The following is a 43,174-nucleotide window of genomic DNA, read 5'->3' as shown; positions in this document are numbered from 1 at the left end:
CCCCGGGGGGGGCGGCCGCAGACCGGCGGGCTCCCCCCGTCCCCCCCCCGCCCCCCCCCCCGCCACCTGCCCCCCCGGCCCCGCGCCCCGCCCTCCCCCCCCGGGCGCGTCGCGGAGCACCGGGTCACCCGGTGGTCGGCAGGTACCGCGGCGCGCGGCGGGCGTGGGTGGCCTGCTCGTAGGCGTAGGCGAACCCGACGAGCTTCGCGTCGGTGGCCCGGGTGCCCAGGAACGACAGGCCCAGCGGCAGCCCGTTCCGGGTGAACCCGGCGGGCACCGTGACGTGCGGGTAGCCGCCCAGCGAGTTGTTCCGGGTGGTGGACGCGAACGGGGTGCTCTCGCCCTCCCGGCCGAGGACGGGCGCGGGCCCCGACGTGAGCGTGACGATGGCGTCCAGGCGCTGCCTTCCCAGCACGTCGTCGATCCCGCGCCGGGCCTCGTCGGTGGCGGCTGCGCGGTGCGCCCGGTACACCGGGTCGGTCACGTCGCCGTCGGTCCGCTCGGCCCACTCGAACAGCTCCTGGCCGAACAGGCCCAGTTCGACGTCGGCGTGCTGCCGGTTGAACTCGATCAACCCCTTGAGGTCCTTGGGGTGCGCGCCGGGCGTGGCGGCCAGGTAGGCGTTGAGGTCGTGCTTGAACTCGGTCAGCAGCGCGGGGAGCAGATCCGTGTTGTCCTCGGACGGCACCACGTCCGCGCCCTCGACCACGGTCGCGCCCAACTCGCGCAACCGCTTGACGGCGTTGTCGAACACCTGGTCCACGTCGGCGCCCTGACCCTCGTGCCCCTTGCGCCACACGCCGATCCTCTTGCCCCGTACCGCGTCCCGGTCCAGCACCCGGCTCGGGTCGCGCGGCAGCGTGCCGGCGGCCGCCGCGGTGTCCGGGTCGGCCGGGTCGACGCCCTGGATCGCCCACAGCGCGAGGGCGGCGTCGGTGACGGTGCGGGCGATGGTGCCCGGGGTGTCCTGCCGACCGGTGATCGGCACGATCCCGCTGCGGCTCACCACGCCCAGCGTGGGCTTCACCCCGACGGTCGAGTTCAGGCTCGCCGGGCAGATCACCGAGCCGCCCGTGTCGGTGCCGATGGTCACCGCCGCCAACCCCGCCGCCGCGGCCGCCGCCGCGCCGCTGGACGAGCCGCACGGGCTGCGGTCCAGCACGTACGGGTTGCGGGTCTGGCCGCCGATCGCGCTCCACCCGTCGACCGACGGCGCGCCCCGGAAGTTGGACCACTCGGACAGGTTCGTCTTGCCGAGCACCACCGCGCCGGCGTCGCGCAGCCGTGACACCAAGAACGCGTCCTTGGCGGGCTTCGAGTCGACCAGCGCGGTGGACCCGGACGTGGTCGGCTGCCGGTCGGCGGTATCGGTGTTCTCCTTGAGCAGCACCGGAATCCCGTCCAGCGGCCCGCGCGTGGTGTGCGCGCGCCGGCGGGCGTCGCTCTGCCGCGCCGCCTCCACCGCGTCCGGGTTGACCCGGAGCACCGCGTGCAGCGCCGGGTTGATCCGGTCGATCCGCCGCAGGTAGCCCCGCGTCACCTGCTCGGAGGTGAACAGCCGCGCGTTCATCCCCTGTTGCAGGTCGACGATCGTCACCCGGTCCAAGACGGAGTCCACAGTGGACCCCACCACCCCGCGCTCCTCGGCGTGCGCCGCGAGCGGGGTGACCAGGCCGACCACGACCAGCCCGATCACCGCCCCGCGAACCGTGCTGCGGACGTTGCGCCGTGTCATCGGAAAACCCCTCGTGTCACCGGGCCAGGAACCCTGGCCGCCTACGAGAGCCGAACGTACGCAGGAAACGCCGTCCCGAAGTCCCCCACCGGATTGATCTCCGCCTACCCTCCTGGGGGTAGCCGGGGTCCACTACCGGACGACCGCCGGCCGCTCGCCGTCCAACGCGAGGATCGTCAACGCCGCGCACACGAGCACCACGTTCTTCAGCACGAACTCCCCCGTCGTCGTGAGCAGCAGGACGTTGCCACCGGTCACCGCGAGCGAGGGCGCCTCGAAGAACACCAGGAACGTACCGACCAGGTGCACCGCCACCGCGGCCGGCGCCAACCGCCGCGGCCGTCCCACGACCAGGGCCAACCCGAGCACGATCTCCACCCAGCCCAACGCGGGCAACAACCACGCGTCGTGCACCCAGGGAACCGTGGCCTGGACGAGCTCGGCCACCGGTGACCGCCCGCCGACCTTCAGCGCGCCGAACCACAGGTACACCGCGCCCAACGACAACCGCAGGCAGGGCAGCGCCAACCGGCGCAGCAGCGCCTCGACGCGGTCTCCCACGCGGTCGGGCGCTCCCGCGCCGACGGGAGTGGTTTTCATCGACATCTCCTGGACTACTCGTGCAGGCGGACAGCCCTCGGCGACGTCGATCACCCTAGCCCGCACCGACCCTTGTGGTCTAGACCACTTTCCGGGCAGTGCGGAATTCGGCCCAGGAGGTCTGCCCCGAACGCGCGCGACCCGAGGCTTGAGTCCTTTGTGGACAAAGGGGGTGACGGCCCCGGTGGAGTAGTCCTCGGACACCGGGGCCGCCGGAAATCGGGTGGAATCGGGTGCGGGCGGCGTCAGGTGGAGGTGATCTCCACGGTCACCGGGCCGGAGGCGGTGAGGAGGCCCGTCGCGGACAGGCAGCCGAGGGGGTTGGCGATGAGGCCGGTCACCGTGACCACGACGCTGTCGCCCTGGAACTTGCCCGCGATCACCACGCCGTTCAGGACGTCGGCGGTGAGGCCGGCGAGGATGGTGCGGGTGCGGTTGAAGAAGAACGTGGTGGTGTCGCCGGTGTTCCAGGTGATCGTCTGGGTGCCGTTGCCCGCCGCGCCGAGGGCCAGGCAGGACAGCGAGCCCAGGCCGCTGCTGAAGCTGGTCGCCGACTTGATCGCGGGGTCCGCCTGCGACTTGCACACGGTCAGCACGTGCGACTGGCTGACCAGCGTCGGGCGTTCGGTGAGCAGGAGGAGCCCGGGCGCGTACCCGGTGGCGGTGGTGCCGGTGCAGGTGGCGTCGAGGGCGGCCGCCGAGGCGGAGGGCGCGGCGGCGGCCAGGAGTCCGGAGAGCACGGCCGTCACGGCGGCCAGAAGGCGTAGTTTCATACCCCCACCTAGCCCCACCCGCCGGTGACCGGCAATCGGTGTCGTCCCTCCGCCGGGGTGGGTCACGCGGCGGTGTGCGGATCCGGCCGGCCGCGCACTCCCGGCGACCCGCCCCGCCGCGTGCCGGTCGCCACCATCGGGTGACGCCCGGCCTGTGGGCCGCGCGCGACTACCCACTGCACCGGTGGTGCCAGGTGTACCACCGCACCCCCAGCGGACCCGCCGCGCGACCGGCAGCCCGGGCCATCGCGGAAGACGCGCCCGCTTCCTACCGTCGGGAGCACCCTTCGGAAAGGAGTTCCAGTGCGGAGAACCCACGCCCTCGCCGCGGTGCTGCTGGCGGTCGGGGCGCTCGTGCCCGCGACACCCGCGTCGGCGGCACCGGCGTCGATCACCTGGCACGGCTGCGCGACGGGCCCCGACGACCGGCTGGGCCAGGACCTGGACGCCGCGGGCGCCCAGTGCGGCGACCTCGCGGTGCCGGTCGACTACCGGCGGCCGCGCGGTCGGACGATCACCCTGGCGCTGTCCAGGATCAAGGCCTCGGACCCCGCGCGGCGGCGCGGCGTGCTCATGATCAACCCCGGCGGACCCGGAGGATCCGCCATCCGGCAGGTGCTGCTCGCGGGCCACCTGCCCGACGTCGCGGCGCGCTACGACCTGGTCGGCATGGACCCGAGGTTCACCGGCCGCAGCTCGCCGCTGCGCTGCGACTGGAAGACCGACACCTTCATCCGCTCGGCCGGACCGGACCGGCGCTCGTTCGACGAGAGCACGGCGTTCGCCCACGACCTCGCGCGCGGCTGCGCGGGCCTGGACCACGAGCTGCTCCGGGCCGCGTCGACCCGCAACACCGCGCGCGACATGGACGCCGTGCGGGCCGCCCTGGGCGAGCCCAAGGTGTCGTACTACGGCGTGTCCTACGGGACCTACCTCGGCTCGGTGTACCTCCAGATGTTCGCCTCGCGCGCGGACCGGTTCGTGCTCGACTCGTCGGTCGACCCGGACCGGTTCGGACCGGGTCTGCTCCGCGCGGTCGCGCCGGCCGTCGCGGACGCGCTCCGGGACTGGGCGACAACCGCGACCGGACAGGGGCTCGGCGCGACTGCGGCCGAGGTCCTGTCCACTGTGGACGGAGTGGCGAAAGCCGCCGAGCGCCGGCCGCTGAAGGTCGGCGGGTACGCGGTGGACGGTCACCTGCTGCCGTTCCTGCTGTTCGCGGGCGTCTACCAGGACGACGCCGAGTCGCGCGCCGGGCTCACCGACGTGGTGCGCACGCTGCGCGACGCCGCGCTGGGCAAACCCGTCACCCCGTCGCCGGCGCTGGACGAGCTCCTGCACGGCCTGACGACGGGCGAGGGCCCGGCGACCGACCGGTCCGGGACCCCGATCGTCTGCGGCGACCGGGCGGCGTGGCGCGACCCGGACGCCTACTACCGGGACATCCGGGCCAACCGGGCCGCCGAGCCGCTGTTCGGCCCGCTGGCCCGCAACGTCAACCCGTGCGCGTTCTGGCCCGTCTCCCCCGCCGAGCCCGCCACCGCGATCGGCAACGCCACGCCGGTGCTGATGCTCGGCGCGACCGGCGACCCCGCCACGCCGTACCCGGGCCAGCTCGCCCTGCACCGGGCCCTGACCGGCTCGCGCCTGGTGACCGTGCCCGACCGGTTCCGGCACGGCGTGTTCCTGGTCGCGGGCAACGCGTGCGCGGACGCGGCGACCAAGGACTACCTGCTCGGCGGCGCGCTGCCGGCGGCGGACCGGACGTGCCGCTGATCACCCCCGCAGGTGGGTGAGGACGGCGAGCACCCTCCGGTGGCCGTCCTCGGCGGGCAGGTCCAACTTGGCGAAGATGTTGCCGATGTGCTTGGCCACGGCGTTGTCGCTGATGTCGAGCGCCCGGGCGATCGCCAGGTTGGCCCTGCCCTCCGCCATCAGCCCCAGCACGTCCCGCTCGCGCGGGGTGAGCCGGTCCAGCGGCCCGGTGGTGCGCCGCCTGGCCAGGAGTTGCCGCACCACGTCCGGGTCGATCACCGTCTCGCCGGCCGCGACCCGGACCACCGCGTCGGCGAAGTCCGCGATCTGCCCGATCCGGTCCTTGAGCAGGTAGCCGACGCCGCCGCGGCCGACCGGGCCGAGCAGTTCGGCGGCGTACGCGGTGGCGGCGTACTGGGACAGCACGAGCACCGCCACGCCGGGGTCGACCCGCAGCGCGACCGCCGCCCGCAGGCCCTCGTCGGTGTGGCCGGGCGGCATCCGCACGTCGGTCACGACCAGGTCCGGCCGGTGTTCGCGGGCCGCGACGAGCAGCGCGTCGGCGTCGCCGACCGCGGCCACGACGGTGTGCCCGAAGCGCTCCAGCAGGCCGATCAGACCCTCGCGCATCAGGACGGCGTCCTCGGCGAGCACTACGCGCAGTGGCACGGCACCTCCAGCCGGAGCGTCGTGGGTCCGCCCACGGGACTGTCGACGGTCAGCGTGCCACCCACGACCGCGACCCGGTCGGCCAACCCTCGCAGGCCCGTGCCCGCGTCCGGATCGGCGCCGCCGCGCCCGTCGTCGGTGACCGTCACGACCAGCAGGCCGCCCTCGACGCCGCCGTCCACGTCGACGCGCCCGGCGTCGGCGTGCCGGACGACGTTGGTCAGCGCCTCGGACACCACGAAGTACGCCGCGGACTCGATCGCGTCGGTCAGCCGCTCCCGCCCGGCGAACCCGACCCGCACCGGCACCGGGCACCGCTCCGCGAGTTCGCCCAGCGCGGCCGCCAGACCCAGGTCGGTCAGCACCCTCGGGTGGATGCCCCGGATCTGCTCGCGGATCGCGGTCGACGCCCGCCGCGCCTGGCGCTGCGCCTCGGCGACCAGCGCGCCCGCCCGCGGGTGGGCGTCGCCCAACTCGACCTCGGCGAGCCCGAGGTTCATCGCGAGCAGCACCAGGTGCTGCTGCGCGCCGTCGTGCAGGTCCCGCTCGATCCGCCGCCGCTCCGCCTCGAACGCGGCCACGAGCCGGTTCCGCGACGCGGTCAGCTCGTCCACCCGCAGGTCCCGCTCGCGCCGGGTCGGCGTGATCAACCACCGCGCGAACGCCGCCTGCCCCGCCGCGAGCGCGCACACCAGGTACACCGCGACGACCGTGCCCGGCAGCCCGAGCACGGCGCTGAGCAGCAGCGCGCCACCGATCGAGTCGGCCGTCACGGGCCCGAGCCGGACCACCACCACGCCGTCCCCGAGCAGCGGCACCACCGGTGCCAGCAGCACCACCACCGCGAGCAGCAGAAGGCCCAGCGCGAGCACGTCGACCACCAGCAGCACGGTCACCAGGCACAGCGCGTAGCCCAGCTCCCGCCAGGTGGCCCGCTCACCCGACCGCCGCCGCAGCCAGGCCCGGACACCGGCCTCCACAGCGGCGTGCGGACTCACCGCGGGCGCCCGGTCCAGCACCCGCAACCGCCGGCGCTCCACCGCGCCCACCGGTATCCCGGCGAACGGCAGCAGCGCCACGACCGGAACCCAGGCGAGCACCGCGACCGGAACCGCGCCCAGCAGGTACCCGACGCACCGCCACGGCCACGCGGAGCCCAGGAACCGCAGCGGGTTCCCCGCCATCGTCGACCACACGGACCTGTCCACACCCCGGATGCTAGGCGGCCGACCCCCTCGGCTCACGGGTGCCGGCCGCCGCCCCGGGGTACCCCTGGCCGTACCGCGACCGTGCGTCCACAGTGGACCGGAACGCCGGACCGGGTTGTACGATCCCTTCGGTGAGCTCGCTACGCGTCGCGTTGTGCCAGGTGAACCCGCACGTCGGCGACCTGGACGGCAACGTCGCCCGGATCCTCGACCAGCTCGACCGCGCCGAGGCCGCCGGCGCGGACGTCGCCCTGTTCCCGGAACTCGCGATCACCGGCTACCCGCCGGAGGACCTGCTCCTCAAACCCGGGTTCGTGCGGGACGGACTGGAGCGGCTCGACCGGGTCGCGGCGGCCACCCGGGGCAGGCGGTGCGTCGCGGTGGTCGGGTACGCCGCGGTGGAGCGGGACCTGTTCAACGCGGCGGCGGTGTGCGCGGACGGCGCGGTCGTCGGCACCTACCACAAGCGCCACCTGCCGAACTACGCCGTGTTCGACGAGCGGCGGTACTTCGTGCCGGGTCGGGCGCCGTCCACCCTGTTCCGGATCGGCGGGACGACCGTCGGCGTGGCGATCTGCGAAGACGTCTGGAACCCGGCCGGTCCCATCGCCGAGCAGGCCGCGGGCGGCGCCGAGCTGGTGCTGGTGCTCAACGCCTCGCCGTACTTCGTCGGCCGGATCGAGGAGCGCGACCGGATGCTGCGCACCCGGGCCGTCGACTCGGCCGTGGCCATCGCCTACGTCAACCAGGTCGGCGGTCAGGACGAACTGGTCTTCGACGGCGGTTCGACGGTGATCGACGCGACCGGCGAGGTCGTGGCGCGGGCACCGCAGTTCGAGGAGGTCCAGCAGGTCGTGGACGTGCCGGTGGGTCCGGTGTGGCGCAACCGGCTGCTCAGCTCGCGCGAAGACCTGCCCACCGCGTCGCTGCCGGTGGTCTCCTTGCCGCACAAGGCAACCACGACCGCGCCGGTGCCGACGACACCCGCGCCGCGGCTGGGCCGGCTCGCCGAGATCTACGCCGCGCTCGTCCTGGGCACCCGGGACTACGCGCGCAAGAACGGCTTCACGGACGTCGTCCTCGGACTGTCGGGCGGGCTCGACTCGGCGTTGGTCGCCGCGATCGCGGCCGACGCGGTCGGACCGGAACGCGTCCACGCGGTGGCCCTGCCCACCCGCTACTCGTCGGACGAGTCCTCGACGGACGCCAAGGTGGTCGCGGGCAACCTCGGCATCGACTTCCGGACCATCCCGGTCGAACCGGCGTTCGGCGCCACCCTCGACATGCTCGCGCCGTCCTTCGCCGGTCTGGAGCCCGACGTCACCGAGGAGAACCTCCAGGGCCGCATCCGGGCGAACGTGATGATGGCCCTGGCCAACAAGTTCCCCGGCTGGCTGGTCCTCATCTGCGGCAACAAGAGCGAACTCGCGGTCGGCTACACGACGGTCTACGGCATCGACATGGCGGGCGGGTTCGCCGTCCTCAAGGACCTGACCAAGACCACCGTCGGCGCGTTGGCCCGGCACCGCAACGAGGTGGCGGGCCACGACCTCATCCCCGAGGCGATCCTGACCAAGCCGCCGTCGGCGGAGCTGCGGCCGGGCCAGGTCGACACCGACTCGCTGCCGCCCTACCCGGAGCTGGACCCGATCGTGGTGGCCTACGTCGAGCAGGACGCGACCGCCGAGGACCTGATCGCGGCCGGCCACCCGGAGGACCTGGTCCGGCGGATCACCCGACTGATCGACGTCGCCGAGTGGAAGCGCCGCCAGGCGCCCGTCGGGGTCCGGGTGACCGCCAAGGCCTTCGGCAAGGACCGCCGGATGCCGATCACCAACGGTTACCGGTGGTGATCGCGCCGGGCGCAGCGGGTCGCCGAACGGACGCACCAGCGGCCTGCCTTCGGAGGCCCGATGCCCCGTGCGACCGCACGCCCCGCAGCCCCGCCGGACCGCCGGACGAGGCACCCGACCGCCCCGAGACCCGGTTCCACACCCCGGAAAAGGCCCTGAACAGGGTGGAGGTCACGGCACGCCCGCGACCCGGCCGTACCCTCCCCCGCGCCACGCCACCGGGAAAACCTGTGGTCATGGGACGAGAGCGGGCCCGATCCTCCCGGCGGACGGGCCGAACGGCCGCACAGCTTCCCGGTGGTTCGGCGCAACCGTCAACTGTGTCCTTCGTCAACCGGGCCAGAGTTGATTGATTCCAGAAACTGAACCACACTACGGCGCGTGCCCACGGCCTCCGACTTCGAGCAGCTGTTGCGCGGCGCGTCACTGCGCGTGACGAGCCCTCGGATCGCCGTGCTCGCCGCCGTCCACGACCGGCCGCACGCCGACACCGACTCGATCATCGGCGTCGTGCGGGACAAGCTCGGCGCCGTGTCGCACCAGGCCGTGTACGACGTGCTGCGCGCGTTGACCACCGCGGGCCTGCTGCGCCGGATCGAACCGCCCGGCTCCGTGGCGCGCTACGAGGCGCGGGTAGGGGACAACCACCACCACGTCGTGTGCCGGTCCTGCGGCGCCATTGCCGACGTCGACTGCGCCGTCGGCGCCGCACCGTGCCTGACCGCCTCCGACTCCCGCGGCTTCATGATCGACGAAGCCGAGGTCGTGTACCGGGGTTTGTGCCCCGCCTGCTTGGATTCACCGTTGTCGAACTGACCACCCCGGAAGGATTCCCGTGTCCGACAGTCCGAACGCCGTCGTTGGAGAGATGAACGAGGAAGGCGCGGGTGGGTGCCCGGTCCCACACGGGCGCATCAGCCACCCGACCGAGGGCGGTAGCAACCGTGACTGGTGGCCGAACCAGCTCAACCTGAGGATCCTCCGCAAGCACCCCGCGGTCGCCGACCCGTTCGGCGGGACGTTCGACTACGCGGCCGAGTTCGCCACCCTCGACCTCGACGCCCTCGCGGCCGACGTGGACGCCGTGCTGACCACCTCGCAGGACTGGTGGCCCGCCGACTTCGGCCACTACGGCCCGTTCATGATCCGGATGGCCTGGCACAGCGCCGGCACCTACCGGGTCCAGGACGGCCGCGGCGGCGCGGGCGCGGGCATGCAGCGCTTCGCGCCCCTCAACAGCTGGCCGGACAACGGCAACCTGGACAAGGCCCGCCGCCTGCTGTGGCCGGTCAAGCAGAAGTACGGCCGCAGGATCTCCTGGGCCGACCTGATGATCTTCACCGGCAACCGCGCCCTGGAGACCATGGGCTTCCCGACGTTCGGCTTCGCCGGCGGTCGCGCCGACGTGTGGGAGCCCGACGAGGACGTGTACTGGGGCCCGGAGCGCACCTGGCTCGGCGACGAGCGCTACTCGGGTGACCGCGACCTCGCGAACCCGCTCGCCGCGGTCCAGATGGGCCTCATCTACGTCAACCCCGAGGGCCCCAACGGCAACCCGGACCCGCTGGCCGCCGCCCGCGACATCCGCGACACGTTCGGCCGCATGGCGATGAACGACGAAGAGACCGTCGCCCTCATCGCGGGCGGCCACACCTTCGGCAAGGCGCACGGCGCCGCCAACCCGGACCTGCACGTCGGCGCCGAGCCCGAGGGCGCGCCGCTGGAGGAGCAGGGCCTGGGCTGGAGCAACAGCTTCGGCAGCGGCAAGGGTAGGGACGCGATCACCAGCGGCCTCGAGGTCACCTGGACCGCCACGCCCACCCGGTGGAGCAACAGCTTCTTCGAGAACCTCTTCGGCTACGAGTGGGAGCTGACCAAGAGCCCCGCCGGCGCCCACCAGTGGCAGCCCAAGGACGGCGCCGGCGCGAACACCGTGCCGGACCCCGAGGACGGCTCGCTCGTGCGCCCGCCGACGATGCTGACCACCGACCTGTCGCTGCGGTTCGACCCGATCTACGAGCCCATCTCGCGGCGCTTCCTGGAGAACCCGGACCAGTTCGCGGACGCGTTCGCCCGCGCCTGGTTCAAGCTCACCCACCGCGACCTCGGCCCGATCCAGCGCTACCTCGGCCCGCTGGTGCCGCAGGAGGAGCTGCTCTGGCAGGACCGCCTGCCGGTCGTCGACCACGAGCTGGTGGACGCCGACGACGTCGCGGCCCTCAAGCGCGACATCCTCGCCACCGGCCTCTCGGTGTCGCAGCTGGTGTCCGCGGCGTGGGCGTCGGCCTCGACGTTCCGCGGCAGCGACAAGCGCGGCGGCGCCAACGGCGCCCGGGTCCGCCTCGAGCCGCAGCGCGGCTGGGAGGTCAACGAGCCCGACGCGCTGGCCACCGTGCTGCACGCGCTGGAGGGTGTGCGCGAGCGGTTCGACGGCGCGCAGACCGGCGGCAAGAAGGTCTCGCTGGCCGACCTGATCGTGCTGGGCGGCGTCGCGGCGGTCGAGCAGGCCGCCAAGAACGCGGGCCACGACGTGACGGTGCCGTTCACGCCGGGCCGCACCGACGCCTCGCAGGAGCAGACCGACGCCGACTCGTTCGCGCCGCTGGAGCCCACCGCGGACGGCTTCCGCAACTACCTCGGCAAGGGCCACCGCCTCCCGGCGGAGTTCCTGCTCGTGGACCGGGCGAACCTGCTCACCCTCAGCGCTCCCGAGCTGACCGTCCTCATCGGCGGCCTGCGGGTGCTGGGCGCGAACCACCAGCGGTCCTCGCTGGGTGTCCTCACCACCACGCCGGAGTCGCTCACCAACGACTTCTTCGTGAACCTGCTCGACATGGGCACCGAGTGGAAGGCGACGTCCCAGGACGCCGAGACCTTCGAGGGCCGCGACCGCGCCACCGGCGAGGTCAAGTGGACCGGCAGCCGCGTCGACCTGGTGTTCGGCTCGAACTCCGAGCTGCGCGCCGTGGCCGAGGTCTACGCCAGTGACGACGCCCGGGAGAAGTTCGTCGCCGACTTCGTCTCCGCGTGGGTCAAGGTCATGGACCTCGACCGGTACGACGTCGCGTGATCCGCTCCGCCCGGGTCGGCCACCCCTCGGCCGACCCGGGCGGAACCCGCGTCACCCCACCCCTTCGCCCGACCGACCGTCGAGCCGCACCGCCCGCACGTCCGGCAGCAGCAGCACCGCGCTCGTGAGCACCTGGCACGCCGCCGCGAACCACAGCACCGGCCCGATTCCCACCACCGCCGCCACCGGTCCCGCCGCGGCCAGGCCCACCGGCCCGAGCGCGAACGCGCCGAGCAGCTCGTAGGACGTGACCCGGGACAGCACGTCGCCCGGTACGTGGGTCTGCTCCGCGGTGCGCCACAACGTCGCGAAGACGCTCGAACTCACCCCCACCGCGAACGCGGCCACCGCCACCACCGGCACCGGCGCCCGCAGCGCGAGGAAACCCAGCGGCAGCACCCAGAGCAGCTGCACCAGCACGATCGTCACCAGCGGTCGGCGCACCCGGACCCGCAGCAGCACGAGCCCGCCCAGGACCGCGCCCGCGCCCTGCGCCGCCGAGATCGCGCCCCACGCCCAGGCACCGCCCAGCGACTCCCGCGCGACGACCGGCCCCAGCACCAGGAACGGCGCCACCACGGTCAGGTTCCACAGCGCCGGCCGCACGATGCCGGTCCACAGCCGGCGCCGCGAGCGGAACGCGTCCCAGCCCTCCCGCAGGTCGACCAGGATCGACGGTCGGCGCGCGGTCGCGGCCCGCGCCGGCACCCGCACGCCCGCGAGGAACACCGCGCCGAGCAGGTAGGTCGCGCCGTCGATCACCAGCACCGCGGCCGAACCGCCCACCGCCACCAGCACGCCGGCGAGCGCGGGACCGGCCACCTCGGGAACGGACTTCGCCGGCGCCAGGAACGAGTTCGCCCGTTGCAGCCGGTCCACCGGCACCAGGTCGGGTACCGAGGCGCTCAGCGCCGGCTGGTAGAACGCCGCCGCGCCACCGCGCACCGCGGCCGGCACCATCAGCTCCCACAGCCGCGCCGTGCCGGTGACCACGAGCACCGCGAACAGGAACTGCGCCGCCGCGCACACCAGGTCCGCGCCCACCATCACCGCCCGTCGCGACACCCGGTCCGCGAGCACGCCGCCGACCGGCAGCAGCACGATCGTCGGCACCACGCCGGAGGCGAAGACCAGCCCCAGCGCGGTCGGCGACGCGTCCACGTCCAGCACCGCGAACGTCATGGCCACCGGTGCCGGCGACGAGCCGGTCAACGAGGTGGCGTAGCCGAGGAAGAACCGGCGGAAGCGCCTGTCCCCCAACACTTCCGCCGCGTCCCGCCACCGGCCGCGCCGCGCCGGCGTCGCTTGTGTCCCCTCCGTCGGTCCCCCCGGATCCGCGTCGTGATCATCACCCGTGTCCAGGATGTCCGGGTTCGGCGGCCGCGGGCCGGCCGGGCGCCGGAGCATTATCTTCGGTCTGCACTGAAGGAATAGGGATGCTGGAATAATCCACCCGTGCGGGGTGAGCGGAAGGGTGGCAAAGGTCGGCCGGCGGTCAGCCGATCGGGCGAGTACTCGTCGGTAACGGACGGCGCGGGTGATCGCGATCCCGTAGCGCCGCGCACCCCGGTCGGCGCGGGCGGGTGGCACGGCGTCGCGTGGACCTGCGGATAACACGAATTCGTAGTGGACATACAAATCCGAGGGCCCCGTCTTGGATGTTGCGACGGTGAGGAAGTCACCGGTGTGGTCGCTAGACTCCGGCACCAGACCAGTGGAGGGACTCATTCCGGTGTTCCGTCGTATCGCCATCGTCAACCGTGGTGAAGCCGCGATGCGGCTCATCCAGGCCGTCCGCGAGTTGGCCGCGGAGACCTCGACACCGATCGAGACCGTCGCGCTGCACACCGACGTCGACCGCACGGCCACGTTCGTGCGCGAGGCGGACATCGCCTACGACCTCGGTCCCGCGTCGGCGCGCCCGTACCTCGACCTGAAGGTGCTGGAGCGCGCGCTCGTGGAGACCGGCGCGGACGCCGCGTGGGTCGGGTGGGGCTTCGTCGCCGAGGACCCGGCGTTCGCGGAGCTGTGCGAGAAGGTCGGGGTCGCGTTCGTCGGCCCCGGCGCGGACGCCATGCGGCGGCTCGGCGACAAGATCGGCGCGAAGCTGATCGCCGAGGAGGTCGGCGTGCCCGTCGCGCCGTGGAGCCGCGGCGCGGTCGAGAGCCTCGACGCCGCCCTGGAGGCCGCGGCCTCCATCGGGTACCCGCTGATGCTCAAGGCGACCGCGGGCGGCGGTGGGCGCGGTATCCGGGTGATCACCAGCGACGCCGAGCTGTCCGACGCCTACGAGCGCACCAGCCAGGAGGCGGCGCGGGCGTTCGGCAGCGGCGTGGTGTTCCTGGAGCGGCTCGTCACCGGCGCCCGGCACGTCGAGGTGCAGGTCATCGCGGACGGTCACGGCACCGCGTGGGCGCTGGGCGTGCGGGACTGCTCGGTGCAGCGGCGCAACCAGAAGGTGATCGAGGAGTCGGCCTCGCCGGTGCTCGCGCCCGAGCAGGTCGCGGAGCTGAAGGCCTCGGCCGAGCGGCTGGCCGTCGCGGTCGGTTACTGCGGCGCGGCGACCGTCGAGTTCCTCTACCACCCCGGCGACCGGCTGTTCGCGTTCCTGGAGGTCAACACCCGACTCCAGGTCGAGCACCCGATCACCGAGATCACCACCGGGTTCGACCTGGTCAAGGCCCAGCTGCACGTCGCGTCCGGCGGTCGGCTGGAGGGCAGCCCGCCGGTCGAGCGCGGGCACGCGATCGAGGCCAGGCTCAACGCCGAGGACCCCGACCGCGACTTCGCCCCGTCACCGGGTCGCATCGCGCGGCTCGGGCTCCCGGCGGGACCCGGCATCCGGGTCGACACCGGTGTCAGCGAGGGCGACGTCATCCCGGGCGACTTCGACTCGATGGTCGCCAAGATCATCGCCTACGGCAAGGACCGCGACGAGGCGCTGGGCAGGCTGCGCCGGGCCATGGCGCAGACCACGCTGATCATCGAGGGCGGCGCGAGCAACAAGAGCTTCGTGCTCGACCTGCTCGACCAGCCGGAGGTGATCGACGGCAGCGCGGACACCGGCTGGATCGACCGCGTCCGCGGCGAGGGCAGGCTCGTCGCCCACCGGCACTCCGGCGTCGCGCTGGTCGCCGCCGCGATCGAGGTGTACGAGGAGGAGGAGCGCGCCGAGCGGCAGCGACTGCTGTCCACCGCGTTCGGCGGCCGCCCCCAGGTGCAGCACAAGAGCGGCCGGCCGCTGACGCTCAAGCTCGGCGGCGCCGGCTACCGGGTGCGCGTGGCCCGGGTCGGCGCGCACCGGTTCCGGGTCGGCGTGGAGGCGGGCGAGGACGTCCGCACCGCCGACGTGCGACTGGACCGCTACGACCGGTACCGCGGCCAGATCACCGTGAACGGCGCGCGGCACCGGCTGCTCATCGGCACGCACGGCCCGACCCACCTGGTCGAGGTCGACGGCGTGGCGCACCGGGTCAGCCGGGACGAGGGCGGCGTGGTCCGCTCCCCCGCGCCCGCGCTGGTCGTCGCGCGGCCGGTGGAGGTCGGCGCCGAGGTCGAGGCCGGCGCGCCGGTGCTGGTGCTCGAGAGCATGAAGATGGAGACGGTGCTCTGGGCGCCGTTCAAGGGCAGGCTCAAGGAAATCCTGGTCACCGTCGGCAGCCAGGTCGAGGCCGGCACGCCGCTGCTGCGCCTGGAACCGATCGCGGAGGCCGACGGCGAGGTCGCGCGGCCGCGGCCGTCGGTCGAGCTGGACCTGCCCGCCGCGCCGGCGCAGGTGTCCTCGTGGGACCGCGCCACCCGCGGCCTGGAGGACCTGCGCAGCCTGCTGCTGGGCTTCGACGTCGACCCGCACGACGAGGGCCGGGTGCTCGAGGACTACCTGGCCGTGCGCCGGGCGGAGGCCGAGGCGGGCCACCGGCCGCTGGAGGCCGAGATCGGCCTGGTCGAGGTGTTCGCCGACCTCGCCGAGCTGAGCCGCAACCGGCCCGCGGGCGGTGACCTCGTCGCCGGCGACGTGCACAGCGCGCGCGAGTACTTCCACACCTACCTGCAAAGCCTCGACGTCGAGCGCGCCGGGTTGTCCGAGGGCTTCCAGGCCAAACTCGCCAAGGCGCTGCGCAACTACGGCGTCGCCGACCTGGAGCGCTCGCCGGAGCTCGAGGCCGCGGTGTTCCGGATCTTCCTGGCCCAGCAGCGCGCCGCCGCGGACGCCGCGGTCGTCACCGCGCTGCTCAGCTCGTGGCTGCGGGAACTGCCGCCGGACGAGACGCTGCGCGAGCCCGCCGGTCTCGCGCTGGAGCGGCTGGTGGCCGCGACGCAGGTCCGCTTCCCCGCGGTCGCCGACCTGGCGCGCGGCGTGGTGTTCGCCTGGTTCGCGCAACCGCTGCTGCGCCGCAACCGGGCCCGGGTCTACGCCGACGTCCGCAAGCACCTGCGCCACCTCGACCTGCACCCGGACGCGGCCGACCGCGCCGAGCGGGTCGCCGAGATGGTGGGCAGCACCGAGCCGCTGGTCCGGCTGCTCGGCCAGCGCCTGCTGCGCGACAACGTGGACAACGCGGTCGTGCTGGAGGTGCTGACCCGGCGGTACTACGGCAACAAGGGCCTGGCCGGTGTCCGCACCAGCCCGGTGGCCGGCTGCACGTTCGTGGTCGCCGACCGGGCCGACTCGCGGCTGGTGTCCACCGCGGTGCGCTTCGACGCGCTCGGTGACGCGCTGCGCGGGTTGGCCGAGCTGGCCGCCGGCGGCACGGCCGTGGACGCGGACGTCTACCTCGCCTGGGAGGAGCAGCCGGCGGAGTCCGCCGCCGCGGCCGCCGCCCTGCACGAGGTCGTCGCCGCGCACCCGCTGCCGAGCCAGGTCCGCAGGCTCACCACGACGGTCGCGGGCAGCCGCGGCGCGGTGATGCACCACCACTTCACGTTCCGCCCGTCGACCAGCGGCATGGTCGAGGAGCGGCTGATCCGCGGCCTGCACCCCTACATCGCGCAGCGGATGCAGATGGAGCGGCTGCGCAACTTCGACCTGACCCGGGTGCCGTCGTCGGACGAGGACGTGTACCTCTTCCACTGCGTGGCGCGCGGGAACCCGTCGGATGAGCGGCTGGTGGCGTTCGCGCAGGTCCGCGACCTGACCGAACTGCGGGAGCAGGACGGCCGGTTGGTCGCGCTGCCCACCGCGGAGGACACCGTCGCGGCGTGCCTGGACTCGATCCGCCGCGCGCAGGCCGCCCGGCCGTCGCGCAAGCGGGTCGCCACCAACCGGATCGTGGTCTACATCTGGCCGCCGGCCGAGATCACCCGCGCGGAGCTGGACGGGCTCGCCAAGCGGATCCTGCCGACGACCGCGGGCGCCGGGCTGGAGGAGATCCTGTTCATCGCGCGTCGGCGTGACGCGAACACCGGCGAGCTGGCCAAGACCGCCGTGCGGATCCGCTTCAACCCCGCGGGCGACACCGAGTTGTCCGTGGGCGAGCCGAGCGACGAGCCGGTCGAGCCGCTGGACGACTACCGCCAGAAGGTGCTGCGGGCGGCGGGCCGGAACACGGTCTACCCGTACGAGCTGACCGGCGTGCTGGGCGAGTTCGTCGAGCACGACCTGGACGAGGCGCACGCGCTGGTGCCCGTGGACCGGCCGAAGGGGCGCAACTCGGCGGCGATCGTCGCCGGTGTGGTCACCACGCCGACCAGGCGGCACCCGCAGGGCGTCACCCGCGTGGTGATCCTGGGCGACCCGACGAAGTCGCTGGGCGCGCTGTCGGAGCCGGAGTGCCGGCGGGTGATCGCGGCGCTGGACCTGGCCGAGCGGATGCGGGTACCGCTGGAGTGGTTCGCGCTGTCCTCGGGCGCGCGGATCTCGATGGCCTCGGGCACCGAGAACATGGACTGGGTCGCGGCCGCGCTCAAGCGGATCGTGGAGTTCACCCAGGACGGCGGCGAGATCAACATCGTGGTCGCGGGCATCACCGTCGGCGCGCAGCCGTACTGGAACGCCGAGGCCACGATGCTCATGCACACCAAGGGAATCCTGGTGATGACGCCGGACTCGACCATGGTGCTGACGGGCAAGCAGGCGCTCGACTTCTCCGGCGGCGTGTCGGCCGAGGACAACTTCGGCATCGGCGGCTACGACCGGGTCATGGGCCCGAACGGCCAGGCGCAGTACTGGGCGCCGGACCTGCTCGGCGCGCGTGACGTGCTGATGGCGCACTACGACCACACCTACGTCGCGCCGGGCGAGGCCGCGCCGCGCCGGGCGAGGACGAACGACCCGGTCGACCGGGACGTCTCGTCGTTCCCGCACGCGGTGGCGGGCAGCGACTTCACCACGGTCGGCGAGATCTTCTCGGTCGAGCACAACCCGGACCGCAAGAAGGCGTTCGACATCCGCACGGTGATGCGCGCGCTGGCCGACCAGGACCACCCGGTGCTGGAGCGCTGGGCGGGCATGGCCGACGCGGACACCGCCGTGGTGCAGGACGTCCACCTCGGCGGGTGGCCGGTGTGCCTGGTGGGCATCGAGTCCCGGCCGGTGCCGCGGCGCGGGTTCCCGCCCACCGACGGCCCGGACACCTACACCGGCGGCACGCTGTTCCCCCGTTCGTCCAAGAAGGTCGCGCGGGCGATCAACTCGGCGAGCGGCAACCGGCCGCTGGTGGTGCTGGCCAACCTGTCCGGCTTCGACGGCTCGCCGGAGTCGATGCGGAAGCTACAGCTGGAGTACGGCGCCGAGATCGGTCGCGCGGTGGTGAACTTCCGGGGCCCGATCGTGTTCTGCGTGATCTCCCGGTACCACGGCGGCGCGTTCGTCGTGTTCTCCAAGGCGCTCAACCCGTCGATGACGGTGCTGGCGCTGGAGGGCTCGTTCGCCTCGGTGCTCGGCGGCGCGCCCGCCGCGGCCGTGGTGTTCTCGGCCGACGTCGACAGCCGCACCGCGGCCGACCCGCGGGTGAAGGAGCAGGAGTCCCGCGTGGCGGCGGCCACCGGCACCGACCGCGCCGCGCTGACCGCGGAGCTGGACGAGCTGCGCGCCGCGGTCCGCGCGGACAAACTGGGCGAGGTGGCGGCGGAGTTCGACCGGGTCCACGACATCCGCCGCGCGGTGGAGGTCGGCTCGGTGGACGCGGTGATCAGCACCGCCGACCTCCGACCGCGCATCGTGGAGGTCATCGAGTCGCACGGGCGCTGACGCGCGAGTAACGCACAACGCCCCCTCCCGGGTTCGGGAGGGGGCGTTGTGCGTGGCGGGGACGGCGGTGCGCAAACTCCTTGCGGGGCAAGGGTTGTCGGGCCGGAGCAGGGGCGCGGACGCGGTGGCGCGAGGGCACACCGCAGCGCACTCACCCGAACGCACGGCGACGTGCCCGACTCACGCCCCCGCGAAGGCACCCGCCCAGCCCCGCCCGAAGACACCACGCCGGCATCCCGGTGCGGGACCGCGGACGCGGGGGCAGCACCCTCGCCCGAACGCACGGCGATGGGCACAGCTCCCGCGCTCGAAGGCACACGCTCAGGCGCCCTCACCCGGAGGCACCGCGTCAGGCAGGCCGGCGCAGGGGCGCGAAAACACACCGCAGCGCACTCGCCCGAACCCACGCGACGTGCCCGACTCACGCCCGCGAAGGCACACGCTCAGGCCCGCCCCCGCCCGGAGGCACCGTGTCGGGGCGGGAGCGCGGTCCGCGCGCGCGTCGCCTCGCGGCCGAACCCGAGATCCGCGCGCCGGCGGACAAGTCCTCGCTCTCCCGCGGTCAGCGGGTGAAAACCGTGATCGCGCTCGGCGTCACGAACCACAGGGCGTCCTTCGCCAGCACCGCGCTGCCGAAGAGGCACGCGTTGTAGGCCGGCTTCGGCTTGTCGCACTCCTCGGGCACGATCGAGGACGTGCCGGTCGCGGTGTCCACGACCTCGGCCAGGCCGTCCACGACCACGGCGGCCTCGGTGCCGTAGGTCGACAGGCTGTCGATGGAGGCGGTCGGCTTCGCGCGGCCGTCGGCGAAGAGCCTGGTGAACTCCAGGGGTGTCGCGGCGCCCTTCGACGGGTCGACCAGCCACAGCTTGCCCTGGTGCGCGAACACCGCCTTGTCGCCCACCGTCGCCGGTCCGGCGATCACGCCGTCCGCCTTGACGTCGATCGGGCGCACCGAGTCCTTCGCCGGGTCGAACGCCAGCAGGTGGTCGTACTCGGGCGGCGCGGTGAGCGGTGTGGTCTTGGCGACGACGCCGTACCAGATCAGACCCGCCGCCGCGCCCAGGACGCGGTGGTCGAGCGTCGCGCCCGCCGGCACCTCCGGGCCGCTCGGGTCGGTCAGCGGCCAGTTGCGCAGCGGCACCGCGTCGGCCGTGTCGAGCTCGAAGAGGGTGTCGCCGACGAGCGCGTAGGCGAACTCGCCGTCCGGCTCGGACACCGGCTTGCCCGGCTTGACCTCCGCGTCGGTCGAGGGCAGCTGCCGGTACGCGGACACCGCGCCGGTCGCCCGGTCGACGCCCTGGAGGTTGCCCGCGCCGGTGTCGAGGAACACCGCGTGCGCCGACGAGGCGATGGCGTTGACGTTGTCCGCCGCGGCGAGCGCCCTGGCCGCGACGGTGATCGTCTTCTTCAGCGCGTGCGAGCCCAGGTCGAACACGTGCACCACGGACGCGCCCTTGGTGGTCGCCGACACCCACAGCTCGTCGCCGATCCGCTGGGCGCGCCCGAAGCTGGTGTCCTCGAGCTTGATCTCCGGCGACCGGGTCCACTTCGCCGACGCGGCACGCCCCGAGGACGTCGCGGCGGACGCCGGGGTCGGCTGCGCGCCGGTCGTTCCCCCGGCCTCGGTCGGCGCGCCGCCGCACGCGGCGGTCAGTGCGCCGACGAGGGCGATGGCGAGCACGGACCGGCCCCGGATGTGTGTGGCGGCCATTCGGCGTTACCTCCCGCGAGGGCGCGCGGTGGCCGGCGCGCCCCATGATCGACGTCTCGCAAGAGGACGTCGCGGTCGGGCGGTCCGCCGCTACGCGGTTCGGGCGCCGTTATTCCATCGTGTCCGAAATGACCGGCACCTCCCGAGGTCAGGTCAGGTAGTACCCGCCGGTCGTGCGCGGCGTGGTGCTGTCCGCCGTGCCGTCGTGCACCGCGCGCCAGTAGCCCGACGCGGGCTCGGTCACGGTGACGAAGTAGTGGAAGAGCCCGGAGAGCAGCGGGTAGACGGTCGGCGACGAGCGGTGCTGCCAGGTCACGCCGTCCGGGGAGAACTCGATCCGGACGGTCAGCGGCTCCGGCGGGAGGATCTTGCTCCCGATGAACAGGGTGCCGGTCGACCGCACGACGCCGGCCGCGTCCCGGCTCGGCGCCGACAGCGACAGGCTCAGGTCCTGGCGCACGCCCAGCCTGGTCGTGACCACCTGCGCGCCGCCGCCGGAGATCCGCCAGTAGCCGGTGCGGTACGGGGTGACGGTCAGGGTGTAGTGGCCGCCGGCGTCCGCGCTCGTGTTCGCGCCGCCGCCCCAGATGTCGGTGCACGCGGGGTTCAGGCACAGGTCGCCGTGCACGCCCGCGCCGCCGACGCCGGTCCACACCCCCGGCGAGGTCTCCTCGGTGACCTCGCCGGAGATGGTGGTGCTCTGCTGGGGGTCCACGGCCGCGACGGCGGGAGTGGCGGTGATCTGCCGGGTCAGCGGGAGGGCTTGGACGGGTGTCGCGGTGGCCGCCACGAGGGCGAGCGCGGCGACGAGGGAGCGGATCATGCGGGTACCTGCCTCCGGTCGGGGAACGCTGTGTCCCGCACGCTCTGTCGGGGCGCGCGCGCAGTGCGTTACCCACCGCTCACCCGGCTGAACCCGTTGCGGCACAAGCACTACAGCGTTTCCAGGAGGTGGAGCACGAGCGCGTCGGCGGCCCGGCGCACGAAGCCCGGCCACGCCGGCACGACCCCGGTCCTGGGAAACTCGAGGCATGGAATTCAGGCTGTTGGGGGACATCTCGGCCTGGCACGACGGTGATCAGGTCGAGCTGGGTCACGCGCGACAACGGGGTGTGCTGGCCGCGCTGCTGGTCGACGTCGAGCCGGTGCCGTTGGACCGGTTGGTGGCCCGGGTGTGGGGCGACGACGCGCCGCTGGGCGTGCGCACGACCCTGTACGGCTACGTGCACCAGTTGCGCCGGGCGCTCGCGCCGACGACCGCGACGATCGTCCGCCGGTCCGGTGGCTACGCGGTCACCGTCGACCCGTCCGACGTCGACCTGCACCGCTTCACCGACCTGCTGGCCCGGGCCCGCGACCTGCGGGGCGACGAGCGCTCGCTGGCCCTGGTCGACGAGGCGCTGGGGCTGTGGCGCGGCGAGCCGTGCGCGGGCGTGGAGTCGGCGTGGTTCAGCGGGGTGCGCGCCGGGCTGGAACGGCAGCACCTGGCCGCGGTGCTGGACCGCAACGACATCGCGCTGCGCCGCGGCGAGCACCACGAACTGCTCACCGACCTGGCGGCGCTCGTCCACCGGTACCCGTTGGACGAGCGCGTGGCCGCCCAGTTCATGCTCGCCGCCTACCGGGGCGGACGCCAGGCGGACGCGTTGACCTGCTACGACCGGCTGCTCAAGCGGCTGGCGGACGAACTGGGCGCCGATCCCGGGCCCGAGGCGCGCCTGCTGCACGAGCGGATCCTGCGCGCGGACCCCGTGCTGACCCCGACCGATCGCGCGCCGCGCCAACTGCCCGCGCCGCCGACGGCGTTCCTCGGTCGCGAGCGCGAACTCGCCAGGCTGGACGAGGCGCTGACCCGGCGCGGCACCGTGGTGATCTCGGCGATCGACGGCACCGGCGGCATCGGCAAGACCTGGCTCGCGCTGCGCTGGGCGCACGACCACGCCGAGGAGTTCACCGACGGCCACCTGTACGCGGACCTGCGCGGGTTCGACCCGACCGACGAGCCGACGCCGCCCTCTGTGGTGCTCAAGGGTTTCCTCGACACGCTGGGCGTGCCGGCCGCGTCGGTGCCCGCCGGTCTGGACGCGCAGTCCGGGCTGTTCCGCACGCTGCTCGCGGAGCGGCGGATGCTGGTGCTGCTGGACAACGCGGCCGACTCCGCCCAGGTCGTGCCGCTGCTGCCGGCGGGCGAGTCGGTGGTGCTGGTGACCAGCCGCAGGCGGCTGTCCGGGCTCGTCACCGGCCACGGCGCGACCGCGCTGGAACTCGACGTGCTGGACGAGGACACCGCGCGGGCCCTGCTCGCGAGGCACCTCGGCGCGGAGCGACTGGCCGCCGAGCCCGAGGCCGCCGACCGCGTGCTGCGGCACTGCGCCGGTCTCCCGCTGGCCATCGGCATCGCCGCCGCGCGGGCGGGCGCCGAGCCGACGCACCCGCTGGCCGCGCTCGCCGACGAACTGGACGACGACGCGTCGCGCCTGGACGCGTTCGACGCGGGCGAGCTGACCACGAACCTGCGCGCGGTGCTGTCCCTGTCGCTGCGCGCGCTCTCGCCCCGGGCGGTGACCCTGCTGGGGTTGCTGGGAATCGCGCCGGGCCCGGACATCGGCCTCGCGGCGGCCACCGCGCTCGCCGGACGGGGAGCCCGCGCGACGCTCACCGAGTTGGAGAACGCGCGGCTGGTCCGGCAGCACACCCCCGGCCGGTACCGGATGCACGACCTGGTCCGGTTGTACGCGGCGGAACTCGGCGCGCTCGACCCGGGCCGGTCCGTCGCCGGACGCCGGCTCGTGGACCACCACCTGCGCACCGCCTTCGACGCGGACCGGCTCGTGCACCCGCACCGCCCGCCGATCGTGCTGTGGCCCGAGGTCGAGGGCAGCCGTCCCGCGTCGATCGCCGACGAGGAGGCCGCCTGGGAGTGGTTCACCGTCGAGCACCAGAACAACCTGGGCGTCGTGCAGCGGCTCGCGGCCGGCACCGACGCGGCGTGGCAGCTCGCGTGGTGCCTGGACAACTTCCACACCCTGCGCGGGCACGCGAACGACGCGATCCGGGTGTGGGAGGTGGGGTTGGCCGCCGCGCTGCTGCGGGACGACGTGGAGGTGCGGCTGCTCGCGCACCGCGGGCTCGGGCGCGCCCAGGCGGTGGCCGGTCCGCTGGACGACGCGCTGCGCAACCTGGAGGAGGCGCTGGCACTGGCGCGGCGGTCCGGTGACGACGTCGCGGTCGGGCGGGTGCACCTGATCTTCGCCGTGGCGTGGGAACTGCGCCAGGACGCGGCGCGCGCCCTCCCGCACGCGGTGCGGGCGCTGGAGGTGTACCGGGGTGTCGGCGAGCCGCCGTGGGTGGTGGAGGCGCTGACCGCGGTGGCGATGCACGAGACGAGTCTCGGCGAGCACGAGCGGGCGCGGGCGCACGCGGCCGAGGCGCTGGCACTGGCCCGCGAGCACCGCATCCGGCGGGGCGAGGCGGGCGCGGTGCGCGCGCTGGCCCGGGTGGCGCACCGGACGGGCGAGCACGCCGAGGCGCTGGGGCACTACGAGGAGGCGATCGCGCTGCACCGGGTCGAGGGCAACGCGTTCGCCGTGGTGGACCTGCTGGAGGGCGTCGGCGACCTGCACGTCGACGGAGGTCGGCCGGAGCTCGCCCGGCAGGCGTGGCAGCAGGCCCTCGACCTGTGCCACGACCAGTGCCGCGCCACGGACGTCGACCGGATCCAGGCTCGGCTGGCGGATCCAAGAAGTACCCAAGAAACCCCGCCGGCGGACCCGGCACAGTGATCTTGCACGGCGGTGGGCGGGTGGACGGGGCTTGATCGAGGGGGGTCCCCGTCCAACCGCCCCCACTCCGGCGGAGTCGGCGCACACCCCAGGAACGCGCGCCTCTCCCAGTTCCGCCGGAGGCGCCGGTGGCGGGTGGTCGGCAGGTCGCGTCGGACGACCTGCCGACCTGCCGACCTGCCGGCCGCCGGGTCGCCGGTCATCCGGGCAGCATGGCGCGGCGACCGGGCGCGGCCGAGGACTGCGCCGTCATGCCGCCGTCCACCACGAGCAACTGGCCGGTGAGGTACCGGGACTCGTCGGAGGCCAGGAACACCATCGTGTGGCCGATGTCCTCGGGCGAGCCGAGGTAGGGCAGGGCGTTGCCCGCCTTGAGCGACTCGACGACCGACTCCGGCAGGTTGTCCTCCAGCGCGGGCGTCAGCACGGCGCCGGGCGCGATCGCGTTGCAGCGCACGCGCTGCGGGCCGTACTGGACGGCGATCGACTTGGTCAGGCTCACCACCGCCGCCTTCACCGCGCCGTAGGACGTCTGGGTCACGTCGCCCACCAGCGCGGCGACCGAGGCGGTGTTGACGATCGATCCGCCGCCGGCCCGGATCAGGTGCGGCATCGCGTGCCGGGCGCCGTAGAGGGTGCTGCGCAGGTTGAGCGACACGGCCCGGTCGAACTCGGCCAGGTCCATCCGCAGCAGGTCGAGGTCCGTGCGCGGGTTCGTGCCGCCGACGTGGTTGCACAGCACGTGCAGCCCGCCGAACTCGGCCACCGCCGCGGCGATCAGGTCGGCCACGGAGGCCTCGTCGGTGACGTCGACCGTGACCGGCAGCGCGGTGCCGCCCGCCTCCGCCACCAGTCGCGCGGTCTCCTTCGCGCCCTCGGCGTCGAAGTCGGCCACGACGACCCGTGCGCCCTCCCCGCTCATCAACCGGGCGGCGGCCCGGCCGATCCCGCTGCCCGCGCCGGTGATCACGGCCACTTTGCCCGCGAGGCGTCCCATCGTCGGTGTCCCTTCGTCGTGGCCGCGCGGCGCGGCCGACCGATGTGCATCATGCACACGATGTGTATAGTACACTTCCCTGGACGCCGACCGGACGGAAGGGAACCGCCGCATGAGCGACCGCGAGGACCGGGTGGGCGACCTGGAGCGGGAGTTGACCTGGCTGTCCCGGCACTTCGTCGCCTCGCGCGGCCCGCGCGCCGGCCAAACCCTGGACCGCTCCGCCTACGTCCTGCTCACCCGGCTGGAGATCGGCGAGCCGTTGACGCTCAAGGAACTCGCGCACACGTTCCAGGTCGACATCTCCACCATCAACCGCCAGGTCGGCGCGATGCTCCGCAACGGGCTGGTGGAGCGCATCCCCGACCCGGACGGCGGCATGGCCCGCAAGTTCCGCCCCACCGCGCTGGGCTTGGACCGGCTGGACGCGGACCGCGCCATCAGCCGCGCCGGCGCCGACCGGCTGATCGAGATCGCCGGGTGGGACGACGAGCGCACCGGCGAGTTCCTGACCCTGCTGACCGAGTTCAACCAGAGCATCGAGCAGCTGGAGGGCTTGACCTGGTCCCGCGCCCGGCACCCACCGGACTGACGCCCTCAGCGGACGAACCGGACCTGCGGGTAGCGCGGCGAGGGGCGCCCGAGCAGGTGGCCGTCGACCTGGCGCAGGTGCAGGTCGAAGAACGCCCGGACGTAGTCGCGTTGCGCGGTGATCGCGCGGTCCGGCGCGAGGGTGCCGATCGCACCGGTCACCTGCTCGGGCGTCAGGCCCAGCACGGGCGCGGCCTGGGGCAGCAGCGTCTCCAGGTCGGTGAACGAGATGTGGGTGGAGCCGGTGAGGGCGAGTTCGCGCTTCCAGCCGCGCTGACTCGTCCAGAACGCGTCCCAGCTCGGGTCCTCCCCGGCCGACCCGGGGTCGCTGCCGAACAGCAGGAACGGGCGGTCGGTGCCCGCCGTGACGGGCGCCAGGAGGCTGCCGTCCAGGTTGACGCCCGCCCGCAGCCGGCGGTCGACGCGCAACGCGGCCGCGGCCGTGGCGCCGCCCAGGGAGTGGCCGAGCACGCCGACCCGGGTCAGGTCGAACGCGCGGGTGAGCGTGGCGGGCAGGGGTTGCCGGTCGGCGTCGGGGTTGTGCCCCGCGTCGAGCGCGGCGAGCCGGTCCAGCACGAACCGGGTGTCCGCGGTGCGCACCGCGAGGGCCTTGGCGATCAGGGCGTCGTCGATCTCGCCGGTGAGCGCGAAGGTTTCCACCCGGCCGCCGGGGAACTCGACCTGGTCCGCGTCGTAGGTGTGGTCGACGGCCGCGACCAGGTAGCCGTGGCTCGCCAACTCCTCGACCAGGGCCGTGCCGACGCTGCGGTCGCTGCGCAACCCCGGCGAGTACAGCAGGACCGACCGGCCGCACCGGCCCCGGTCCACCGGCGCGGCCTGGCGGGCGTGCGTGACGGGCAGCAGCAGGACGCCGGGCGGGATGCCCTGGCCCTGCTCGAACAGCGCGGCGGCGCCGGGTGACATCCACGGCGCGAGCGGGTGGGCGTCGCCGGGGCGCGCCGGGTACCAGAGCTGGACCACGAGTTCCCTGGTCGGGCGGGACGGCCGCCAGGGGTCGGTGCGGGAGGAGTCGACCAGGTGCAGCGACACCGTGCCCACGGGGTGCGGACCGGTCGGCGCGGGCAGGGTCAGTCGCGGCGGGCCGGCCGGCGAGGCCGCGGCGGGGCGCGCGACGGCCGGCGCGGTGGAAGTGACGGCGGTGGTGACGGCGGTGGCCGCGGCGGCGGCGAGCAGCGTTCGGCGACGGAGCAGGTTCTCGTTCGGCATGGGCGAAAATGTAAGGTTCACCTTCCATCCAGTCAAGGTCGCTTGACACTGTGGAAGGGACGGCTTACCTTTTGCCACATGGCACACGAGGCACGGCAAGATCAAGTCACCCGGGCGGCCCGCCGCGCCGTGCTCATCGACGGCATCCCGGTGTCGACGCTGGGCGTGGTCGCGCTGGCCCTGGGCAGCAACCCCGACCAGAGCACCGCGCAGAAGGCCTGGTGGATCGCGATCACCACCGCGTTCGCCCTGGCGGTGGTGTGGGTGCTGGTGCGGGCGTTCCGGCGCGCGGACGAGTACCTGCGCAAGGTCCAGCTGGAGAGCATGGCGATCGCGTTCGCCGCGGTCCTCGTCGGACTCCAGGTGGCCACCCTGCTGGACGCCGCCGGCATTGTCGCGCTGCACCAGTTGGCGCAGCTGATCCTGCTCGGCGGTGTCGCGATCTGGTTGTCGATCGCGGACCTGCGCACCCGCTTCCACCGCTGAGGGGGGATCACGTGCACAACCGGCTACGCGAGCTGCGCGCGGCCCGTCGGTGGAGCCAGGCCGACCTGGCCGACCGGTGTCAGGTCTCGCGGCAGGCCATCAACGCCGTCGAGACCGGGCGGTACGACCCCAGCCTGCCCCTGGCGTTCGCCCTCGCCGACGCGTTCGGCCTGACCATCGAGGAGATCTTCCGCCCCGACCGGGCGGAGGCCGCGGAACCGCCGGGGTGACGGTTCCGCGGTGCCGACCGTCCCTTGTGGACGGTCAGGTGGTCACCGCTGGTAGAACTTGTAGTAGTAGCCGCCCGAAGTCCCGTAGCGGTAGCACGAATGCCCCGTCGGCAGCACCGGGACGCCCCGGTTGTCGATCTTCGCGGCCACGCAGTCCGCCTCGGAGTCGTACGTGCCGGCCACCAGCCACTGGCCCAGCGCTCCCGCCTCGGCCGTGCCGCCGAACAGCAGCGCACCGACCGCGGCCAGCGCGACCACACCCGCCCGTCGTCCCATCGGACCCCCGTCTCGTCTGCCGATGATCCGACCGTAGAACCCTTGGCACGCCGACGAAAGCGACCGTTCGGCGGCGGGCCGGGCCTCGTCTTGCCGACCGGGCGCGCGGCCAGCAGCATGGAGGACGCCCGCGAGGCGCCGTCGGTCGAGGAGAGTGGCCATGCCGTTCGGACGAGTCCTGCTGATCGGGCTGAACCCCGCGCTGATCCCGGGGTGGGACCCCGAGCCGGTCCTGGCCGCGCTGGCCCGTGGTCGGGACCGGTTCCGCGAGCGCGGGATCGAGTTCGACGAGTGCCTGGTGCCGTTGGACGAGCACACCGAGGGCACCATCGCCGACGCGCTGGTCGCCGCCGACTACGCCTGCGTGGTGATCGGCGGCGGCATCCGCAAGACCGAGGAATTGCTGGAGTTGTTCGAGAAGGTGGTCAACCTGGTCCGGCTGCACGCGCCGGGCGCGGCCATCGCGTTCAACACCACGCCCGACGACACCGCCGACGCCGCGTTGCGCTGGTTGCGCCGAGGCGCTCAGAGGTAGCTGGGGCGCGGCGGGTAGCCGTCGAACGGGCCGGCGGTGCTCTCGTACACCGGCACGGGGCCCGGCGTGGTCAGGTCGTACCCCGCCGCCTGCAACGCCCGCAGCGCGGCGGTGCCGTCGGTTTCGCCGGACCACCAGGGCACCGGCGTCCACGGGTGGTACTCCCAGGTGGTTCGCCGGTCCCGGCTGCTGCTGCCGCCGTACCGGCGCAGGAGCACCCCGTCGCTGCGCACCAGCACCTGGCCGGTGACCCAGCTGTGCTCGGTGTCGGCCACGAACTCCCAGTGCGCGACGACCTCGGTCCCGTTCGGCAGCACGTCCACCGGTGGAGCCTACCCGCGCCGGAACCTGTGACCGGTAGGGCGAGCGCCGCCCGCACGATGGCACCACGACAGCACGACCGAGAGGTGGGGCCACGATGTTCAAGAAGTTCCGCGACCAGGTCGACGCCGCGACGAAGCAGGCGACCGCCCGGGGTGAGCAGGAGTTCCACCAGCACGCCGCCCGGTTCCGGCAGGAGGCGGCGCGCCAGGGCTACGACATCCGGCCGCAGCTGCCGACCGAGGCGATGGCGGCGCAGGCGTTCGGCGCCGACCCCGATCTGGCGGCGTTCCTCGCGCTGCCCGCCGAGGAGCAGTTGCGGCTCCAGGCCGTGGCGAACGCCTACGGCCAGGAGTTGCGCCGGCTGCACGAGACCGGCCACCCGGCCACCGCCGTGATCCGCACCCTCGACCCGACCGGCGTCGCGGTGGCGGGACTGCGGCAGTACACCTCGCTGCTGGACGTCACGCGGGCCGACGGCGCGACCTACCAGACCACGGTGGCGCACATGGTGCCGACGATGACGTACTCCCAGTACGCGCCGGGAACGCGGCACGAGGTCCGGATCGACCCCGCGAACCCGGCCGTGGTGGGGGTGTTCGGCCTCGTCGGCTGACGCCGGCAGGATCTGCGGGGTGGACGGCGAATCGACGGCCCGCTTCGCCGTCGGCGACGGGTACGCGGTGTACCGGGGTCCGGTCGAGGACAGCGCGTTCCACCGGCACGCCGCCTTCCAGGTGGCGATCGCGGTGCGGGGCGAGGTCACGCTGGTGGACGCGGCGGGCACGCACCGCGCGCCGGTGCTCGTCGTGCCGCCGATGGCCCGGCACCGGATGCTCGGCACGCCGGAGTTGGTGACGTACTTCGTGGAGCCGCACTGCGCGTTCGCGGACCGGTTGCGCGGGCACGGCGGCGGGATCACCGCCGTGCCGGGGTTGCGCGGCCTGCGCGAGGAGGACCTGCGGGCGGGCACGTCCACCACCCTGGACCCGCGCCTCGTGGCGGCGCTGGACGCGCTGAGGGACGCCTCGCCGATGCCCACCGTGGCCGCCCTGGTGGGCCTCTCGCCGCAACGCCTGCGCGCCCTGGCCCGCGACCAACTGGGCATGCCCCTGCCCCGCTGGCGCCTGTGGTCCCGCCTGCGCCACGCGGCACAGGCCCTGGGCGCGGGCGAGTCCCCCGCCGAGGCCGCGATCACCGCCGGTTTCGCCGACCAGGCCCACCTGACCCGGCGGATGCGGGAGATGATCGGCCTGACGCCGGCCGCGGTGCTGCCCGTGCTGCGCGCCGGCCGGACCGCGCCGACCCGGCCCTGACGCGCGCACTTGGGGCCGCGACGGCCACGGCGGACCTTCGGGTGGCAGGCGACGAGCCGACCTCGACGCGAGCGGCCGGTGCCGCGACGGCACGGCGGACGCCCGGTGAGCCCGATCCGACGCGAACCGCCGGGTAGGGCGCTCCCCCAGCCGATCGAGGAAGCGGCTCGGAGTGTGGCTGCCCGCCGAAGGGCGAGGCTGACCCCCGGAGACCCGCCCGGCGCGCGGCCGCCCCGATTCCGTCCGCCACCCCGGGCCTCCGGACGAGGGCCGGGTCCACCGGATCCCCGCCCGGTCTCGGCACCGCGCCCACCCCTCGGGGCGCGGGACCGGGCCGGTGTCGTCGTGCGGCTCGCGTCCCGGGTCAGTCGCGGCGGCCCGTGTAGATCGAGATCGAGCCGGTGGGGGTCGCGACCACCTCGGCCTCGCGGACGCCGGTGAAGCCGGCCTCGGCGATCAGACCGGGCAGGGCGCCGTCGGCGTTGGGCCGGGTGTCCTCCTTGCCGTCCGCCCACTGCACCACCCGGAACGCCAGGCGCATCGAGCGGGTGCGCTGGCGGCCGAAGTCGGCGATCACCAACCGGCCGCCGGGGCGCAGCACGGCGTGCGTCGCCGCGAGCACCGACCGCTTCACCGAGATCGGGCACTGGTGCAGCACCAGGCTGGACACGACCGTGTCGGCCGGGTGCCCGACCTTCGCCGCCAGGTCGTCGCCGAGGCCGACCTCCCAGCGGATCGCCGCGCCCGCCGCGCCGGCCTTGCGCTCGGCCACCGCCAGCACCTCGGGGTCCGGGTCGACGCCGACGATCCGCGCGGTCGGCTCCAGCCTGGCCAGCAGCACGGCGAGCGAACCCGTGCCGCACCCCACGTCCACGATCAGGTCGTCGGGGCGCGGCGCCACGTACGCCGCCGTCAGCGTGCGCCACAGCCGTTCGCGGGTCAGCGAGATCACGGTGTCGTAGAACCGGGTGGGCGCGAAGCGGCCCAGGGCGGGGGTGAAGGTGTCCATGCCGCGAGTCTCGACCCCCGCGCCGCGCCCGGTCTTGAACGAATCGCTCACCGTCCACAGTGGACTCGTCAGAGGTACCCGAACACCGGCGGGAACACCAGCGCCACCACCCACGCCCAGCCCGCGAACACCGGGAGGTACCCGATCTGCCAGCGCTCCACCACCGCGAACGGCGCGCGCCGGGTCACCAGCCGGAACACCAGCCAGGCCGACCAGGCGAGGTTGGCCAGCAGGAGCACGTTCTCCCCCAGCGCCGCGGCCTTGTTCGGCGTGGCGCCGAACTCGCTGATGCGACCGACGATCTGCCACAGCACCAGCACGTCGATGGCCAGCGCGCTGACCACCAGGGCGAGCTGCATCCGGTCGAACAGCACGGGCGGCCCGAGCGGGTCGCGCGCGGAGAGCGAGTAGAGCAGCAGCGCCAGCACCACGACCAGCAGCAGGTCGAACAGGATCAGCGCCTCGCGCTCCACGTCGATGCCCGAGCCCGCCACCCCGAAGGTGATCAGGAACGCCAGCAGCACCGCGGTGAACAGCGGGGTGAACAACCGGGTCAGCACCGGCGCGATGTTCTCCACCACGCTCTGCTTGGCCTCGACCAGCCACCCGGCCACCACCGAGGCCGCCGCCGCGCCGCACGGGACCAGCCACTGCGACACGAACGTCTCCGGCGGGAGCCCGATGGCCTCGAACGCGCCGAAGGTGAGGCCGGTCAGCACGCCGCCGCCCAGGCAGATCAGCACGAAGTAGACGAACCACTCGCCGGTGAACCGGACGAAGTCCATGCGCCGCCTGGCGGAACGCACGTCGTCGGACACGTAGGCCAGGCCGACCGCGAACCACAGCGCGATGGGCAGGTGGATCGTGGTCAGCACCAGCGACTGCGAGGTGGAGGCGAGCGGGTAGGCGTTGGCCGCCACCGCGCCGACCGCGAACAGCGCCACCAGCACGCCGATCACCGACCTCGACGCGCCGCGCCGCCACACCAGGAAGCCCGTCAGCCAGGGCAGCGCGAGCAGACCGACGTTCGGCGCGTAGAAGGCGCCGTCGTCGTGGAAGTTCAACCCGAACAGCGCGGGCAGCTTCATCGACACCGCCGCGCCGAGCGCGCACGCCACCATGGTGATCAGGTCGCGGCGCGACCGGGTGCCCGGCTCGGGACCGTCGGCGGTCAGCACCAGCTGCTTCCACAGCCGTTCGGAGTGCTCGCGGGCGAACTCGCGGGACAGGTCGTCCAGGCTGCCCATCCGCTTGACCGCCACCAGGAACGCCTCGTCGGCGTGCAGGCCCGCGGCCATCAGCTCCTCGACGGAACCCCGAAGGTGGTCCTCGAGCTCGTCCGCGTCGGCCTGGGCCAACTCGGGACGCCGCCGCACGTAGTCCCGCCACTGGGCGAACTGCCCCTCCAACCCGTCGTCGGTCATGCCGGGCCTCCCATCGGGATCGCGGTGAACGGCCGGGAGTCGCCCGGCCAGATCTCCCGCAGCGCCTGCACGACGGTGTCCCACTGGCGGCGCTGCTCGGCCAGTTCGGCCAGGCCGCCGGCGGTCACGCGGTAGTACTTGCGCCGCCGCTCCCCCGCCACCGCGCGCCAGTCGGACTCCACGTGGCCGAGCCGTTCCAGCCGGTGCAGCAACGGGTAGAGCAGCCCCTCGGTCCAGTCCAGCTCGCCGTCGGACAGCTCGTTGATGCGCCGCAGGATGGCGTAGCCGTAGCTGTCCCCGTCGGCCAGGATGCCCAGCACCATCGGCGTGGCCGACGCCGCCACGAGGTCTTTGGTGACCTTCACGAAACCCCCTATACCTAGTACTTCGAGGCATAGTAGTGCTAGGTGTCGCCGAACGGCAAGGAACCTCGGGCACCGCCACGATTTCCGTCAACTGACAACGGTTTCCCTTGCCGCTGCGGCCGTTAGCGTGGGTGCACCGACACTTCGGAGGCGGCATGTACCTCACCCGGGTTCGTCGCAGACGCCCGCTGGTCCTGATCACCGCGCTGTTCTCGGTCGCCGCGCTGGCCGCGGGCAACACGGGCGCGCTCGCCGCCCAGTCCGAGGAACACCCCTGGCAGTACGACCACTGGCCCCAGCAGCAGCCGTGGCAGCAGACCCGGGACACCGCGCGGGTCGCGGCGCAGGCGGGGTTCCCCGCACCGGTCGACCCGCAGAACTGGGTGAACCCGGACCACATGACCTGGGAGCAGGACTACCGGAAGGTGCCCGGCACCCACTGGTCCGACCCGGCGGTCAAGGGCTCGGTGCGCAACTTCAAGGGCGCGCTGGTCCTGCTGGACTATCCGAACCAGCCGTTCGTGGTGACCCAGCCGGCGCACTCCACCGTGTTCGGCAACCCCGGCACGCTCGTGCACGACGTGCCGCGCGCGAAGGTGGCGCAGTACTACCAGGAGTTCCTCAACAAGCCGAGCGCGCTCAACCACGGCCACACCGTGAACGAGTACTGGATGGAGGACTCCGGCGGGCGCTACGGCGTCGACCTGACCGGGTTCGGTCCGTACACCATGCCGGGCAAGGACCACGAGTACGGGATGGAGTTCCAGGACGGCACCGCGTGCCCGGCGGGCGACCACTGCGACCGCGACCTGCGCGTCGACGGCCGGTCCGCGTGGGTCGCCGCCGTGGGCGCGGAGGTGCCGAAGGGGTACGACTTCGTCTACTACCTGTCGGCGGGCCAGGACGAGTCCGGCACCTGGCAGGAGTTCGGCATGATGAAGTTCGCGGCCAAGGAGGACGTGACCGACCCGTTCGGCCCGCCCGACGAGACGCTGCCGAACTGGTCGAAGACCCGGTACGTCGACTGGACGTCGTGGGCGGCGGGCTCCTCGATGTGGCCCAACGCCGAGGACGGCTCGTCCACCCAGGCGGAGAGCTCCGGCCAGGGCGTGTACGCGCACGAGCTGAGCCACCTGCTCGGCATCGGCGACAACTACAACAACCCGTACGGCAAACCACCGCGCCGCGACTACAACGGGCCGTGGGACATGCTGTCCCGGGGTTCGTTCAACGGGCCGGGCGGTCCGCACTCCCGGTGGGTCATCCCGTCCACCGCGGGCGCGTCGATGGGCGCGCAGCACATGCTGCGCAACAAGATCAAGCTCGGCATCGTGGACGAGCGCAACGTGCTGCGGCTGTCCCGCGAGGCGCTGGCCGACTCCGGCGTGGTGGTCGCCAAGGTCACCGCGCGCGAGGTGCAGCCCGGCGCGAACGGGCTCACCGGCGTGAACATCGCGCTGGGCAAGGGGGATCTCTCCCCCGCGTGCGACCCGAAGACCGACCCGATGTGCGACGGCGGCGGCTACCAGAACTACACCGTCGAGGTCGTCGACCGGATGGGCTCGGACTCGTTCACCCCGGACGCCGGCGTGCTGCTGGCCAAGACCAAGGACGAGGACGACGCGCCGTTCGCCTGGGTGGTCGACGCCAACCCGCAGGACATCGGCATGACCGACTACGTGCTGCCGGACGGACGGAAGGTGCCCATCACCATCGGCGACTACCGGCAGCTCGCGGACGCGCTGTTCCACGCCGGCACGAACTCGGGCAGCGAGTACGAGTACGTGGACCGGGCCAACCGGCTGCACTTCTACGTGCTCGACGTGCGGCGCGACGCCAAGGGCGTGCTGTCGTACACGGTCGCCGTGCGCTCGCTCGACGGTTCGGGACCGCAGCAGCGCGGGGTGCGGCTCCTGCCCACCGCCGGCCGGGTCGGCTCGGACGGCGTGGCGACGTGCCGGTTCCCGTTGCTCAACACCGGTCGCGGCGGCGCGCCCGCCGGGCAGCACCCGGAGGACGTGTCGGCCTACCTGGGCAGCGACGTGTACCGGGTGTCGGCCACCGCGGAGGGTCGGGGCTGGACGGCGCAGGTGCCGAATACGTTGGCCACGGCCGAGTTCGGCCACCAGGTGCAGGTGCCGGTCCAGGTTCGGCGTGCCGGCGGCGCGCCGGTCGGGAAGATCACCCTGAAGGCCACCTCGGAGAGCAACCCCGCCAAGACCGCGACCGCCACGTGCACCGTGAGCGGCCGCTGACCCGGGCGGAAACTTCCACCCGACCGGTCCACCCGATCGCGGGACAGCGGCAGGCGCGACCCACCACCATGGGCGAACCCGCCGTGAGGCCCCTTCCGCGAGAGGACCGCCGTGGACCCGTCACCGCCCTCGGAACCGCAGCCGCACGACCCGGACGCGTCGTCACCGACCCCGTCGCCGGAACCACCGGTGACGACGCCACCGGAGCCGGTCTCCGTGCCGCCGCACCAGGACCCGGCCGACGAGACGGCGAGCCCGCCACCGGATCCGTTACCCGACCCCGAATCCGACACCTCGGACGTCCACGGCCCGGACGACGTCCACGGCTCCGAGGACGCGGGCGACCCCGACGAGGCGGTCGGCTCGGTCGGCTCGGTCGACTCGGACGACGAGGAGTGGGTGGACGAGGAGCCCGCCGAGTTGCGGGAGGTCGACCCGCCGGCCGCGGCGATCGGCAACGCGTCGCTGCTCGGTGTCGGCTACCTGATGCTGGGCGACCGGCGGGCCGCGATCGTGGTCGGCTGGATCACGGCGGTGCTGCTGCTCGTGCTCACGGTGATCTTCCGCTCGGTGTGGGTGGAGATCGTCGTCGTGCTGTGGTGGGCGGCGGTCGCCGTGCACGGGTGGCGGCTCGCCGGCGGTCGGGCCGCCACCCCGGGTCCGCGGGCCCGGAGGCAGCGGCTGATCGCGCTCGCGGCGGCGGTGCCCGTGGTGCTGTTCGTCGGTCTGCTGCGGTTCGACGCGGCGGGCGTCGAGCGGGACGTGGACGACGCCCGGGCCGCGGGCGACTGCACGGCGGCGGTGTCGGCGGTCGACCGGCTGTGGTTCGGCCACCGGCTGGCGAACGCGCCGCTCACCGCGCGCGGTCAGGCCACGGTCGAGGCGTGCGACGCCATCGCCGGCGCGGAGCGGGAGTTGCAGTCGTCGGTCGCGGGCGGCGTTCCGCTGCTCCAGTCCGGGTTCAAGAGCTTGACCGGGGCCCTGGCCGACCACCCCGGCTACGAGCGGGTGGTCGACCACGTGGTGGACCGGTTCGTGGCCAAGCTTCCCCTCACGAACCCGTGCGACACCCGGGCGCTCACCACGTGGTTGCGCACCCGCGAGGCACAGGGCAACCCGCTGGACCGGGCGGCCGAGGTCGTGCCGGGCGTGGAGCCGACCGCGATGCTCCAGTGCGGTGACGCCCTGATGGCCCGCGAGTCGTTCACCGAGGCACGTCAGCGCTACCAGGAACTGCTCGACGTCTACCCGAAGCACGAGCTCGCGCCCAAGGCCGCGGAGGGCGTGCAGAAGGCCGTCTGGGCGATCGAACTGGCCAACGTCCGCTCCCTGCTCGGCTCACCGAGCGGCACCTCCCGCTACTGCGCCACCCCGGCGCCGTACAGCGCGGCCGCCCCGTACGGCGCCCAGAACCCCAACCGCGCCTGGATCTCCGGCACGAACAAGCACACCGACCGCCTGCCGGGCGACTGGAAGGTGGACGACGTGGCGAAGGCGACCGTCGTCCTGTGCGCCGAGGCCCCGCGCGACGGCTCGGTGAAGGAAACCTGCAACTACCTCTTCAACGGCGTCTTCAGCGGCAGCAAGGACGTCTCGTTCCACCGGGTGGCCATCCCGGTCCGCCTCTACGAGCTCAAGACGGGCCGCCTGATCACCACCACCACCGTGGAGATCGACGGCGAGAGCTGCCCCGCCGTCGTGAAGTACACGACCCGCTCCGTCCTCGACACGGGCCCCGCCTCCGACATGACCGTGACCCCGTCCGACGCCGACATCACCACCGCTTTCAACTCGTTGATCAACACCTGACCCCGGGCCGAGGCCGACGGTCAGCAGAGTTGTCGGGGCTCGGTGTCCGGCACGTACTCGTGCCACTCCTCGACCGACAACGCGGTGCCCGCGGTGTCGCACAGCCACGTCGCCACCTGTTCCGGACGGGGGTCGAGGAGCGTGGTGTCCCCGAACACCGCGGCCAGCGCACCCCCGTCCGGGGCGAAGGCGATCGCCCAGGTGTGCGTCGTCGGCATCTGGAGGAGGAACTCCTGCCGGGGTCGGGCGCGGTCCGAGACGTCCCACTGCCACAGCTGACCCGTCGTCAGCCCCGCGGCCAGGTGCCCGCCGTCGGGGCTGAACCGCAGGGCGTGCACGTAGCCGTCCGGGCCCGGCAGCGGATCACCCAGCGGCGTGAGGCCGGCCGAGGTCAGGTCCCACAACCGCACGCCGCCGTCCGCGGTGCCGACCGCGGCCGTCCGCCCGTCGGGGCTCACCGCGACCGCGTACAGGTAGTCCGACGACACCCGGACGCGGTCGACCTGCCGGGGCGCCGCGGGGTCGGTGATGTCGTACCTCAGCAGGTCGCCGGACTGCGTCGCCACCAGCACCGCGCGACCGTCGGGTGTGAAGTCGACCATGAAGACGTTGCCCGCACCCGGTTCCAGCACCGACAGCGGGCGCGGTGCGCCGGGGTCGGCCACGTCCCACAACCTGACGGTGTCGTCGTCCGACGCGGTCACGAGGAGGGGCGCCTCCGGCGCGAACCGCACCTCCTCCACGAGTTCACCGTGCCCGTGCAGGGGGACCGGGAACAACCGGGGCGCGGCGGGGTCGGTGATGTCCCACAACCACACGTCGTGCGTGTCCCGCGCGCTCGCCGCGAGCACGGCGTCCCGCGAGTCGATCGACACCAGCCCGCTCATGAGCTTCGACCCCGGCGGGGACCCGAGCGTCGGACCGACCTGGCGCACCCGGCGCCCGTCGCGCACCTCCCACAGCCGCACGTCGACACCCGCGTCGGCCAGCAGGCCGCCGGACGAGGTGAAGGCCAGCGACGAGATCTCCCGATCGGCCCCCTTCATGCCGGGACCGGGGAAGGTCCAGGTCCTGGCGACGCCGTCGGTGCTGTTGGTGATCAACCACCGGTCCTCGCCGCGGAAGGCCACCGCCGTGGTGGGTTCGGGGTGCGGGAGCACCCCCACCTCCTCGCGCCGGACCACGTCCCACACCCGGACGTTGTCGTCCGGTCCGGCGACGGCGGCGACCCGGCCGTCCCGGGTGAACGCCACCGCGTTCACCCAGTTCTCGGAAACCTCGAGCGGCTCGGCCGCGACGACGGGCGCGGCCGGGTCGGCCACCGACCAGAACCGCAGGAACCCGTCGTTGCTCCCGACCGCGACGGTGGCCGTGCCCGGCACGAAGGCGACCGCGTTGGCCCGGCTGGGCACCACCACGCGCGCCAGGTGCTCGGCGACTCCGCCCGCGGCCACCCGCCAGACGTGCGCGGCGTCGTCCGCCTCCGCCCCGACCAGGACACCACCCGGCCCGAACGCGACGGACTGCACCGCGCCGGTCGGACCGCGCAGCGGCGCGGGTGCCGGCACCGGCAGCTTCGGCGCGCTCACGTCCCACAGGTACACCGACCCGTCACGGCTGCCGGCGGCGAGCATCCCGCCGTCGGCCGAGAAGTCGACCGCCAGCACCCGGTCGGTCGGACCCACCAGCGGCCCGCCCAGCGCGACCGGGTGGTCGAGGTCCCCGACGTCCCACAACCGCACCGTGCCGTCGCCGGAGCCGGTCGCGAGCGTTCTGCCGTCCGGCGAGAACACCACGCCGTAGACGGAATCGGTGTGCCCGTGGAGGGCCGTGTCGACGCGCCTGGGCCTGCCGGGCTCGCGCAGGTCCCACAACTGGACCTCGTGGTCGTCCTTGGTCGCGCCGGCGGCGGCGAGCACCGATCCGTCCGGGCTCACCGCGACGGCCTGCCTGGCCCGGCTCGGTCGCACCATCCGCGTCGCGTGCGCGACGGTCGTGGAGTTCACCACCGCGGCCTGCGCCTCCGCGGTCCGGTGCGTCCGGTACGCCGCGACGGACAGCTGGGCGGCGAGCGCGGGATCGAGCTCGCGGACCCGGTCCGCGGTGCCCGCGATCTGCCTCGACACCGCGATCTCCCGCTCGAGGTTCGCGGCGTCCCGCTCGCGGACGAAGAAGTACGCCATCCCCGCGGCCACGAGCGACACCACCGTCAGCACCGCCACCAGGGAGAGCAGCACCTTCGCCCGCCGGCGTTCGCGGAGGAGCTCCGCGTCGGCGACGGCGACGCTGCGGTGCAGGAAGCGCCGTTCCGACGGGGTCAGCAGGGTGTCGACGTCGTTGGCGTCCGCCCACCGCACGGCGGCGGCGAGCCGCTGGCCGCGGATCAGCGCCCCGGGGTCCTCCTGCGCCGCGTGCCACCGCTCGGCGTCCTCGGTGATCGCGCGACGCGTCCGGTGGCCGTCCCGATCGTCGTTGATCCACTCCCGCAGCCGCGGCCACGCGGCCAGCAGGGCCTCGTGGCTGATCTCGACCGTGCCGAGGTCGGCGGTGATCAGCCTGGCGTCCACGTACCGCGTGAGCACGCCGCGCCTGCGGGCGTGGAAGATCTCGTCGTCGGCTCCGGTCAGCTCCTCCAGCCGGACCCGACGACGGGTGTCCGGAGAATCCGTGCCCACGTGGACGAGCCGCAGGAACAGCTGCCTCGCCAGTTCCCGCTCGACGGAGTCGAGGTCGCCGAACACGGCGTCCGCGGCGTGCGCGATCGCTCCGTCGATGCCGCCCGTCTCGACGTAGTCGCCGATTTCCATCGACCTCGTGTTGCGGTGGGCCCAGGTGGCGAGCAACGCGAAGGAGAGCATCGGCAGCACACCGATGTCGTGCGCGCGCCCGGTGTGCTCCCCGGTCGGCGCGAGGTCGCGCAGGATCATGTGGACGAGGCCGTCGCCGAGCCGCACCCTGCACTTGGTCGCGGGGCCCTCGATCGCCTCCCTGAGTTCGCGCTCGGACATCGGGCCGACGAGCACCTGGTCCGCCAGGGCGTCGGCCAGCGGCGGCAGCCTCAGCGCCCGGTCGAAGAAGTCCGAGCGCAGGGAGGCGACGACCCGCACCGGGTGCGCGCGGCGAGCCGAGGCGAGCGACGTGAGCGTCGTGACGAACGCGGCGCCGTCCTCCGGGTCGACGCACGAGGTGAACAGCTCCTCGAACTGGTCGACCACGATCAGCAGCGGGGCGTCGAGCCCGCGGAGTGCCTCCCCGTCGCCCGCCACCCGGTCGACACCGGCGAGGGCCAGCCGCTCGGCGAGGGTGGCCGACGGTGTCGCGCCGGGCGTGCAGGCCACGACGGTCCACGGGGTGTCCGGGTCGCCTGCGAGCCTCGGCGCGAGCCCCGCGTGGAGCAGCGAGGACTTCCCGGAGCCCGACGGGCCGACGACGAGGACGGGGGCGACCGCGTCGGGATCGGCCACCCGGCGCACCAGGTCGTCGGTCAGGGCGGCACGGCCGAAGAACAGGTCGCGGTGTTCGCCCCGGTAGGACTGGAGGCCCTGGTAGGGCGCGGTGGCCAGGCGTCCGGGACGGCCCAGCGGCGAGCGCACCCGCTCCAGGAGGTCGTTCCAGGCGGCCAACTCCGCCTCGTCGTGCACCCCGCACGCCATCAGCACGGCTTTCAGGATCGCGCCGCTGCGGGGAAGGTGGCTGCCGGCGAAGTGACCGCTGAGGGTCGGCACCGGTATTCTCGTCTTTTTGAATACCTCACGAATGGATAAGTCCGCTTTTTTGCGGACTTTGGTCAGCGCCTTGCCGAAGTCGGACGCGGTACGGACGGAATCCAGGTCGAAGTCGTTCCCGATGTGCGTCATTCAGGCCTTCCACTCGCCAGGTGCCCAGCGCCGCTTCGCCCGTCAGCCCTTGCCCGGTGATTCCGGCGGCGCGGAGGAATACTGACGGACGACCCGCACTCCCCCGCGCCACCGCTTGCCGAATTCACCCATAAGTGTGGAACCGCGGCGACGGAGTTTTCCCCGGCCGGTCATCGGGGCCGGTCGACCACCCGACGCCGCCGACCACACCGCATTCCCTCCTCCGAGGGGTTTTCAGAAGCCGAGGGGGTGCCGGAAGAGCTCCACCTCGTACGGCGCCGGGCGCACCTCGGACGGCGGTTCGACCCTCGGCGCCGCGGGCGGGTCGACCGCGCTCCCGGTGGGGACCAGCTCGCCGGCCGCGTCGATCTCGACGGTGCGCCCACCCTCCACGGCCTGCCGGACCGCTTCCGCGAGCGTCCCCTCGTCCACGCCCGGGTTCTCCCGCGCGATCTGCCGGCCGACCTCGTTGTTGTGCAGGTCCATCGCCTGCGCCACGGGGTCGCCCGCGTTCTGCTCGTGGGCGGTGCCGTAGGCGGTGGCGAACCGGTCGCCGAACGCGCTGCTCATCAACGCGTTCCAGTAGGTGTGCCGGAACGCGTCACCGCGGTCGTCCACCCGCGGCTCGTCGGGGTAGCGGTCGGCCGCCTCGGTGATCGCGTGCTCCGACAGGTCCTTGAAGCGGAAGATGCCGACGCCCAGCCCGAGCACCAGGTCGGTCTCCCCCCGGTTCAACTTCGCTCCGTCGTCCGCGGCGACCATCGAGCGCAGCAGTCCGCCGAGCGCGGTCATCGGCCGCGTGTCCGGGGCGACGTGGAACCGGTCGAGCAGCCGTTCGTGCAGCACGCTGCCGCGCACCGCGCCGGCGAGCGCGGCGTCGGCCAGGGAGTTCGCCCGGTCCGACACGTGGATCGAGCCGTCGGCCACCTCGCGGAGGACGAACGCGTAGTCGGCGTCGATGTCGCGCGCCGACCGCAGCACGCCCGCCACCAGAGCCCGCAGCCGCAGCGCGGAGATCAGCGCGACGACCACGTTCACCGGGGCGCGGTTCGCGAGCGGCACCGGGAGGCCGTTCCCGTCGAGGAGGAAGCCGAGTTCGTGCGCCTCGGCCTCGACACCGGCGACCTCGGATCGGAGCGCGTCGACCCGGTCGGCGATGTCGCCGGTCAGTCTGCGCACGGCCGCGACGGTGGCCACGACGTCCTCGACGCGCGCGGTCAACTCGTCGTGCGCCTCGGACGCCCGCTCGGCGGCCACCGACCGCCACGACCCGAAGGGTCGACCGGCGACGACGTCGTCGTCGAGCGACACCAGGTCGGCTTCCAGCTGGTTCAGCAGCCGGACGACCCGCTCCAGCGGCTCGGGAGTCCACTCGCGCACCTCGCCGTAACCGGGCACGGTTCACTCACCCCCGCGCGGTTCGTGCCCGATCCGGGCGAAGGTGTCGTGGACGTGGCGCTCGTGTTCGTCGTAGGTGTCCGCGCACTGCTCGACCTTCCGGGCGAAGTCCAGCGCGGATTCCGACCACCTCGTCAACCGCGAGGTCCACTGCTCCACGACCTCGGGCACGACGTGCGCCGAGGCCGATCCGGGCAGCGCCCGGCCGACCTCGCATTCGAGGTCGGCCCAATTGCCCAGTGAACCGACGTGTTCGCCCGCGTCGCGCATGGCCGCGGCTGAATCGCGCAATGCCGCGGTGAGGACTTCGACTGTGCTGTGGGTGTGCAATCCCTGCTCCTCGGTCCGGCCGTCTTCGACGCGATCGAAGCACGTGCCCAAGATCGTTCACAGGGTTCGGGTAATGCTCGGACAGGTTCGGACACCGTGGTCAGGGGCATTTCGCACGCTCCGCCGCACGAAGGTGTCCGGACCCGTTCCCGAGGCTGTCGACCACCCGGGCGATCGCGGTCCACTACGAGTGCGGCACCGGTACCGAGGTCCGCGCACCCGGACGACGAGGAGTGGGAATGCGAATTCGATGCAGCGCGGGTGTGCTCGCGCGCCTGGTCCTGTTCAGCTTTCTGAGCGGTGTGGCGGTGGCGCTTTTCCTCGTTCACGGGTGAACGAGGACCGCGGATCGCGGGGAACGGTGTTCCCCCCGAACCGCGAGCACGAGAACGCGGAGGCC

Annotated in this window: 32 protein-coding genes; 14 read left to right on the top strand and 18 right to left on the bottom strand. The window is 73.5% G+C overall.

The features are described from left to right. Positions 1 to 124 precede the first annotated feature (124 nt). The 3 genes from AB0G50_RS32250 to AB0G50_RS32240 all read right to left on the bottom strand — a co-directional run bounded on the left by AB0G50_RS32250 (position 125) and on the right by AB0G50_RS32240 (position 3,108). On the bottom strand, positions 125 to 1,735 hold the full coding sequence (locus tag AB0G50_RS32250) for an amidase (protein WP_360116473.1): 1,611 nt from the start codon (positions 1,733 to 1,735) through the stop codon (positions 125 to 127). Between the two features lie 132 nt (positions 1,736 to 1,867). Then, positions 1,868 to 2,335, bottom strand: coding sequence for a DoxX family protein (locus tag AB0G50_RS32245; RefSeq protein ID WP_360116470.1), 468 nt, complete (start codon positions 2,333 to 2,335; stop codon positions 1,868 to 1,870). A 245-nt stretch (positions 2,336 to 2,580) separates the two neighbouring features. Then, the gene (locus tag AB0G50_RS32240; protein ID WP_360116467.1) at positions 2,581 to 3,108 is read right to left on the bottom strand and encodes a hypothetical protein; all 528 of its coding nucleotides are present in this window, start codon (positions 3,106 to 3,108) and stop codon (positions 2,581 to 2,583) included. Between the two features lie 303 nt (positions 3,109 to 3,411). On the opposite strand from AB0G50_RS32240, the gene AB0G50_RS32235 reads away from it, so the two are divergent. After that, positions 3,412 to 4,884, top strand: coding sequence for an alpha/beta hydrolase (locus tag AB0G50_RS32235; protein WP_360116464.1), 1,473 nt, complete (start codon positions 3,412 to 3,414; stop codon positions 4,882 to 4,884). On the opposite strand, the gene AB0G50_RS32230 is transcribed toward AB0G50_RS32235, so the two are convergent. Next, on the bottom strand, positions 4,885 to 5,526 hold the full coding sequence (locus AB0G50_RS32230) for a response regulator transcription factor (protein WP_360116476.1): 642 nt from the start codon (positions 5,524 to 5,526) through the stop codon (positions 4,885 to 4,887). Next, positions 5,517 to 6,740 (bottom strand): sensor domain-containing protein, encoded by a 1,224-nt coding sequence (locus AB0G50_RS32225; RefSeq protein ID WP_360116461.1) that lies wholly within the window; start codon positions 6,738 to 6,740, stop codon positions 5,517 to 5,519. Before AB0G50_RS32225 ends, AB0G50_RS32230 begins: the two co-directional genes overlap by 10 nt. Before the next feature lie 131 nt (positions 6,741 to 6,871). On the opposite strand from AB0G50_RS32225, the gene AB0G50_RS32220 reads away from it, so the two are divergent. The 3 genes from AB0G50_RS32220 to katG all read left to right on the top strand — a co-directional run bounded on the left by AB0G50_RS32220 (position 6,872) and on the right by katG (position 11,663). Next, positions 6,872 to 8,593 (top strand): NAD+ synthase, encoded by a 1,722-nt coding sequence (locus AB0G50_RS32220; protein ID WP_360116458.1) that lies wholly within the window; start codon positions 6,872 to 6,874, stop codon positions 8,591 to 8,593. Between the two features lie 381 nt (positions 8,594 to 8,974). After that, positions 8,975 to 9,409 carry a Fur family transcriptional regulator gene (locus tag AB0G50_RS32215; protein WP_360116455.1) on the top strand — a complete coding sequence of 145 codons (435 nt, stop codon included), beginning with the start codon at positions 8,975 to 8,977 and terminating at the stop codon, positions 9,407 to 9,409. A gap of 19 nt (positions 9,410 to 9,428) precedes the next feature. Beyond that, positions 9,429 to 11,663: a catalase/peroxidase HPI gene (gene katG, locus AB0G50_RS32210; RefSeq protein ID WP_360116452.1), complete on the top strand. Its 2,235-nt coding sequence runs from the start codon at positions 9,429 to 9,431 to the stop codon at positions 11,661 to 11,663. Positions 11,664 to 11,714: 51 nt separating this feature from the next. Here the strand turns inward: katG and AB0G50_RS32205 are convergent, their stop codons facing one another. Then, on the bottom strand, positions 11,715 to 12,926 hold the full coding sequence (locus AB0G50_RS32205; RefSeq protein WP_360116449.1) for an MFS transporter: 1,212 nt from the start codon (positions 12,924 to 12,926) through the stop codon (positions 11,715 to 11,717). A gap of 469 nt (positions 12,927 to 13,395) precedes the next feature. Between AB0G50_RS32205 and AB0G50_RS32200 the strand changes: the two genes are divergently transcribed. Next, entirely contained in the window at positions 13,396 to 18,852 is a 5,457-nt protein-coding gene (locus AB0G50_RS32200) for a carboxyl transferase domain-containing protein (RefSeq protein ID WP_360116446.1), read from the top strand. A gap of 562 nt (positions 18,853 to 19,414) precedes the next feature. On the opposite strand, the gene AB0G50_RS32195 is transcribed toward AB0G50_RS32200, so the two are convergent. Together AB0G50_RS32195 and AB0G50_RS32190 are read right to left on the bottom strand one after the other, a co-directional pair. Further along, a complete protein-coding gene (locus AB0G50_RS32195) occupies positions 19,415 to 20,566 on the bottom strand; it encodes a hypothetical protein (protein WP_360116443.1) in 1,152 nt (383 codons plus the stop codon). A 148-nt stretch (positions 20,567 to 20,714) separates the two neighbouring features. Continuing rightward, positions 20,715 to 21,389, bottom strand: a complete 675-nt coding sequence (locus tag AB0G50_RS32190; protein WP_360116440.1) for a hypothetical protein — start codon at positions 21,387 to 21,389, stop codon at positions 20,715 to 20,717. Positions 21,390 to 21,597: 208 nt separating this feature from the next. Here AB0G50_RS32190 and AB0G50_RS32185 point away from each other — a divergent pair, with 208 nt between their 5' ends. Beyond that, entirely contained in the window at positions 21,598 to 24,348 is a 2,751-nt protein-coding gene (locus tag AB0G50_RS32185) for a BTAD domain-containing putative transcriptional regulator (protein WP_360116437.1), read from the top strand. 199 nt (positions 24,349 to 24,547) lie between these two features. Here the strand turns inward: AB0G50_RS32185 and AB0G50_RS32180 are convergent, their stop codons facing one another. Next, positions 24,548 to 25,345 carry an SDR family NAD(P)-dependent oxidoreductase gene (locus AB0G50_RS32180; protein ID WP_360116434.1) on the bottom strand — a complete coding sequence of 266 codons (798 nt, stop codon included), beginning with the start codon at positions 25,343 to 25,345 and terminating at the stop codon, positions 24,548 to 24,550. 112 nt (positions 25,346 to 25,457) lie between these two features. Between AB0G50_RS32180 and AB0G50_RS32175 the strand changes: the two genes are divergently transcribed. Then, on the top strand, positions 25,458 to 25,937 hold the full coding sequence (locus tag AB0G50_RS32175; protein ID WP_360116431.1) for a MarR family winged helix-turn-helix transcriptional regulator: 480 nt from the start codon (positions 25,458 to 25,460) through the stop codon (positions 25,935 to 25,937). A gap of 5 nt (positions 25,938 to 25,942) precedes the next feature. Here AB0G50_RS32175 and AB0G50_RS32170 read toward each other — a convergent pair whose 3' ends face one another. Beyond that, a complete protein-coding gene (locus AB0G50_RS32170) occupies positions 25,943 to 27,163 on the bottom strand; it encodes a hydrolase (protein ID WP_360116428.1) in 1,221 nt (406 codons plus the stop codon). A gap of 78 nt (positions 27,164 to 27,241) precedes the next feature. Between AB0G50_RS32170 and AB0G50_RS32165 the strand changes: the two genes are divergently transcribed. Further along, positions 27,242 to 27,649, top strand: a complete 408-nt coding sequence (locus AB0G50_RS32165; RefSeq protein WP_360116425.1) for a hypothetical protein — start codon at positions 27,242 to 27,244, stop codon at positions 27,647 to 27,649. An 11-nt stretch (positions 27,650 to 27,660) separates the two neighbouring features. Next, complete coding sequence (locus tag AB0G50_RS32160) at positions 27,661 to 27,879, top strand: helix-turn-helix transcriptional regulator (protein WP_360116422.1); 219 nt, start codon at positions 27,661 to 27,663, stop codon at positions 27,877 to 27,879. 42 nt (positions 27,880 to 27,921) lie between these two features. On the opposite strand, the gene AB0G50_RS32155 is transcribed toward AB0G50_RS32160, so the two are convergent. Further along, the gene (locus tag AB0G50_RS32155; RefSeq protein ID WP_360116419.1) at positions 27,922 to 28,155 is read right to left on the bottom strand and encodes a hypothetical protein; all 234 of its coding nucleotides are present in this window, start codon (positions 28,153 to 28,155) and stop codon (positions 27,922 to 27,924) included. Positions 28,156 to 28,315: 160 nt separating this feature from the next. Here AB0G50_RS32155 and AB0G50_RS32150 point away from each other — a divergent pair, with 160 nt between their 5' ends. Next, a complete protein-coding gene (locus AB0G50_RS32150) occupies positions 28,316 to 28,690 on the top strand; it encodes a hypothetical protein (protein ID WP_360116416.1) in 375 nt (124 codons plus the stop codon). On the opposite strand, the gene AB0G50_RS32145 is transcribed toward AB0G50_RS32150, so the two are convergent. Next, positions 28,681 to 29,013 (bottom strand): hypothetical protein, encoded by a 333-nt coding sequence (locus AB0G50_RS32145; protein ID WP_360116413.1) that lies wholly within the window; start codon positions 29,011 to 29,013, stop codon positions 28,681 to 28,683. The genes AB0G50_RS32150 and AB0G50_RS32145 overlap by 10 nt on opposite strands. 95 nt (positions 29,014 to 29,108) lie before the next feature. On the opposite strand from AB0G50_RS32145, the gene AB0G50_RS32140 reads away from it, so the two are divergent. Together AB0G50_RS32140 and AB0G50_RS32135 are read left to right on the top strand one after the other, a co-directional pair. Next, the gene (locus tag AB0G50_RS32140) at positions 29,109 to 29,627 is read left to right on the top strand and encodes a hypothetical protein (protein WP_360116410.1); all 519 of its coding nucleotides are present in this window, start codon (positions 29,109 to 29,111) and stop codon (positions 29,625 to 29,627) included. A gap of 19 nt (positions 29,628 to 29,646) precedes the next feature. Continuing rightward, positions 29,647 to 30,327 carry an AraC family transcriptional regulator gene (locus AB0G50_RS32135; RefSeq protein ID WP_360116407.1) on the top strand — a complete coding sequence of 227 codons (681 nt, stop codon included), beginning with the start codon at positions 29,647 to 29,649 and terminating at the stop codon, positions 30,325 to 30,327. A 364-nt stretch (positions 30,328 to 30,691) separates the two neighbouring features. On the opposite strand, the gene AB0G50_RS32130 is transcribed toward AB0G50_RS32135, so the two are convergent. From AB0G50_RS32130 to AB0G50_RS32120, 3 genes are all read right to left on the bottom strand, one after another. Further along, positions 30,692 to 31,336, bottom strand: a complete 645-nt coding sequence (locus tag AB0G50_RS32130; RefSeq protein ID WP_360116404.1) for a class I SAM-dependent methyltransferase — start codon at positions 31,334 to 31,336, stop codon at positions 30,692 to 30,694. Between the two features lie 68 nt (positions 31,337 to 31,404). Then, positions 31,405 to 32,760 (bottom strand): permease prefix domain 1-containing protein, encoded by a 1,356-nt coding sequence (locus tag AB0G50_RS32125; RefSeq protein WP_360116401.1) that lies wholly within the window; start codon positions 32,758 to 32,760, stop codon positions 31,405 to 31,407. Beyond that, complete coding sequence (locus AB0G50_RS32120) at positions 32,757 to 33,125, bottom strand: helix-turn-helix transcriptional regulator (RefSeq protein ID WP_360116398.1); 369 nt, start codon at positions 33,123 to 33,125, stop codon at positions 32,757 to 32,759. The genes AB0G50_RS32125 and AB0G50_RS32120 overlap by 4 nt, the downstream gene beginning before the upstream one ends. A 155-nt stretch (positions 33,126 to 33,280) precedes the next feature. Between AB0G50_RS32120 and AB0G50_RS32115 the strand changes: the two genes are divergently transcribed. Together AB0G50_RS32115 and AB0G50_RS32110 are read left to right on the top strand one after the other, a co-directional pair. Continuing rightward, positions 33,281 to 35,380, top strand: a complete 2,100-nt coding sequence (locus tag AB0G50_RS32115) for a M6 family metalloprotease domain-containing protein (RefSeq protein WP_360116395.1) — start codon at positions 33,281 to 33,283, stop codon at positions 35,378 to 35,380. A 189-nt stretch (positions 35,381 to 35,569) separates the two neighbouring features. Next, entirely contained in the window at positions 35,570 to 37,189 is a 1,620-nt protein-coding gene (locus AB0G50_RS32110; RefSeq protein ID WP_360116392.1) for a hypothetical protein, read from the top strand. A 20-nt stretch (positions 37,190 to 37,209) separates the two neighbouring features. On the opposite strand, the gene AB0G50_RS32105 is transcribed toward AB0G50_RS32110, so the two are convergent. From AB0G50_RS32105 to AB0G50_RS32095, 3 genes are all read right to left on the bottom strand, one after another. Beyond that, on the bottom strand, positions 37,210 to 40,914 hold the full coding sequence (locus AB0G50_RS32105) for a WD40 repeat domain-containing protein (RefSeq protein WP_360116389.1): 3,705 nt from the start codon (positions 40,912 to 40,914) through the stop codon (positions 37,210 to 37,212). Between the two features lie 366 nt (positions 40,915 to 41,280). Continuing rightward, positions 41,281 to 42,444 (bottom strand): hypothetical protein, encoded by a 1,164-nt coding sequence (locus tag AB0G50_RS32100; RefSeq protein ID WP_360116386.1) that lies wholly within the window; start codon positions 42,442 to 42,444, stop codon positions 41,281 to 41,283. Positions 42,445 to 42,447: 3 nt separating this feature from the next. Continuing rightward, entirely contained in the window at positions 42,448 to 42,774 is a 327-nt protein-coding gene (locus AB0G50_RS32095) for a hypothetical protein (protein ID WP_360116383.1), read from the bottom strand. Between the last annotated feature and the right edge of the window lie 400 nt (positions 42,775 to 43,174).

Origin of the sequence: Actinosynnema sp. NPDC020468, from assembly GCF_040642015.1 — a bacterium.
GTDB lineage: Bacteria > Actinomycetota > Actinomycetes > Mycobacteriales > Pseudonocardiaceae > Actinosynnema.
This window is presented reverse-complemented; position numbering and strand designations above follow the sequence as displayed.

Coding starts and splice junctions, on each gene's coding strand:
- AB0G50_RS32115 (WP_360116395.1), top strand. CDS start 33,281: ATGTACCTCACCCGGGTTCGTCGCAGACGCCCGCTGGTCCTGATCACC.
- AB0G50_RS32140 (WP_360116410.1), top strand. CDS start 29,109: ATGTTCAAGAAGTTCCGCGACCAGGTCGACGCCGCGACGAAGCAGGCG.
- AB0G50_RS32195 (WP_360116443.1), bottom strand. CDS start 20,566: ATGGCCGCCACACACATCCGGGGCCGGTCCGTGCTCGCCATCGCCCTC.
- AB0G50_RS32175 (WP_360116431.1), top strand. CDS start 25,458: ATGAGCGACCGCGAGGACCGGGTGGGCGACCTGGAGCGGGAGTTGACC.
- AB0G50_RS32150 (WP_360116416.1), top strand. CDS start 28,316: ATGCCGTTCGGACGAGTCCTGCTGATCGGGCTGAACCCCGCGCTGATC.
- AB0G50_RS32125 (WP_360116401.1), bottom strand. CDS start 32,760: ATGACCGACGACGGGTTGGAGGGGCAGTTCGCCCAGTGGCGGGACTAC.
- AB0G50_RS32170 (WP_360116428.1), bottom strand. CDS start 27,163: ATGCCGAACGAGAACCTGCTCCGTCGCCGAACGCTGCTCGCCGCCGCC.
- AB0G50_RS32185 (WP_360116437.1), top strand. CDS start 21,598: ATGGAATTCAGGCTGTTGGGGGACATCTCGGCCTGGCACGACGGTGAT.
- AB0G50_RS32240 (WP_360116467.1), bottom strand. CDS start 3,108: ATGAAACTACGCCTTCTGGCCGCCGTGACGGCCGTGCTCTCCGGACTC.
- AB0G50_RS32155 (WP_360116419.1), bottom strand. CDS start 28,155: ATGGGACGACGGGCGGGTGTGGTCGCGCTGGCCGCGGTCGGTGCGCTG.
- AB0G50_RS32190 (WP_360116440.1), bottom strand. CDS start 21,389: ATGATCCGCTCCCTCGTCGCCGCGCTCGCCCTCGTGGCGGCCACCGCG.
- AB0G50_RS32130 (WP_360116404.1), bottom strand. CDS start 31,336: ATGGACACCTTCACCCCCGCCCTGGGCCGCTTCGCGCCCACCCGGTTC.
- AB0G50_RS32250 (WP_360116473.1), bottom strand. CDS start 1,735: ATGACACGGCGCAACGTCCGCAGCACGGTTCGCGGGGCGGTGATCGGG.
- AB0G50_RS32180 (WP_360116434.1), bottom strand. CDS start 25,345: ATGGGACGCCTCGCGGGCAAAGTGGCCGTGATCACCGGCGCGGGCAGC.
- AB0G50_RS32165 (WP_360116425.1), top strand. CDS start 27,242: ATGGCACACGAGGCACGGCAAGATCAAGTCACCCGGGCGGCCCGCCGC.
- AB0G50_RS32245 (WP_360116470.1), bottom strand. CDS start 2,335: ATGAAAACCACTCCCGTCGGCGCGGGAGCGCCCGACCGCGTGGGAGAC.